The organism is Shewanella xiamenensis, assembly GCF_014647135.1.
Lineage (GTDB): Bacteria > Pseudomonadota > Gammaproteobacteria > Enterobacterales > Shewanellaceae > Shewanella > Shewanella xiamenensis.
Genome location: NZ_BMOP01000024.1, coordinates 1 through 55,647, shown reverse-complemented (window position 1 = coordinate 55,647; position 55,647 = coordinate 1). Strand labels below are relative to the sequence as shown.

Genomic DNA, 55,647 nt, shown 5'->3' with positions numbered 1-55,647 from the left:
GGGAAGGTGCTGCACTCTGGGAACACGGACATCCGCGTAACTTAGCGGTCAGTTGGCAACAGCTTTATGGTTCAAATAAGCAGTGGAAAAAACGGTATGGTTATCATCGGCGGTCAATCTCAGAAACTGCCATGTACAGGGTAAAGCAATTACTTGGTGGTAGATTGAGCCTGCGAAATTATAACGGTCAGGTGGGAGAAACTTACGCGATGATAAAGGCTTTGAACAAGCTTACAGGGCTAGGCATGCCTGTAACTTACCGTGTAGTTTGATATTTAGACGATTATGAGGGGCTTTGTTCGCTGAATCGATTTAGGAAACAAAGCCATTAATATATCTGGTCGACAGTTAACTGAGCCTGATTTTATTCACTGGATAAAGCATCATATTCAGCTGACAGGCGTTTCACCTACAGATTTAGAATTTGAATTAACCGAAACTTTTTTGCTTAATAACCTTGAAGATTGTGCGATCACCCTTAAGGCGATTGCTGAACTCGGTATCAGTATTGCGATAGATGATTTTGGTACCGGTTATTCATCTTTGAGTTACTTGAGTAAACTGCCTATTAATGTACTAAAAATTGACCGTTCACTTGTGCTCGATATTGAAAGTAATTTGAATACTGAAAGTTTAGTGGCTAATGTGGTCAGGTTAGCACATGATCTGAACATGAAAGTGGTTGTCGAGGGTATTGAAACATTGGACCAACTCAATATTGTCAAATCCTTAGGTTGTGATGTAGTGCAAGGATACTGCATTTCTAAACCGCAATCTGAAGAGGAGTATTTAGCGCTATTGGCTTCTTTTGAAAGTCTTTCAGCCACAATGGCTTAGGAGAGAGTTATGTTTAATGTACTCTTTGTTGATGATGACAGTTTTATGCTTAGAGCTCTCTTACGGCTAGCGAAAAGACTGAGACCTGACTGGCAGTTTTGGACTGAGGAGGATGGCCTAAACTGGGCAAAATCTATAGCTAATGATGTTAATGTCGATCTTATAATCTGCGATTATTTAATGCCTGATGTTAATGGCGATAGGGTACTCGTTGAGGTTTCAAAACATTATCCCCAGGCAATTAGAGCGTTACTTACAGGTGACACGACAGAGGAAGTAGTATGCAAAGCGGGCAAAACGGCTCATTTTGTATTGAGTAAACCCTTCAATGAACAGGATATTGTACAACTTCTGACCGCTGTGGAACGGGTTCATAAATTGCCATTCTCCCAAGACGTTAGAGCAATGTTGGGCGCAAGTGCTTTATTACTGCCACTGCCAGACATAGTGCAACAGGTCCGCAAAGTGCTTCTAAATCAGCAATCCGAAGCCGCCGATATTGTTGATCTTATTGCCCACGAACCAATTATTACCGCCAAATTATTACAACTCGCAAACTCTGCGTTTTTGGGTTTTAGCCGCACAACACTGTCAATTGAAGAGGCTATCAAACGCTTAGGGGTGGATTTAACTAGCGCGATTATTAGTTCTATCGCCATTGAGCAATCGGCGACGTCGATTATTGATAAGTCTGCACAGAGTAGAATTAACGAACATGCGTATCAGTTAGCGCTTAACGCTCAAAAAATCGCTAAAGCACTTAATTTACAAAAGAGTCTACAAGAAGAGCTATTTATTGCCGCTTTAATGTCGTCAATAGGTGAGTTGATTTTGGCATCTCGTATTTGGCAAGATTCGTTTGCGACTCAATTTACGGAGTGGCCAGTGAGAAAACTCATCGTCTCTATATCAGCCTATCTTTTAACGCTTTGGGGGTATAGCGAATCCTTATGTGACAACATTTTATCCAGCGCAGAGCCTGAGGTGAGTAATGTTGAACATAATCTAGCCTTATTATTATGCTTGGCACACTATGCCACTAAATATCACGGCAGAATCCCCGATGAAATATTGAATAAGCTACCCGATGAGCAAATAAAACTAAAATTAGCTAATCTCTAACTCAAGATACATTTGTGGGCATTTAGATCTTACATATTTATTCGATCACTAACTTATCCCAACTTGCTGAATAGACTGCAACTTTATTCTCTGTCGCTTTCGTGTTTCCTATATAGCAATGTAACCCTTCGAACTCCCTTGGTATGCGAATAAAGTTGAATATCATCTAACTTATTTGCATCACTAGAGCGTGCTTTTTACTGCTATTGTTATCATTAACCGTTTATTTTCCTGAATGAAAAAGCGTGTTAGGTTAAATCCACAATCGCATGCCTCACCTAACGAAAGGATGTTTTATGGTTGAAAAAATCACTGGGATGCTAGCACTCATCGGCGTGCTTTCGCTTTTTTGTCAATGGCTTGGTTGGAAGTTGAGATTACCAGCAATTTTACCGCTACTACTCTGTGGTTTACTACTAGGTCCAGCATTTGGAGTATTAAATCCCGATGCAATATTTGGGGATTTACTGTTTCCGATTATTTCCCTAGGCGTTGCCGTGATCCTGTTTGAGGGCGCATTAACCCTCAATTTTAAAGAGATTAAAGATCATGGCCGCATGGTGACTCACTTAGTGAGTATCGGCATGGTGATCACCTGGGGCTGTATCAGTACCGTCACTTTTTATCTGCTGGATTTTAGCTGGGAAGTTGCACTGCTATTTGGTGCGTTGGTGGTGGTCACGGGGCCAACTGTGATAGTACCAATGCTGCGCAGCGTTAGGCCAAAGTCGCAGCTCGCGAGTATTTTACGCTGGGAAGGGATTGTGATTGACCCAATTGGCGCGCTGCTAGCGGTATTAGTGTTTGAATATATAACGGTATCTGGCAATCAAACTAGCCATGTACTCTATGCACTAGGTTCTATGCTCACACTTGGCTTAGGCTTAGGCGCTGCATCAGGTTACTTAATTGGCCAAGTGATCCGCCACAATTTGTTGCCACACTATTTACGTAATACCGCAGTATTAACCCTAATGCTGGGGATTTTCGTCGGCTCAAATTTGTTGCAGGAAGAATCGGGATTGCTCACCGTGACTGTGATGGGCATTTGGCTGGCGAATATGCGCGGCGTGGATATTGCTGAAATCCTTGAATTTAAAGAAACACTGACAGTTCTGCTGATCTCCGCATTATTTATTCTGTTAGCAGCGAGACTCGACTCGAATGCCATGTTGGATTTAGGCTGGGGCGGCATTGGTGTACTCGCTGTGACCATGCTGATCGCACGGCCAGTTAGTATTTGGGTATCTGGCATAGGCACGTCATTATCAAAGGCCGATAAGTGGTTCCTATGTTGGATTGCTCCGCGGGGGATTGTGGCGGCGGCTGTGTCTTCATTATTCGCCATTAAGTTAGAGGCAAACAATGTGCAGGGCGCCGAAGCCATTGTACCTCTAGTGTTTTTAATCATTATCGGCACCGTGGTGATCCAAAGCCTAACCGCGGGCCGCTGGGCGAAATACCTTGGGGTCACGTCGGGTTCGGCGCAAGGATTATTAATTTTTGGTGCCTCCAAGTTTTCCCGCGAGCTGGCAAAAATCTTAAAAAGCAAAGATGTCAAAGTGCTGCTGGCCGACAGCAACTGGGATAATATTCGTCTTGCGCGGATGGATAATATTCCGGTCTATTTTGGTAACCCTGCCTCGGAACATGCTGAAACCTATATGGATCTAACAGGAATTGGTCGCGTGCTGATCATGTCGCCCTACAAGCAGTTAAACCCGCTAGTGACGTTCTATTTTCAAGATGTATTAGGCGCTAAAAAGGTTTTTGGCCTTAATAATGCCGAGCAGGGCAGCGCGCGCCATCAATTATCTGAGACTTACAAACAGCGGCTATGTTTGTTTGGTGATACGGTTTCCTATGCCAAAATCGCTAGTCAAATGTCGAAAGGGGCGCAACTTAAAGTCACTAACTTAACTGAAAACTTCACCTTTGAGCATTTCCGCAAACGTTATGGTGAAACGGCATTGCCGTTAGTGTATCTAACCAAAGAAGGTAAAGTTGTGATTGTGTCAGGCAATAACAACCAATTCCCCAACGGCATTGAGTTGATTAGTTTATTGCCCGTTGAAGCCCTTGAAGAAGCGAAAATCCAACAGGCGATTGCAGAGCAAGAGGCGATAGCTGCACAGGCCAAAGCGGCGGAAGAAGCGGCTCTTGCGAAAGCCAAGGCCGAGGAGAACGCTGAAGCTGAACGTCAACGACTTGAGCTGCAAGCGCAAATCAAGGCTGCGGAACAAACGCAACCTGAGGTTGAAGTTCAAGAAAACATTAATACATCTGATGAAGCTCTAGCGAAGGGATAAGCCCGTTAAGTGAGACGAAAATAAAAAAGGCACTAGATTGTAGTGCCTTTTGTTTATTTAGATGGGCTTAGTTAGTACCGCTTAGCTAGTACAGCTTAGCGATTAAGCTGCGCGTTCCTGTGAAGTGGTAGAAATCACTTCAGGGCGCAGCTCTGCTGGGTCGAAGTCATCCACATTGATAGACTTCATACGGCCGATTTCGGCACGTTCCAACAGTTGTACTTCGCTGTCGCTTAGTACGCCTAAGGCTTTACCTTCAGCAGCGACTTTATCTAACCACATGAAAGGTAAACGTTTGCCACTGGCTTTACAGACTTTGTCGAATAAAGGTTCGGCGGCCAGAATATCCTTCAGCGTTTGCTCTTGGATACCCACAGCATTGTGCTCAGAGTTAGTCCAGAATTGGCCTTTACCTAAACGATCACGGCTTTCACAAGGGGTTTGCATGATCTTAGCCACTTTATGGTCTAACACATCGCTTGGACGTTTCAGTGGACGACCAAATGGGAACATGATGGCGCGTAATACGCCGCCCAGACCCATTGGGAAGTTATCCAGTAAATCGTCTAATGAAGCCTGTAACTTGTACAGAGCATCTTCAACCGCCCATTGTACCAGTGGTAGATCGTCTGTTTGACGGCCTTCATCTTGGTAACGTTTTAAGGTTGCAGAGGCGAGGTATAATTGGCTTAACAGATCGCCTAAGCGAGCAGAAATACGCTCTTTACGTTTTAAGTTACCGCCTAAGGTTGCCATCGCTAAGTCTGATAGCAGGGCTAGGTTAGCACTGAAACGGTTCATATGTTGATAATAACGTTTGGTTTTATCTGAGTATGGCGCGTTAGAGAAACGGCTTGATGTCAGACCTAACCAGAAGCTACGGACAAAGTTACTGGTCGCAAAACCAATGTGACCGAAGATGGCCGCATCGAAGTTGGCTAAACCTTGGCCAGACTCAGTATCAAACGCTGACTCCATTTCGGCTAAGACATAAGGATGACAACGGATTGCGCCTTGGCCATAGATGATCATCGAACGAGTCAGAATGTTTGCGCCTTCAACGGTTATCGCGATTGGCGCCGCTTGATAGCCACGGCCTAAGTAGTTGTTAGGGCCTAAACACACACCTTTACCACCGTGGATGTCCATGGCGTCGATAACGCATTTCTGCATACGATCGGTCAGGTGATATTTCACGATAGCCGAGATAACCGAGGGTTTTTCACCTAAGTCGATACCTGTGGTGGTTAATGAGGTCACGGCATCCATCAGGTAGGCGTTACCACCGATGCGTGCCATTGGCTCTTCAATCCCTTCCAACTTACCAATAGGCAGTTTGAATTGACGACGAATACGCGCATAGGCACCAGTTGCTAACGCTGCGGTTTTGACGCCACCGGCAGAGTTTGATGGCAGGGTGATACCACGGCCAACAGATAAACACTCAACCAGCATACGCCAGCCTTGGCCAGCCATTTTCGGACCACCGATGATAAAGCTTAATGGTACGAATACGTCTTTACCGCGAGTAGGACCGTTTTGGAACATACAGTTCAGCGGGAAGTGACGACGACCCGTTTCAACGCCTTCAACGTCTGTAGGAATAAGCGCGCAGGTAATGCCCAGCTCTTCTTTATCGCCTAACAGGTGATCAGGGTCACGCAGTTTAAAGGCTAAGCCTAATACAGTCGCAACAGGTGCGAGGGTGATATAACGCTTGTTCCAGGTTAAGCGCATACCTAAGACTTCTTCGCCTTCCCATTGGCCTTTACACACGATACCAAAGTCAGGGATAGAACCCGCATCGCTACCAGCCTCTGGGCTTGTCAGTGCGAAACATGGCACTTCTAGCCCTTTGGCTAAACGTGGCAGGTAATAGTTTTGCTGCTCTGGCGTACCATAGTGTTGTAACAGTTCGCCAGGGCCTAAGGAGTTAGGCACACCTACAGTGGATGCCAGCTCGCTGCTTAAACCCGCAAGCTTTTGCAGTACGCGTGATTGGGCGTAGGCTGAATACTCTAAACCGCCGTACTTTTTCTTAATGATCATAGCGAAGAAGCCGTGATCTTTCAGGTATTGCCATACTTCAGCAGGCAAATCAGCAAGTTGGTGTGATACTTGGTGTTGATTCACCATGCGGCACACTTCTTCAACTGGACCGTCTAAGAAGGCTTGCTCATCGGCACTTAAACGAGCAACAGGGTAGTTGTGGAGTTTTTTCCAGTTTGGGTTACCCGCAAACAGATCGGCTTCCCACCAAGTGGTACCAGCTTCAATCGCTTCTTTTTCGGTTGAAGACATTTCGGGCATGATGCCACGGTACATCTTCATCAGTGGGCGACTGATAACATTTTGTCTAAATGCACTGATATTGAGGGGCAGCGCGATCACCAGGAAGATAATCCAAGAGATAGGGCCGACAACATCGAGTGTCCATCCGGCTGTCATCACAACAGCGGCTGCAATAGTGGCAGTGAGCAAAGATACCCGAAGGTAAGCTAGGGCTCCTAGCACTAAGATCATGGCGATGATCCAAAGTAGGGTAGTCACTGTAATTTCTCCTTAAGTATGACCGAGTGCCAATCACAGGTCATAACGAGTTTTGTTGATTGCGATCACAATTATAGTTTGTGGTCTGACCTGTGTCGCATAAAAGTTAAACCTAAGGCAGTTTTAATACAAGTATTTTTCAAACAATTGTTTAAATTTTTTGTCACCTTTGATCATTCCACAAATGTCATCAACTAGTTACAATGCAAAACTGTGGATATTTGGATAGAGAAAGGCGATAAACATGTGTGAGTTACTGGCGATGAGCGCCAATGTGCCGACCGATATTGTTTTTAGTTTTACGGGTTTAGCACAGCGTGGTGGCGTCACTGGGCCCCATGTTGACGGTTGGGGGATAACTTTCTATGAGGGCCGTGGCAGCAGAACTTTTAAAGATGCTTGCCCGAGTAGTGAGTCGCACATTGCAAAATTGATCAAATCCTATCCGATTAAAAGCGAGGTGGTGATAAGCCATATTCGTCAGGCCAATCGCGGCTGTGTTTCCCTTGAAAATACTCACCCATTCACCCGTGAGTTGTGGGGCCGTTATTGGACCTATGCTCATAATGGTCAGTTAAGCGATTATCAGGCGAAGTTTCAGGTGTCTCGTTATCAGAGTGTTGGTGATACCGACAGCGAGCTGGCTTTTTGCTGGATATTGGAGCAAATCGCGGCCAAGTTTGGTGATCGTCGGCCTGAAGATATGCAAGCGGTGTTTCGATTTGTGGCAACGCTAGCCGAACAAATCCGTGCGCTTGGGGTGTTTAATATGATCCTCAGCGATGGCGAATACTTGATGAGTTATTGCAGTAATAATCTGTGTTACATCACCCGCAGGGCGCCGTTTGGCAAGGCAAAATTAATTGATACCGATGTCGTGATTGATTTTGATAAAGAAACCACGCCACACGATGTCGTGACTGTAATTGCTACTCGGCCGCTCACCGAAAACGAAGACTGGCAGGTGATGCAGCCTGGCAATTGGAAGTTGTTCCGCTTAGGTGAGCTGCTTATCGATTTGTAATTGGGGCGCTGTCACAGTCAGTCATTGCACTTTGACGGAATTAAATAAGACACAAAAGGCCAAACGGAGTCACTCACGTTTGGCTTTTTGTGCTGTTACGGCATCTTAGAAACAGCGCTAAATCCATCTTAAATTGCGATAAATGTGTAACTGGCTTAATTCGCGCCTGTGCCGAGGAGTTTAGGTACTTTCCGCTCCGTCGGAACTTCAATATCAACAGCAGCGGGCACGGCTTCAACTGGCACATCGTCGAAATGATACTTAAGCAGTTTGATATCTAGCTGTTTGCTGCCTTTTTCAAAGTGCGTCAGACGAACGGGGAGGTAGGCTAAATCCGGCGCCATCCAAAAGAAGGTTTGGCGTTTATGATTGTCACGCACGACCTCAATTTTGACTGTATCATAACTGCCGCTTTCAATTGTCATCCGTTCCTTACCAATCACATGGAACTTATACTCATCGAGCTCGTTAGATTTAATCATTTTATAATCAAGCACTTCTTTGCCAACGCTGATATCGAGTCGAAACTGCAGCTGCACCATTAAGGGATCGAAAATATCGCCTTCAAACGGGAATTTACCTTTTTCATCCTTATAACGTGTGTGGATCATGCCCTGTGCCTTAGCAAAGGCGGTTTGTTCGATAAAATTTGGGCCGACGCCTTGGCGCTCATGCAAATAGCGCAGGGGCAATAATTGATTCCCCTCTTGGGCAAACTCACTCAGTACATGGCGCACATCGGTCAGTAATAACAGGCTAAGATCGCTGTCGAAGCGATACTTATAGACGCCATCCTCTATGGCTGGCAGTTGATACTTGGCCTTACCCAGTTCAACATCACCATAATTAACTTGATATTCAGCAGTTTGAGGCGTTAAAGGCGTTGGCGCCGCCATCGCAAATACGCTGTGGGTGAGTGCGAGACTCACGAATAACGTTGGAATTGTGCGCAATTAATGCTCCTTTATATCGCAAACAGAAAGCGTCTAACACTGCTTACCCTATGGCTCAGCTATCAAATTTAAGTGTTTATAACCGAGTTTATATTGGAATAAATAGTTTTTAGATCAATATATTAAATTAGAACGGGATTGACATCACTAAGGTTGCCATATCCGGTTGCCACTCACATTCAGACAAGTTCACTTTGCCACAGTTCACCATTACACCTTCAAGGCGCAATAATTCCATCTGTTCCTGAAAGGAGGCTGAATGTTTTTCGAAGGAAATTTTTCCTTGGCTATTGAGTACTCTATGCCAAGGAAGTGACAAATGTTCGGGAGCCAATTTGAGAGCTCTGGATACATAGCGAGCGCGTCCTGGTAACCCTGCGAAATCGGCGATCTTACCATAACTGCTCACTTTGCCGGGCGGGATCATCGCTACAATCTGCCAAATCTTCGCCATGGGTGATAGGGCATGACTTCGTATCTCTTGTGTATTGTCTAACTCGTCTGGCGTATTAGCCTTATCTTGCTCTAAGTAGCGATAAAGTGGAGACTTATCTTTTGCAAACCGCATGATGATGCCAAGTAAAACATGAACAGATGAGCCAGTGTAGCGTTAAACGAAGGCCAAGTGAAACAGAGGCTAGTTTGAAAAGCCGTAATGTCAATCTAAAAAATCGATTGTAATGATTTTTATTAAACTATTTAGTTTTGAATATTGAGAAAACACAGGAATAGTTCATAATGGCGCCAATTTTTTTGACTCCATAAGAGATGAAACAGGCATGGCTGTACTCGATATTCTGACAATTCCCGATGAACGTCTAAAACGCAAAGCGCAACCCGTAAAAGATATAGAAGCAATTCAGGGATTTATCGATGACTTAATCGAAACCATGTACCACACTGACGATGGTATCGGTCTGGCCTCTACCCAAGTGGGCAGTACAGATGCGGTGATTGTGATCGATTTATCCGAAACCCGTGACCAACCCTTAGTGCTGATTAATCCAGAGATTGTTGAAAAGTCTGGCGAGTATGTGGGTGAAGAAGGCTGTCTTTCAATCCCAGGTTACCGCGCCAAAGTGAGCCGTTTCGAAAAGGTCAAAGTCACCGCCTTAGACAGACAAGGCAAAGCGGTTGAAATCGAAACCGACGACTTTTTAGCCATTGTTTTGCAACATGAAATTGATCATTTACACGGTAAAGTGTTTATCGAGCATTTATCGGCATTGAAGCAACAAATCGCCTTAAAAAAGGTACGTAAATACGCCTAATTTCCCCAATGTCTTGCTCTGTAAAGCCGCACATTAGATTGCGGCTTTGCTGTTTCTAGGCGGCATTACCCGTCGTACTCATGGTGATAAAATTGTTACATTGTTGAATGTTTATCTAGATACACGCAAAACGAGTCTGTTATCAGCATCTATGGGCTAACTACGATGGTAATAACAAAAAATCATCAAAAGCATGTTGTGCCAACAGGTTTGGCACGAAATGGGCACAAATTCAGAAAAACGGCGAATTAGAGGGAAATTGCGGTAAATGTGGATTAAGCAATAGAGGCAAAATCAGACAGAGCCGAAGGGTGGGGCATGTTTGAATGTTTGTGGAAAAACCTAGAACAGGCATGAAGATTTTATCTTCGGCACAAATAAAAGTAAGTATCCCGATGGATATTTATTTTAAATTGCTGTTTTTTAGGGAGTTAAAGTAAAATTTGGTACACCCGAGTGGACTCGAACCACCGACCCCTACCATGTCAAGGTAGTGCTCTAACCAACTGAGCTACGGGTGCACTGTTTGAATTTCACTTTTTAGACTCTGTGAAAAGAGTGGTACACCCGAGTGGACTCGAACCACCGACCCCTACCATGTCAAGGTAGTGCTCTAACCAACTGAGCTACGGGTGCATTGTATTACTTATATCGAAACCGCTAAACGCATCTCGCTTTCGAACGAGCGCTATATTAGGGGGATAGCGAAAGGCTGGCAAGCAAAAAAACGAATTTTATTGTCAAATGGTGAATTGCTGTGCAACTTGCCCAGTGTTTCAGCAAAGTTACTGATAAAACGGCAAGTTAGGCTTCAAAGGTTGAAAAATTAAAAGAAATTAAACAAAACGGCGAGCTAATGCTCGCCGTTGATTCAGGTTAATTATGTCCTATGTCAATGGTGCACGCTGTCGCCTTCAATCAGACTTAAATGTACGCCATGCTTTTGAATATAACGTAGACGGATAAAAAACAGCAGCGCCGCCGAGGTGAGACCTGCAATCAATCCTGCCCAAAAGCCATGGGCGCCCATGGCGGGTACGATAAAGTCGGTATACGCCAAGGTATAACCTAAGGTCATGCCGATTCCCCAATAGGAAAACAGCGTAATATAAAACGCACTGCGGGTATCCTTATATCCACGTAGTGCACCAGCGGCAACCACTTGGACGGAGTCAGATAGTTGATATAGCGCGGCCATCAACATCAAACTGCCAGCAAGTACCACCACTTCAGGATCGCTGTTATATAACTCGGCGATTTGAAAGCGGAATATCACCGTTAAGATTGCGGTCGATAAGGCCAACGATAGTGCTAACCACAATCCGACTTTAGCCACCACGGCAGAAATATCTGCACGATCGCGGCCAAGGTAGTAGCCAATACGAATCGAGACGGCAATACCAATCGACAGTGGCAACATAAATACAATAGCGGAGAAGTTCAACGCTATCTGATGACTTGCCACCACAGTCGCGCCTAATGGCGCCAGCAGCAGGGCGATAATCGCAAACAGACTTACTTCAAAAAATAACGCCATCGCGATTGGCATGCCGAGCTTGGTCATCTTCTTCATGGTGGTAAAATCGGGGCGATGGAATTGGCTAAAGGGTGCCAATGCGGCAAATTTCTTATGAAACTGCATATAAATCGTCATGGCGATCAACATGGCCCAAAATACCAATGCAGTTGCGACACCGCAGCCAGCGCCGCCCATGGCAGGCACGCCGAAGTGACCATAAATAAAGATATAGTTTGCTGGAATATTTACTGCGAGTCCCACAAAACCGATGATCATAGTCGGTAAGGTATAAGAAATCCCCTCACTGCAACCACGCAATACTTGATAGAGCACAAATGCGGGGGCACCCCATAAAATACCGTCGATATATCCTATGGTTAAGTTGTACAATTGGGGCTCTAAATTCATATGGCTGAGCACGAGTGGCGCGGATGCGAGAAACGCCATTACGCCAAGGCCACCAATTAAGGCTAAGTAGGCGCCTTGAAACGCCAAAGGTTGAATGGCTTTCTGATTATTTGCGCCATTGTGATGGGCAAATAATGGCGTAAAAGCCATCAGTAGCCCCTGTACAAATAGAATTGCGGGCAACCAAAGACTGGTTCCCACGGCAACTGCGGCCATATCGACCGCACTGACGCGACCCGCCATTACCGTGTCGATAAACCCCATCATGGTTTGTGTCACTTGGGCGATCAACACTGGAAGTGCGAGTTGAATTAAGCGTTTGGCCTGAAAGCCTGAATGATTCATAAATACAGCCTTTAACGAATAAGCGAGCAAAAAATGTTTACTGGTATAGTTCAAGCCACCTGTGAGGTGGTTGCAATACATAAGAAAGATGGCCTCAATACCCTTGAGGTAGCGTTTAAACCTGATTTGCATGAGGGACTTGCAATTGGCGCAAGTGTGGCAAATAACGGGGTATGTCTGACGGTGACTCAGGTCGTTGATGATAGGGTATTTTTCGATGTAGTGGAAGAGACCTTAAGATTGACTAACTTGGCAAATTTATCCGTTGGGCAGCGCGTTAACATTGAACGCTCTCTGACTTTTGGTAGCGAAATTGGCGGCCATATCCTATCTGGACACATTCATACCAAGGCAAAAGTCAGTCACATTAGTCACACCGAGCAACATTATGATCTGACCTTAAGCGTCGATCCTAAATGGATGAATTATATTCTCTATAAAGGCTTTGTTGGGGTAAATGGTTGCAGCCTTACCGTTGGCGAGGTGACCGAGAGTACTTTTATGCTGCACTTGATCCCAGAAACTCTTAAGTTGACCAATTTAGGCCAATGTCAGGTTGGTGATGAGTTAAATATCGAAATTGACAGCCAAACCCAAGCCATCGTCGACACCGTCGAGCGTGTGCTGGCTAAACGTTTTAGCGGCCAATCTTAATCAACATGCCTAATAAATTTGCTCGTCGTCCGAGTCAATATATAACTCTATAGTTCGGCGGGCATCATCCACATGTAAACGCAGGTGGATGGGGTTACAACAAATTCGGCAGTCATCGTAATAATCCTGATCGCCGCTGCTGGCATCAATACTAATATGTTGATGGTGTCCGCAGTGGGGGCAGGCAATGACTTTATTCATGATCCTCATGGCGCAACTCCTCGCTAACGAAGGGATGACATTTGTCGCTAAGCCTTCATACTGGCTTTGTTTGAGTATACAAGAATGTGCCGTGGCAGCTTAGATAAAGTCGGTATCAAAATCTCAGTAACTAGATTTTTCCATTCAGCTCAGCGCTTGGTACTTTTTTCACTAAAATTTTCTAGCGTAAGAACCGTCAAGCATGTGCACCAGTATAAGTTAACTCAATCCTTTACAGTCATCAGTTCGACGGGCGCCGTCGGTAATATGCCTTCCTCTATATTGTCACTAATGGCCTGCGATAGTCGTTCTATCTGTAGCAAAAGCTCGGCATGGATATCGGCCTGTAAGCCACTGGTGTCGAATTGTACTGTTTGGCTTTGAACCACTATCGGCTCAGGTTGTGTTTTTGGTATGGGGTTAACAGAGATTGGGTTCTGGGCGACTTGGTTAAGTGCAACCGTCAATAGGATACTCGTGAACATACCAACTCCTTTTGCTTCATTATTTACAGCGATGCGACGGCAACGGTATTTGTTATGGCAAATAACAAAGAATCCCGCGGTCATTTAACGCGCATAGCGTAGGGGCGTTAGATGACAGCCACATGAACGATTGACTGCAATATGATGAATTAATGGCAAACTTCGCGGATTGGTTTAATAAATGAATCGATTTGGGCGCTAAGCCCCGCAATCGGGCCATTTAACTTGCGTGTATTAAAGACGATCCCGTAGAATAACTGCCTGCTACGCAAGGCGGCTAAGACTCCTGTACTGTCTTAACCTCGCGAGCATTACTCTTTTTACTTAATCACCATGTGGCCCTACGTGTGGGTCACCACTGGACAAGGATATTTCATGCCTGTAATTACACTTCCTGATGGTAGCAAACGCGAGTTTGCACATCCCGTATCGACTCTCGATGTTGCCGCTGATATTGGCCCTGGTCTTGCGAAAGCCTGTATCGCTGGTCGCGTGAATGGCGAACTCAAAGACGCTTGCGATCTTATCGAAATCGATGCTGAACTTTCTATTATTACCGCTAAAGACGAAGAAGGTATTGAAATCCTTCGCCATTCTTGTGCGCATTTATTAGGCCATGCAATCAAGCAATTATGGCCACAAACCAAGATGGCGATCGGTCCTGTGATCGATAACGGCTTCTACTACGACATCGATCTTGAGCATAAGCTGACTCAAGAAGATATCGAAGCCCTCGAAAAACGTATGCTTGAACTGGCAAAAACCAACTATGACGTGGTGAAACGCGTTGTAAGCTGGCAAGAAGCCCGTGATACCTTCGCCGCCCGCGGTGAAGAATATAAGATTGCGATTCTGGATGAAAACATCAGCAAAGATGCGACACCTGCTCTGTATCATCACGAAGAATACACTGACATGTGCCGTGGTCCTCACGTGCCAAACATGCGTTTTTGCCAGCATTTTAAATTGATGAGCATTGCCGGCGCCTACTGGCGCGGTAACTCTGAAAACAAGATGCTGCAACGTATTTACGGTACTGCGTGGGCTGACAAAAAAGCCCTGAGTACCTATTTAACTCGCCTTGAAGAAGCGGCTAAACGTGACCACCGCAAGATTGGTAAGCAGCTCGATCTTTACCATATGCAAGAAGAAGCACCCGGCATGGTGTTTTGGCATAACGACGGTTGGAGCATCTTCCTCGAGTTAGAAAGATTCATTCGCCGCAAGTTAAATCAATACACTTACCAAGAAGTGAAAGGTCCGCTCATGATGGACCGCGTGCTTTGGGAGCGTTCAGGTCACTGGGATAAGTACTCAGAAGCCATGTTCACCACCAGCAGTGAAAACCGTGAATATGCGGTTAAGCCAATGAACTGCCCTGGCCACGTACAGATTTTCAACCAAGGTTTGAAATCTTACCGTGACTTGCCATTGCGTATGGCAGAATTTGGTTGCTGTCACCGTAATGAGCCTTCTGGTTCACTGCATGGCCTGATGCGCGTACGTGGTTTTACTCAAGACGATGCCCATATTTTCTGTACTGAAGAGCAAGTTCAAGCGGAAGTCAGCTCTTGTATCCAAATGGTATACGATACTTACTCTACCTTCGGTTTTGAAAACATCGTGGTAAAACTATCAACTCGCCCAGAAAAACGTATCGGTGACGATGCGATGTGGGATAGAGCTGAAGAAGCGTTGAAACAAGCCTTACGTGCTAATAATATTGAATTCACTATTTTACCGGGTGAAGGTGCCTTCTACGGTCCTAAGATTGAGTTCACACTGCACGACTGTTTAGACCGTGCATGGCAGTGCGGAACAGTGCAACTTGACTACGCATTACCAAGCCGTTTAGGTGCAACTTATGTGGCGGAAGATAATAGCCGTCAAACGCCTGTGATGATCCATCGTGCAATTTTAGGTTCGTTGGAGCGTTTCTTAGGTATTCTAATTGAAGAATATGCTGGTCGGTTCCCAACATGGTTAGCGCCAATGCAAGTTGTCGTGATGAATATCACCGACAAACAGGCTGATTATGTTGAAGAAGTGGTCAAATTCTTCAAAGAACAAGGTATTCGTGCCTCATTTGACTTGAGGAATGAGAAAATAGGCTTTAAAATACGCGAACACACCTTAAGGCGTGTCCCTTATTTATTGGTCGTTGGCGATCAAGAGATGGAAAATAAGGAAGTCGCGGTGCGTACTCGTGATGGCGTTGATTTAGGTAAGATGCGAATTGAAGATTTCGCCGCTAAAATCCATCAACAGATTTCGCTCCGTAGTCTCAAATTGTTGGAGGAATAGGTCATAAAGATCAAGAAAACAGCAGGGCGTCAGCTGGCCCCTAATAGAATCAATGAAGAAATCACAGGTGTACCAGAAGTACGCTTAACCGGCATTGATGGTGAAGCTATTGGTGTGGTGAGCATCAGAGATGCTCAGAATTTGGCAGATGAAGCAGGTGTAGACCTAGTTGAAATTAGTCCAAATGCTGAACCTCCAGTATGTCGCATTATGGACTACGGTAAGTTCCTGTTTGATAAGGCTAAGTCAGCCAAGGAACAAAAGAAGAAGCAAAAGCAGGTTCAGGTTAAGGAAATTAAATTCCGTCCTGGAACTGACGAAAACGACTATCAGGTAAAACTACGCAACCTGATACGTTTTCTGGAAGACGGGGACAAAGCGAAAATTACGCTGCGTTTCCGAGGTCGCGAAATGGCCCACCAAAATCTTGGTATGGATCTGTTGAACCGTATTAAGACTGATTTGGATGAGTATGCGGTTGTTGAATCTTTCCCGAAAATGGAAGGCCGACAAGCCATCATGGTGCTAGCGCCTAAAAAGAAATAAGTAGGGCAACCTATAAAAGTAGCGAAGGCTATATGCCTTCGCTCGCCTTGCTTTTTATTTAACATCCCAATGCGGAGTTTTAGTAATGCCTAAAATGAAAACCGACAGAGGTGTAGCGAAGCGTTTTAAGAAAACCGCTAATGGTTTCAAGCGCAAGCAAGCCCATTTACGTCACATTCTGACCAAAAAGAGCACTAAGCGTAAGCGTCACTTACGTAACAAGTGTTTAGTTGCCAAAGTTGACGTTCCAGCAATCGCGCGTCAATTACCATACGCTTAATTTAGGAGATTAGAAAATGCCAAGAGTTAAGCGTGGTGTAACCGCACGTGCTCGTCACAAGAAAGTTTTAAAATTAGCTAAAGGTTATTATGGCGCTCGTAGCCGTACTTACCGCGTTGCTGTTCAAGCAGTAACTAAAGCTGGTCAATATGCTTACCGTGACCGTCGTCAGAAAAAACGTCAATTCCGCCAACTGTGGATTGCACGTATTAATGCTGCAGCTCGTCAAAATGGTCTGTCTTACAGCCGTTTCATCAACGGTCTGAAAAAGGCGTCTATCGAAATCGATCGTAAGATTTTGGCTGACATCGCTGTATTCGACAAAGTTGTATTCGCAACTTTAGTTGAAAAAGCAAAAGAAGCGTTAAACTAAGCAATTAGTTTGTCGCACTTAAGAGGGGACCATTTGGTCCCTTTTTTTGTTGCTGTTTTTAGCCACAACATGCAGATAAAAAATAGCAGGCTAAGGTAGTTAACCTATGCCTGCTATTATTTGAGTCTAGATAAGACCTACAGTAGATTATTTCTTCGCGTCTAAGTAACGCTCGGCATCTAATGCTGCCATACAACCTGTACCCGCAGAGGTAATCGCTTGACGGTAATGTTGATCCATCACATCTCCTGCGGCAAACACACCTTCTATACTGGTTTGCGTGGCGTTACCTTGGAGACCACTCTGCACCTTCAAATAGCCGTTGTTCATCTCTAATTGGCCTTCGAAAATCCCTGTGTTTGGGCTGTGACCAATGGCCACGAACACACCGGCAACGGCTAGATCAGTGATAGAACCGTCTTTGGTGCTCTTCATTTTTAGACCTGTTACACCCATTGCATCACCAACCACTTCTTCCATGGTTTGGTCGAGATGCAGGATAATGTTGCCGTTGGCGACTTTATCCATTAAACGGTCGATAAGAATTTTTTCTGAGCGGAAGGTGTCGCGACGGTGAATTAAGTGCACTTCGGCGGCGATATTGCTTAGGTATAGTGCTTCTTCAACGGCTGTGTTACCACCACCGATCACTGCAACTTTTTGATTACGATAGAAGAAACCATCACAGGTTGCACAGGCCGATACGCCGCGTCCTTTGAACGCCTCTTCCGACTCAAGTCCTAAGTAACGGGCAGAGGCACCAGTGGCGATGATCAGCGCATCACAGGTATATTCGCCGTTATCGCCTTTTAAACGGAAAGGACGTTCAGTTAGCGTCACTTCATTAATATGATCGAACAGAATTTCAGTATCAAATTTTTCCGCATGCTTTTGCATACGTTCCATTAATGCTGGACCCGTTAAGTCTTCTGCATCACCTGGCCAGTTTTCAACTTCAGTTGTGGTCGTTAACTGACCACCTTGCTGCATACCTGTGATCATCACAGGCTTTAAGTTTGCGCGCGCAGCATAAACTGCGGCTGTGTATCCTGCGGGACCTGAACCTAAAATCAATAGGTTACTATGTCTGACTTGGCTCATTTTTCTCTCCGTGCTTTTAGCAAATTGCATGGATTGTAGGGAATTTACCTGTAGGGGTAAAGCGATGTTTGGTGATTCTTTTAGATTATGCTAATCGAATCCTAAGGCAAATTGTCAGCCTGAGTTTACTAAGGCTATGGCTTAAAACCGGCGTGAGTGAAGATATGTGTGATCTGCATAAAAAATCGGCCTCAACAGAGTGAGGCCGAACAAAGCAGAGTAGGTCCGTGTGAACCTAGGCTCTCATATGATTAGGCTAATAAACTTGCTGGCGCTGTGTACTCAAGATTTAATGCTTGAGCCACTTCTTTACAAACCAGTTTGCCGTGCATTACGTTCAAACCGTTCAGTAAGTGCTTGTCTTGTAACAGTGCGGCTTTATAACCTAAGTTAGCTAACTTAAGAATATAAGGCAGAGTTGCGTTATTCAGAGCGAAGGTTGATGTGCGGGCTACAGCGCCTGGCATGTTCGCTACACAGTAGTGCACAACATCATCAACGATATAAGTTGGATCTTGGTGAGTCGTTGCATGGGAGGTTTCCACGCAACCGCCTTGGTCGATAGCAACGTCTACGATAGCACTGCCTGGTTTCATACGAGAAATCATGCTACGTGTCACCAGTTTAGGTGCCGCAGCACCAGGAATTAATACGCCACCAATGACTAAGTCAGCTTCTAATACATGGCGCTCAATCGCATCGGCAGTCGAGTAAACCGCTTTAACTGCAGAACCAAATTGCATGTTTAAGCGACGTAGTGCATCGATGCTACGATCAAGCACAACTACATCCGCGCCCATACCGACAGCCATTTGCGCTGCATTAGTACCGACCATGCCGCCGCCAATGATCACAACTTTAGCTGGCTCAACACCGGGTACACCACCTAATAACATACCACGACCACCAGAAGATTTTTCCAGCGCCATCGCTCCCGCTTGGATAGACATGCGGCCAGCCACTTCTGACATCGGGGCTAACAGCGGTAAGCCTCCACGGTCATCGGTCACAGTTTCGTAAGCGATACATACGGCACCACTTTTAATTAAATCTTCAGTTTGTGGTAAATCCGGTGCTAAATGCAGATAAGTGAATAAAATCTGGTCATGACGCAGCATGGCGCGTTCAACTGCTTGAGGCTCTTTTACCTTTACAATCATCTCTGCTTTAGCAAAGACTTCAGCAGCAGTTGCTAATATTTTTGCGCCTGCATCAATATAATCCTGATCAGTAAAACCTATTCCCGTGCCGGCATTCGTTTCTACAAACACTTCATGACCTTTGATTGTCAATTCGCGAACGCTTGAAGGAACCATACCGACACGATACTCGTGGTTTTTAATTTCCTTTGGTACACCAATAATCATTTTTGAGCCTCAATTGCCTGAAAAACCCACTTTTAATGGGCATAATTGTTATTTTATCGTGACCTGAACGTGATTAATTCAGGGATATCTAGTATAGTATCGGCGACGCAGTTTATGCTGCTGAACTTTAGACATACGTAGAATAAAATGTTGTTTTAGTGATAAAGCAAGGTTAAATAAATGGCATATAATAAAAAGAGTCCTGTAAAAGACTTGGATCGCATCGATCGCAACATTCTTAATGAATTACAAATTGATGGACGCATTTCAAATGTGGAACTATCTAAAAGAGTGGGATTAAGTCCTACTCCGTGTTTAGAAAGAGTGAAACGACTCGAAAAGCAAGGATATATCAATGGCTATACTGCTTTGGTGAATCCTCATTTCTTGGGTGCATCCCTACTGGTATTCGTGGAAATCACATTAAGCCGTGATACTCCCGAAGTATTTGATAAGTTTAATCGCGCTGTGCAACTGTTGGATGATATTCAAGAATGTCATCTCGTTTCTGGTGACTTTGACTACTTATTAAAAACACGTGTTTCTGATATGTCGGCTTATCGCCGCTTATTGGGCGAAACTTTACTGAAATTACCTTCTGTTTCTGATACCCGTACCTACGTGGTGATGGAAGAAGTTAAACATACTAGTCGTGTTGCGATAAACCAGCTGCTCTGCGATATTTAATACCCTGAAACGGTTACAATAAGGGGCCTAGGCCCCTTATTTATTCCAGTGTAAGCCTTTTAAAACCACACTTATAACCTTGCTTTTGCCCTTAAGTTAGCCAGCTTAGGGGCATATTTTTATCTGGCATTTGTCTTCAACAATGTAGCCTAAATTGATTGCGGAATAATCAGTTAATGGTCAAAGTCCTAGCTTTTATGAGCCAAGAGCGTTTTTTTAGCTTATAGCAGTAATTCTTAGGAGAAAAACCGCCTAAGATGCTCCACATTTAATGGGATTCTGGTATCGTTAGCCCACCTGTTTCAATTTTATGGATTAAGTCGTTTGTCTCAAGGAAATAGTGTACGCACGCTCTCAGGCTTGCAGCGTCTGCTCGAAGGCGGACTCATCATTTGCTGTGTTGTAGCCACTTATATTTTGCTCGCTTTAGCCAGTTTCAGTCCCTCAGATCCGGGTTGGAGTCAGTCTCATTTTCAAGGTGATATCAATAACTGGACAGGGGCTGTTGGTGCTTGGATCGCCGATATTCTGCTGTATTTTTTTGGCGTGACAGCCTATATCATGCCAATTATTGTCGCCTCTACTGGTTGGCTGCTTTTTAAGCGGGCCCATGATTTGTTGGAAATCGACTACTTTTCGGTTGCATTGCGGATCATTGGTTTTCTGCTACTTATTCTTGGTTTTTCGGCATTAGCCAGCATGAACGCCAATAATATCTATGAGTTTTCCGCAGGCGGTGTAGCTGGTGATGTCATTGGCCAAGCGATGCTGCCATATTTTAATAAGTTAGGCACAACCTTATTGCTATTGTGCTGTTTAGGCTCGGGTTTTACGCTATTAACAGGGATCAGTTGGCTGACTGTGGTTGAAAAGGTCGGCTTTGTCTCAATCTGGTGCTACAAACAACTCAAACGTTTACCTCAGTCGTTAAAGCGTGAGCGAGAAACGGAAGATACTCGCGGTTTTATGTCTGTTGTGGATAAATTCCGCGAGCGTCGTGATTCGCAGCATGTGCTTGATAAAGCTAAAATACGTCAACCAGATACAACACAAAGTCGCGTGATCCATACACGGGCTTTACCAGAAGAGCCCCGTGAAGAATTCATCACTGAAGCCAGTAGTGGTAAAGGTAAGTTATCTTCTTTGGTTAAAATTTTAAGTTTAAACAACAATAAAGCAAAAGCTGAACCTAAAGGCCAGCAACGCGTTGAGCCGCAACTTGATCCTGTTAGCGCGGTGGCTGAATACGGTCATTTTGAAGCGCCACCTTGGGTAGCTAAAGCGCAAGATGCTGATTTGGAAGAAGATGAAACCGATAACGGTTTCAATGCTCAGGTTTTCGACGACGATGAGGATGAACCAGTATTGCATCGCGAAGCTATCATTGATGAAGATGATGACATCTTAACGTTCAATGATGACGATGTGATCGATTTTGATACCAAAGCATCTACGGGGGCAGTGACTCAAGCGCAGCGCCAAAAGCAAGCTCCTAAGGCTAAGGTTGTCGATGGCATTGTTGTTTTACCTGGCCATGAAAATAAACCTGTCCCAACTAAGCCAATGGATCCGTTGCCAAGCATCAGCTTGTTGGATGTTCCCGATCGTAAAAAGAATCCTATCAGCCCAGAAGAGTTGGAGCAGGTTGCACGTTTAGTTGAAGCTAAGCTTGCCGACTTTAACATTGTGGCTACTGTTGTGGGGGTCTATCCAGGTCCGGTGATCACTCGTTTTGAGCTTGAACTTGCGCCAGGTATTAAAGCCTCTAAGATTTCAAACCTTGCAAATGACTTAGCCCGTTCACTGCTGGCAGAGCGTGTGCGAGTCGTTGAAGTGATCCCAGGGAAATCTTACGTTGGCCTCGAACTGCCAAACAAGTTTCGCGAAACAGTGTATATGCGTGATGTACTCGACTGTGAAGCCTTTACTCAGAGCAAATCGAATTTAACTATGGTGCTTGGCCAAGATATCTCCGGTGAGCCTGTGGTGGTTGACTTAGGTAAAATGCCGCACTTATTGGTTGCTGGTACGACAGGCTCGGGTAAATCAGTCGGGGTGAACGTGATGATCACCAGCTTGCTGTATAAGTCTGGTCCTGAAGATGTTCGCTTTATCATGATTGACCCGAAAATGCTTGAGCTCTCGGTTTATGAAGGTATCCCGCATTTACTCTGTGAAGTCGTTACCGACATGAAAGAAGCAGCCAATGCGCTGCGTTGGTGTGTGGGTGAGATGGAGCGCCGCTACAAGCTAATGTCTATGATGGGCGTTCGTAACATCAAGGGATATAACGCGAAAATCGCTGAAGCTAAAGCCAATGGTGAAGTGATTTATGATCCTATGTGGAAATCGTCTGACAGCATGGAGCCAGAGGCACCAGCCTTAGATAAACTGCCTTCGATTGTGGTGGTTGTCGATGAATTTGCCGACATGATGATGATTGTCGGTAAGAAAGTGGAAGAACTGATCGCCCGTATCGCCCAAAAAGCCCGTGCTGCGGGTATCCATTTAATCCTCGCGACCCAGCGTCCGTCGGTGGATGTGATCACCGGCTTAATCAAGGCTAACATTCCGACGCGCATGGCGTTCCAAGTGTCTTCTCGTATCGACTCCCGTACCATTTTAGATCAGCAAGGTGCTGAAACCTTACTCGGAATGGGTGACATGTTGTACTTACCGCCCGGAACCGCAGTGCCAAATCGTGTCCATGGTGCCTTTATCGATGACCATGAAGTTCACCGTGTGGTTGCCGATTGGTGCGCCCGTGGTAAGCCACAATACATTGATGAGATCCTCAATGGCGTCAGTGAGGGTGAACAAGTGCTATTGCCGGGTGAAACCGCCGAATCCGATGAAGAATACGATCCGCTTTATGATGAAGCCGTTGCCTTCGTGACCGAAACTCGCCGAGGTTCGATTTCGAGCGTGCAGCGTAAATTTAAGATTGGTTATAACCGTGCAGCACGTATTATCGAACAAATGGAAATGCAGGGTGTGGTTTCGGCGCAGGGCCATAACGGTAACCGCGAAGTGTTAGCACCTCCGGCCCCAAAACACTATTAATGTTAAGCTAGATATCAGTTTGAACTTGCGATAATGCGGCGAGTTGAACTTTTAGTCCAAAGGATACCTATGAAAAAACTGTTGTGTGCTGTGTTGTTATCACCATTGTTATACAGCAATGCAGTGTTGGCCGATGATGCTAAGCAATTACGCGAAACCTTAAACGGCACGGAGTCCCTTAAGGCGGATTTTAAGCAAACCGTTACCGATGTGAATAAAAAAGTTATCCAAAGCGGTGCTGGCGTATTTGCACTTGCTCACCCTAATCAGTTTTATTGGCATTTAACGGCGCCCGATGAGTCTAAAATTGTCGCCGACGGTAAAGACTTATGGATCTACAATCCCTTTGCCGAGGAAGTTGTGATTATGGATTTTGCTGAAGCTATTAATGCATCGCCTATCGCTTTATTAGTTCACCGCGATGATGCTACTTGGTCACAGTATGCGGTGACGAAAAAACAAGATTGTTATGAGATCAAACCTAAGTCGATGGACGCTGGTATTTCTGCGGTCAATGTGTGTTTTAACAAAGGCACACTGAATAAATTTAATGTACTCGATGATAAAGGCAATCTGAGCCAGTTTGACTTAAGCAATCAACACACTATTAGTTCTGCGGATAAAGCGCTGTTTAAGTTTGTGTTGCCTGATAACGTTGATGTTGATGACCAACGTGTTAAACCCCAATAGGTTAGCGAGTGAGTAGTTTATCGTTTAATTTTGCGCCCGATTTTCGTCCTTTGGCCGCGCGTATGCGCCCAAGGACGATAGCTGAGTACATAGGTCAAGCCCATCTGTTGGGTGAAGGCCAACCACTGCGCCAAGCATTAGAAGCGGGCCGCGCCCATTCGATGATGTTATGGGGACCGCCGGGTACTGGTAAAACGACCCTTGCCGAACTTATCGCCCATTACTCCAATGCCCATGTCGAACGTATTTCGGCGGTCACGTCGGGTGTAAAAGATATTCGCGCCGCCATTGAGCAAGCGCAAGCGATTGCTCAATCCCGTGGCCAACGTACCTTGTTATTTGTTGATGAAGTGCATCGCTTTAATAAGAGTCAACAGGACGCCTTTTTGCCCTTTATTGAAGATGGCACTGTGATTTTTATTGGGGCGACCACGGAAAACCCTTCATTTGAAATCAATAATGCCTTACTGTCGCGGGCGCGCGTCTATCTTATCAAGCGCTTAAGCCAAGATGAGATAGTGCATATCATCACCCAAGCCTTAACGGATGCCGAGCGTGGTTTAGGGCTGCGTCAGTTAATTATGCCAAATGATGTGCTCAATAAACTGGCGCAGTTATGTGATGGCGATGCGCGTAAGGCGCTGAACCTGCTTGAGTTGATGAGCGATATGGTGGCCGATGGTGGCAGTTTTACCACTGAAATGCTGGTTCAAGTCGCAGGCCATCAAGTGGCGGGGTTCGATAAAAATGGCGATCAGTTTTACGATTTGATTTCGGCTGTACACAAATCGATTCGCGGCTCGGCGCCGGATGCCGCGCTCTATTGGTTTTGCCGCATTTTAGAAGGCGGCGGCGATCCGCTATATGTCGCCAGACGCTTATTAGCCATAGCCTCAGAAGATGTGGGCAACGCGGATCCCGCTGCCATGACCATTGCGCTCAATGCCTGGGATTGTTTTCACCGCGTAGGTCCTGCCGAAGGTGAGCGGGCGATTGCCCAAGCGATTGTGTATTTAGCCAGTGCGCCTAAAAGTAATGCCGTGTATACAGCCTTTAAAGCGGCAAGGGCACTTGCCCGTGAAACCGGCCAAGAGGCCGTGCCTTATCATTTACGTAATGCACCCACAAAACTCATGGCGGAAATGGGTTTTGGCGCCGAGTATCGTTATGCCCACGATGAACCCAATGCCTATGCCAGCGGTGAGAATTATTTCCCCGAATCCTTACAAGCATCGCAATTTTATTTCCCGACTGAACGCGGATTTGAGAAGCGGATTAAGGACAAATTGGCGCAATTAGCGCAATTAGATCAAGCCAGTGGGAGAAAAAGGTATGAATAATCTCATACTTGTGGCCTTAGGTGGTTCCATTGGTGCGGTTTTTCGCTATCTTATTTCAATATTCATGATCCAAGTATTTGGCAGCAGTTTTCCTTTTGGTACACTGTTGGTCAATGTCCTTGGTTCATTTTTAATGGGCGTCATTTACGCACTGGGACAATTGAGTCATATCAGCCCAGAACTCAAAGCACTAATTGGTGTTGGCCTGTTAGGTGCTTTGACAACGTTTTCAACCTTCTCAAACGAAACTTTATTGCTGATGCAAGAAGGAGATTGGTTGAAGGCGGCTTTGAATGTGGTGTTGAACCTAAGTCTATGTTTGTTTATGGTTTACTTAGGTCAACAACTGGTTTTTTCTCGCATTTAACTATTAAGAATATATCACATGTTAGATCCTAAATTTTTGCGCAACGAATTAGCAGTGACCGCTGAGCGATTAGCTACCCGTGGTTTTATTTTAGATGTCGCTCATCTCACCCAATTAGAAGAAAAACGTAAGTCACTGCAAGTGGCAACGGAAGAGCTGCAAGCCTCGCGTAATGCTATTTCCAAGTCCATCGGACAAGCTAAATCCCGCGGCGAAGATGTGGATGCCATCATGGCGCAGGTAGGCGATTTAGGTGCGCAATTAGATGCGAAGAAAGTCGAGCTGGCCGCGGTACTTGAAGAAGTGAACGCGATTGCTATGTCGATGCCAAACCTGCCAGACGAGTCTGCGCCTATCGGTGCTGACGAGACTGAAAACGTCGAAATCCGTCGTTGGGGCACACCACGCAGCTTCGATTTCCCCGTTAAAGATCATATCGATTTAGGTGAAGGCCTAAATGGTTTAGATTTTAAGAGCGCAGTGAAAATCACTGGCTCACGCTTTATCGTGATGAAAGGCCAAATTGCCCGTTTAAATCGTGCATTAGGGCAGTTCATGTTAGATCTACACACCACTGAGCATGGTTATACCGAAGCCTACGTGCCATTACTGGTTAACGAAGCAAGCTTATTGGGTACTGGCCAATTACCTAAGTTTGGTGAGGATTTATTCCACACAAAACCTGCGACTGAAGAAGGCCAAGGCTTAAGCCTTATTCCAACCGCAGAAGTGCCATTAACCAACTTAGTGCGTGATACCATCGTTGATGAAGATGAGTTACCCATTAAATTAACCGCACATACCGCGTGTTTCCGTAGTGAAGCAGGGTCTTACGGTAAAGATACCCGTGGCTTAATTCGTCAACATCAGTTTGATAAAGTGGAATTAGTACAGCTAGTTAAGCCAGAAGATTCAATGGCTGCACTCGAAGTGTTGACTGGCCATGCGGAAACGGTTTTACAACGCTTAGGCTTACCATATCGTACAGTGGTGCTTTGTACCGGTGATATGGGTTTTGGCTCAAGCAAGACCTACGATATTGAAGTGTGGTTACCTGGACAAAACACTTACCGTGAGATCTCTTCATGCTCAAATATGAAGGATTTCCAAGCGCGCCGTATGCAAGCGCGTTACCGTGTTAAGGCTGATAACAAACCCGCATTATTACATACCTTAAATGGCTCTGGTCTTGCGGTAGGGCGTACCTTAGTTGCAATTTTGGAAAACTATCAAAATGCTGATGGTAGCGTGACTATCCCTGAGGCGCTGCGTCCATACATGGGCGGACTCACACAGATCGGTTAATTGACATAACACAATACCATGGATAAAGGTCAACGCTATCTTCGTTGGCTTTCCTATACTGCGGTCATCGCCATATTTTGCGCTGTGATGCTCGCAACCTTAGGTAAAGCTGTTTGGGTTGTGTTAGAAAACGTCAATTAGCACGACTCAATGTTAAGATTCAAAATGAAAAGGGATATCTGCAATAGATATCCCTTCTTTTTGATTTTATTACATGATTACTTTGAATATTGATACGCTGAATCAGCCTTCCACGTTCTAAAGCGCAGTTCTGCACCCTCGGGTAGATAAAACACCTTTGGTAAACGACTGTCATAACGCAGTGTTAATTCACTTGGGATCCTCAGAAATGCTTCTTTTTTGGCTAATTCAAAACAGGCCATCATAGTGCTTGGGCCTTCTGATATTTCATCGACCTGATAGTAGTTATAACCCCAACCTTCAACGGTGAGCTCTTTAACCTGACCATTGAGTCCATGTTTATTGCAATCAACAAGTTGAGTTTGGCCTATTTGGATCTCGACCATGTAGTCTGCTTCATTCTCAAGCTTAGGTAATGTCAAAATATGTTGAACCATGCCTTTCTTGGGGGCTGGGAACATTTTAACGGCTTCCCCTGGAGCATAATTATTGGTGTTCATACGAGAAACATTAATCATTGGGGCATTAAGTCCTGTTGGATGAGGCGGACTGACAGCACTGGCATTAAAAGAAAGTAACGTAAAGGCCAGTGGTACTACCGCAAGATGACGCAATTGAGTTAATTTCATACATTTCTCCTTAAGACTCAAAAATAGGTTGCTAGGATAATGGAACAACCATTCTACGGTACCTATAAACGGCTTACTTGCAAGAAAGGGTTATTTATGCAGAAAAATTTACGCCCATGACTCCTTTTCCTTAAGATCTTTATCTAGCATTCGGCTATAAAATCAATGAATTTTAGAGAGTTGAACTGTGTTTTTGAAAAATGGCGCATTCATAGAAAATTTTATAGTCTCGATGCTGTGGTTTGTTTGAGCTTAAAAACTGTTTAAAAAATAATACCACTTAGCAGACCGATAGCCATCAACTACTTACGATGTTCTTAATCCGAACGTCATTTTATCCCCAATGTTAAATTTATTGAGATAATTAGAGGCTTATTTAATTAAATCAGCCTGTTGTGTGATCTTGTTCAAGAAGTACTCAGAGTTTTGGCGTAATACGAAAAAAGCGACTACGTTTATTTGTAGGGAAAAGTTTCTTCCGTAACAACATAATAGAAATAAAAGAGACAGTAAAAATGACAAGCATGGAGCGCAATCTTTTTTCTACCACCACCTTGACCTTTATTGTTGGAGCTATAGTCTTCTGCGGGCTCGTTTGGCTCTCCCATTGGTGGCTTGCAGGCTTATCTTTACTCTCATACTTTGGATTTGCTTGGGTGCTTCGGGCACAAATTCACAAATCGACTCATCTTTATCAATCTCGCCAACTCGCCTATGAAAAAGAGAAACGACATCATGTTGACCAACAAGTCGCCAAACTTGAGGCGATTATTTCCCGCTTAGTACCCGTTTGGCAGGGACATATCGTCTCTGTCGACCAACAAATGAACCAAAGCGTAGCCAATATGACGGAGCGATTTAGTTCAATTATCAGCGAAATCGAAAAAGTCACTAGTAATTCAACTGGGATCGCAGATCAACTCCACTCCCCAAGTATAGAAGACGACAAAGCTCTGCTAAAAGCATTATTTAATGACTTAAACCAGATGAATAGTGCCAAACTGCACCATTTAGAACAGTTAACCGCATTAGTTAACGATACCAAAGCACTTGATGGACTCGCAGCTGAAGTTAGAAAAATTGCCCAACAAACCAATTTATTAGCCTTAAATGCGGCAATTGAAGCCGCTAGAGCCGGAGAATCGGGGCGCGGCTTTGCTGTAGTGGCTGATGAAGTCAGAACCTTGTCAGCTCAATCAGGGCAGACAGGTGAACGGATCACTCAGCAAATTACTGAATTAAATCAACGTATGGCGGAGCTATACCAGCTGACCGATGCAGCAACTTTACAGGAAAGCCAAGCGCTAGAAGGTGGCGAGTCCATTCTCATCCGTGTAATTGACCACCTCGAAAATCGTACTTTGCAAATGAAAGATGAGGGTATTCAAGCATTAGAGCTTGGTCGGCAAGTTAAAAGAGAAATTGAGCAAATATTAGTGGATTTTCAATTTCAAGATCGCTGCGACCAAATGTTAAGACAGCTTGTCGCCAGTATTGATGAACTTACAGAGCTAATCCGTGTTCAACAGCAAGCGAGGGAAGCTGGTTTACCTATTCCTGAAGGTGATGTGGATTCCTTGCTTGCCATGATGAAGCAAAGGTATGTGGCGACCGAACAGCATATTCACCATAGTTCAAAAAAAGATAGCCATTATCAACATGCAGAGAAAAGTTCTATTAACTTCTTTTAGTTCACGTTTATAAAACAAGGATGGCCACTGAGATGAAAAGAATACTCGTAGTTGATGACTCTGCCTCTATCCGACATGTCGTCAGTATTGCGCTTAGGGGCGCAGGTTATGAGGTCATTGATGCCTGTGATGGTAAAGATGCACTGAGTAAACTCAATGGCGATAAAATTAATCTTATTATCAGTGACGTTAATATGCCAAATATGGATGGCATTAGCTTTTTAAAAGAAGTTAAAAAACATCCGCGTTATAAATTCACTCCAGTCATTATGCTCACCACCGAGGCGGGTCGGGATAAAATGGAAGAAGGTCGCATGGCGGGAGCTAAGGCATGGGTAGTCAAGCCTTTTCAACCACCCCAAATGCTTGATGCGGTAGCTAAACTTTGTTTACCGTAAAAGGATTTGTGTATGCCAATCAATATCGCGCTAAAAGATCAATCTATAAAGGTTAACTTAACCGAAGAGTTAACTATCTATAGTGTTATGGAATTTCGTGATGCACTAGTCAGTCATTTGCAACCGGGTGTAGACATCAGTGTTGATCTTTCTCAAGTGACGGAGATCGATACCGCAGGGCTTCAGTGGCTTCTGGCGCTTAAAGTATTGAATGAGGCACATCGAGTAGAATTTTGTCACCACAGCAAAGCGGTAATAGATGCCCTCGCACTTTCGGGTTTGTCTGGCACATTTGACGATACCATAGTGATATCCTCGGAGACTCGCCTATGACCGCCAATGACGTACAAAAGTTATTTATGACCGAAGCGGAAGAACTACTGACAGAAATGGAAGATGCATTATTATCATTAGAGGTCGACGCAGAAAGTACAGAATTAATAAATCAACTTTTTAGAGCAATGCACACGATAAAAGGTGCAGCGGGTATTTTTAATTATCGTGCCATCGTTGATTTTACTCATCCCATTGAAACGTCAATTGATAGGCTGCGCAAAAATGAATTGAAAATAGATAGTGCGCTTATAGCACTACTCCTTAAGTGTAAAGATCATACATGGGCGTTGGTCAATGCTGCGGTAGAGGAGGATGAGGCAGAGTTGAATACACTCTGCATTCAAAGTCAGTCAATTTTGGCCGAATTAGCGCAACATGAAAACCTTGAACCTTGTTACCCTCAGACTCTCGCCGCAGAGGCGATTACCCCAGAACGGATAGAAGGACATTATCTTGATACGGGCCATTGGCTTATATCACTGGATTTTAAAGCCGATGCACTACGTAATGGATTAGATCCATTAAGCTTTATTCGTTATTTGCATCAATTAGGTCAAGTGCTTGAAGTTATATGTTTAAGCCACAAGTTGCCGCCATTCGAAGAATGTGACTTCGAAAGTTGCTTTTTACGCTATCGTATTATTTTTGCTGGAGATTGTACAAAAGAACAAATTGAGTCGGTATTTGAATTTGCCCAAGATGATTGCGATATACAGATTCTACCCTCACAAAAAATCTCCGAATCATTTCAAGCTCTGATTGAACAGCTTAATCCGTCTGAAAATCAGCGGCTAGGTGAAATTCTGCTATCGATCGGCGCCATCACTGAAAGAGAACTCTCTAAATCACTCGATTTACAGTCTGGTAAGAGTGAAGACTGCACGACTAAAAAACTGGGCGAAGTGCTAATTGCAAACTTACTTGTCGATAAACCTGTGGTTGAGCAAGCCCTTAAAAAGCAAATTCAAGCTCGAGAGCAGGCGCAAACTATTCGCGTCGATTCTAATCGTCTTGGCCAGTTAATTAATTTGGTTGGTGAGCTGGTGACGGCAAGTGCCGCGATGAAGGTGATGGTCGACCGTTACCAATTTCTCGATGCTAATGACCTAGTAGGATCGGTAGAACATCTGGTCCAAGAAATTAGAGAAAATGCCTTACAACTACGTATGGTGCAGATAGGCGAAACCTTTTCACGTTTCCGGCGAGTAGTACGCGATGTCAGCAATGAACTAGGTAAACAAATTGAGTTAACCATTCAAGGGGGAGAGTCTGAACTCGATAAAATCGTTGTTGAAAAGATTAATGACCCTTTAACCCACCTCGTTCGCAATGCCCTAGATCACGGTATTGAACTTCCAGAGGCTCGTCTCAAGGCAGGTAAATCCGCTGAGGGACATCTGATGTTAAATGCCTACCATGATTCTGGACATATCGTTATTGAAGTCACTGACGATGGTGCTGGACTTGACCCTGAACGCATTCGAAGAAAGGCTGAAGCATTGGGGTTAATTGATGTAAACCAGATGCTTAGCCATTCTGAAATTTTGAAATTAGCCTTTGAACCAGGCCTCAGTACTAAAGATAAAGCAAGTAATCTGTCAGGAAGAGGTGTTGGTATGGACGTTGTTAAACGCAATATTGAAGCGTTACGCGGCTCAGTTGAACTCGATAGCGAGCTGGGTAAAGGTACAAAAGTGACGATCACATTACCATTAACTCTTGCCATTATTGATGGTTTTATGGTCGGTGCTGCCAACGAAAACTACGTGATACCGCTGAATATGGTAGAAGAATGTGTTGAGCTCAATCAGGGCGAATGGCATGAGCAACAGAAGAATTACATCAGTTTGCGTGGGGAACTGATGCCTTTTATACGACTTAAAAGTTTTTTTAAAATACCCAATTTAAATCAAAACCATACCCGTGAAAGCCTTGTTGTTGTTCGTTTTGGTCGAACTAAAGCAGGGATAGTTGTCGATAAATTATTTGGTGAACAGCAAACAGTGATTAAGCCCTTAGGGAAAATGTTTCAACATCTCAAGGGATTAAGCGGTGCCACTATTTTAGGAACGGGAGATATTGCCTTGATCCTTGACGTACAGGGGTTAATTACTGAAGCAAGTATTAGCGCCAAAAAATATCATCATGTAGCACTGATTGATGAATAGCCTATGTTGAAAAGGAATATTGACTATGTTTAAAAAACTGACGCTCAGCATGCAGATTTCTGGTGGTTATGCATTGGTGTTATTACTATTGATTGTGATTTCATTAGCCGCCTATGTCGGGCTAACGAAAGCCATTAACGGTTTTAATGATTACCGCTCGTTGGCGCGCGACTCTAATATGGCTGGTCGCATCCAAGCTAATATGCTTACAATTCAAATACAGGCCTATGATTATATCTTTCAGAAGAATGAATCGGCTTATAAAGTATTCAATGAACGTAATGTTATTCTTAATGACATCATTCAAAAAGCGATCACGGAGATTAACGAGCCTGAATTGAGTCAACAACTTTCAGATATTCGCAAAGATATTGTTGATTACAATAGTTACTTTGAATCTGTAGTAAAATTGATTAAATCTCGCAATGATGAAGTTACTAACGTGTTGGTTCCTAAAGGAACTGAAGTTGTAAAACTGATTTCTGACACAATGCATCAATCCTATAATAAAGGTCAGATTGATGTTGCTTATCGAGCAGGTTCTGTGCTCGAATCGATATTGACTGCTCGTTTAGCGGCATCTAAATTCCTTGAAACAAATTTAGATGCCGATTTACAGCAGGCGCTGATGGCTATTGATTTAGCTAAGGGAGAGCGTCTTTCTGCCTTAAAAACTGTGGCAACAGATCTAGATGCACAATCAAAATTATTACAATTTACCAGCAGCATTGACAATTATGCGTCTTCGTTAAAGTCAGTTTATAGCACTATTAGCGAAAGAAACGATATTGTGCAAAATCAACTAGACCGTATCGGTGCTGATGTTGCGCGCCAAACTGAAGATATCAAATTAACCATCCAAAAAAGGCAAGATGTCCTTGGTCCTATTGTTAAAGCACAGAATGAGCAGACCCTTACCACTGTTATTAGTGTATCTATTGCCGCCATTTTGATCGGTATTTTCTTGGCATGGTTTTTAGTGAAGTTAATTAAAAAACCGTTGGGTGGAGAACCTCGTGATATGGAAACGATTGCGCGCGCAATCGCTAACGGAGACTTAACGGTAGAGCTAAAACAGCGTGAAAATGCGACGGGGGTTTATAAGGCGATGATTGATATGATTGATAGCCTTACTTCTGTGATTGCTCAGGTTCGAAGTGGTGCAGATAATTTGTCTAGTGCTTCTTCACAGGTCAGTAGTACCGCTCAAAGTCTAAGCCAAGGAGCAACAGAGCAGGCTGCTAGTGTCGAAGAGACGACCAGTGCCGTTGAAGAGTTAAATGCATCTGTCCAGCAGAACTCCGAAAATGCTAGGGTTACCAATAATATGGCAACGGTAGCCGCTGAAGAAGCACGACAAGGTGGAATAGCGGTAGAACAAACCGTTGCCGCAATGAAACAGATTGCGGCGAAAATTAGCCTAATAGAAGACATTGCATATAAAACTAATCTATTAAGTCTCAATGCGGCCATTGAGGCGGCCCGTGCTGGTGAACATGGTAAAGGCTTTACCGTTGTCGCCTCCGAGGTTAGAAAATTAGCTGAAAACAGCAGCTTAACGGCACAAGAAATTAATAAACTAGCCAGCGAAAGTGTTGGTATTGCTGAAAATGCTGGCCGTTTGATCGCTAATATTGTGCCTAATATCCAAAAAACATCTGATTTGGTTCAGGAAATTAGTTCCTCCTCTGAGGAACAAGCCATTGGGATCAGCCAGATTAATGACTCTATGTTACAGCTTGATAAAGCCACACAGCAGAATGCATCTGCGTCAGAAGAGTTAGCCGCGACATCAGAGGAGTTAAACGGTCAGGCTAATCAACTACTTGACGCAGTAGAGTTTTTTAAACTTGCCATCAGTAGTGAAAGATCTCATCAAGGTAAATCAACTGTAATGGCGGCTTCTGGGCGTAAGACAGCCAAAGCTAAGCAACATGTTGAACGTACCGATTTCGAACGATTCTGATAGGGGCCTATCATGAATCAATTAGTGAATGAGATGAAGGCCAATTCAGTGGGAGATATTACCCAATATCTTACCTTTCAGTCAGGGAATGATACCTTTGCAATTGGTATTTTGGATGTAAAAGAGATCATTGAAATTGAAGGCATTACGCGGGTGCCTATGATGCCAGATTTTTTGTGCGGTATTATTAATTTACGAGGTAAGGTCGTTCCTGTTATTGATTTGTCAAAAAGGCTAGGGCGTCTGACAACGGTCATCTCAAAAAAAAGTTGTATTGTATTGGTAGAAGTTAGTCACGAGGATGAGCAGCAAACCATTGGGATGTTAGTGGATGAAGTGAATGAAATCCTTGAAATTGATGATGAACATACACAGCCGCCACCGGATTTTGGTGCCGATCTCAGAGTTGACTTTATTCGCGCAATGGGGCGAGTTGGCGAACATTTTATGATATTACTTGATATCAATTATGTGCTATCGGTGGCCGACATTAGTGCAATTAGCCAACTCAATTTTCATGCAGCTGATGCCACTGATGAAGCACTATGAAGTCCTCACCGTTGCCGCTTGAACATACCGCCTTAACGCAAAGGGAATTTGAACATATCCGGCAATTTTTGTATGAGGAGGCCGGTATATTCTTGAGCGACATTAAAAAATCATTGGTGGCTAGTCGATTATGTCGACGCCTAAAAGAAACTGGTTATGAAAACTATGGAGATTACTTTGAGTTCGTCAAAAAACACTCTGAACATATTGAATATCATCATTTTATAGATGCTTTGACGACCAATGAAACATTCTTTTTTCGTGAAATAGAGCATTTTGAATTTGTTAAACACCTAATAAAAACACATCCACAAAAAAAAAGCTGGCAGGTATGGTCAGCAGCTTGTTCATCTGGAGAGGAGGCTTATAGCTTGGCCATGCTGTTGGCGGATCATTTAGGGATTGATGGTCACTGGCAAGTGCAGGGGTCTGATATTAGCCAGCGGGTGCTAGCGAAGGCTGAAATGGCACATTATCCCCTTGAACGTAATGACGCCATCGGCTTTGAGAGATTACAGAAGTATTGCTTAAAGGGGGTAGGTAAGCAAAACGGTACATTTTTAATTGACCAAAGCTTAAAGAGTAAAGTTAGCTTTTTTGCGATGAATCTGACTCAATCCTGTGAAAGTGTCGGAATGTGCGACTTAATCTTTATTCGTAATGTAATGATTTATTTTGATGCTGAGTCTAAGCAAAGGGTCATAAACCATGTAATAAAGCAGTTGAAAGTCGGTGGTTATTTGTTTATTTCACATACCGAATCCTTGATGCACGTAAAACATGGGTTAAAGCAGATTAAACCTTCTATCTATCAAAGGATTTGATGTGGAAAAGACAGCCTTAAATCAAAGAACAGTAATTATGATTGGCCCTGGTGAGCATTATGTGACGGCGAAAAACGAAGTCATAAAGACATTATTGGGCTCATGTGTGGCAGTATGTTTATTTGATCCCAAGGCTCAGGTCATTGGAATGAATCACTTTTTATTGGCTGCTGATCGGCGCAAGCTTACACATTTTCTTGATTCTCGCGCAGGTTACTATGGTGTTCATGCCATGGAGATCTTAATCAATGCCATGCTAAAGTTAGGAGCACAGCGGCAATATTTGCAGAGTAAAATATTTGGAGGCGCGAATGTTTTATCTTTGTGTGCTGACAATATCCTTAATCACTATGATATTGGCGGGATGAATATTGATTTTGTTAGACAGTTTCTACAACGTGAACGAATCCCTGTTATTAGTGAAGATCTTGGAGGCCATTCTGGTCGAATAATTTATTTCGATCCGTCGGATTATTCGGTGTATCGCAGTTTAATCGAGAATAAATATGAAGAAATTGCGTCACTTCAGGATGAAGAATACCGATATTTTAATAAAGCGAGTGAAGATATGCGTACCTCTAATAATTCGGTGGTGATTTGGTCGGATTAACAAGACTTAAGGGGGCCTTGTGATTAATGTCGCCATAGTCGATGACTCAGCAGTTGTCAGACAAGTGCTCAGCAGCATGTTAGCTAACCAGCCTGATATTACTTTATTAGGCTGTGCTCGGGATCCGTTGTTTGCGCTTAAATTATTTGAACAGCAATGGCCCGATGTCATTATTCTTGATATTGAAATGCCAAGAATGGATGGCATTACTTTCTTAAAAAAAGTGATGGCTGAAAGGCCAACCCCTGTCGTGATTTGCTCAACACTCACTGAGCAAGGTGCTTCAGTGACTATTGCTGCACTTGCCGCGGGAGCGGTTGATATCATTACTAAACCTAAATTAGGATTGAAGGGATTTTTGGAGGAATCACAAGCCCGTTTACTCCAGTCCGTGCGTGCTGCAGCTAAAGCATCAGTATCAAAATTGCGTGTTAATACCCCCACAAAAATGCCTGTCGCCGCAAAACATAACGCCGATGTAGTGTTAACATCAACAAACCATGCGCTACACCAAACCACGGATCGGGTTGTTGCACTCGGAACTTCAACGGGTGGAACCCACGCACTTGAGTGCGTGTTAACGGCATTGCCACGTACAAGTGCCGGTATTGTTGTTGTCCAACATATGCCAGAGCATTTTACGGCGGCCTTTGCTAGTAGGTTAAATAGTTTATGTGAAATGGAAGTGAAAGAAGCCGAAGATAACGATAGAGTGATGCCGGGTCTTGTGCTCATTGCTAACGGCGGCAAGCACATGCTGCTACAACGTAGTGGTGCTCAATATCGTGTTCAGCTTAAGGACGGACCGTTGGTCAGTCGGCATCGCCCCTCGGTTGATGTGTTGTTTCGTTCAGTCGCTAATGCTGCGGGTAAAAATGCCCTAGGCATAATTATGACTGGTATGGGGGACGATGGTGCTCGGGGTTTGCTAGATATGCATCATGCTGGAGCCACAACATTGGCACAGGATGAAGCCAGTTGTGTGGTTTATGGTATGCCAAAAGAGGCTGTGAAGCTCGGCGCAGTCAGTCGGCAGGTTGCTTTAAGCAATATTGCTGAGGAAATTATTGCGTTTACCAAAGAATAAAAAAGCCAGTGCGGACACTGGCTTTCTTTGGCGGAAAAAGGCGGTTATACGCGCTTTTTAAATTCGCCAGTACGGGTATCGATTTCAATCTTGTCGCCAACTTTCACAAAGTCAGCCACGCTGATAGTGCCGCCACCAGTGATAGTTGCTGGCTTCATTACTTTACCTGAAGTGTCGCCACGAGCTGATGGCTCAGTGTAGATCACTTCACGTACGATAGTGGTTGGCATTTCAACAGAAATTGCTTTGCCTTCGTAGAAAGTCACTTGGCAAGTTTCTTCCATACCGTCAACGATGTAAGCTGCTGCATCACCTAAGTTTTCAGCTTCTACGTCGTATTGGTTGTATTCTGCATCCATGAATACATACATAGGATCAGCAAAGTAAGAATAAGTACAATCCAGACGATCTAGGATAATATCGTCTAACTTATCTTCACCTTTAAAAGTGGTTTCAGTACCAGAGTTAAGCAGTAAGTTTTTCAGCTTTAACTTAACGATGGCAGCGTTACGGCCAGAACGAGTTGTTTCTGTTTTCTGTACAACCCATGGGCTGCCTTCAAACATGATCACGTTACCAGGACGGATTTCATGAGCAGTTTTCATTACACAATTTCCTATATGTCGATTTTCTATATCAGCGCAGCATCTTAGCTTTTTTTCACAAATTGGACTAGCCGAGTTGCAAGATCTGCAGCATTTATTGCGTCAATTGGCCATTCTTTAGCATGTTGTAAGAGTGGCAAACAGACTGGATTTAGGTTTTGCCAGTGAGTTTTCACGGCGGATTGCTCTCCTTGGTTAAATGCAACGTTCAATTTAGACCAAGTGTCAGCAATATCAGGGGGCAGATTATCGCAGTAAAGTCGAATAAAAGCTTCTAATTTTATTAGATGATAATCATCTTCTTGCGGATAAATATGCCAAATAAAAGGTTTTGCCGCCCATTGGGCCCGTAAGAAGCTATCTTCACCGCGGACAATATTAACGTCGCAGCTCCATAGTAGGCGGTCAAATCCCTGTTGATCGGTCATCGGCAAGATATGCAGGGTTAAATCCCCCAGTTTAATTTGCTGCCCAGGTATTAATTCCTCTATAGGGCAGGGCAATATGTGCTGCAAACTGTTTAAGCTGCGGCCTTTTGGGATAAGGGCGTGAATTTTTGCATCGCGTTTGGCCGTGGCTTGCCAGAGTTCACATAAGGCTGGGAGCGACTCGGTTTCATAACTAAAGACGCTATAGACAGTATCTTGCGCTTCAATATCCTTAAGACCAAGACGGTCAAATAATTGCAGCTTATTGGCGCTATCCTGTTGCCATGCATCGCGCTCGGCAAATAGCTCTCGCTCACAAATCAGTCCACCCGTCTTAGGTGTAAAGCCCGGGAAAAAGAAGTACTTTCTAATGCCGCTTGCCTGCATCGAGGGTAAACCATGGCAGCCATCTACCCAATCTTCTGCGCTTAAATACTCTAAATTAAGCCATAAAGGCACAGATTTTGGTGTTTTAATATGCAGTTCAGCAAGTTGTTGCTTCACTACATCGGGTAATTCGCAGGCGAAGGCTTCAATTAACACTTCGCCTGGCTCATATACCAAAGGTAAGGGCGTAGTCCAATGAAGGATAGTCACGCCATGAAAAATCTGGCAAGTGAGGTTAGGGTCAAGGGTCGGTAAAATATGCGAAAAACTGTTTAAGTCATCGACCCAAAGCTTAATTGGGATCTGATATTCATTGACTAACTGTTTGGCTAAACGCCAAGTAACGCCAATATCACCGTAGTTATCGACGACAGTACAGAAGATATCCCAGTGGGGATGTTGGGGAGCTACCATTGGAAATATCGCTTTCATTTACGTGGATAACAAATGTAAAAAAAGCGGCATTGGCCACTTTTTTTACAGAGCTCACTCGATGAAACTAGGCTTAGTCTTCGAGTTCTGCTAAACACATTTCTTCGTAGATTTGTTTGACCCAAGCATCAACACGCTCTTCGGTCAGTTCTGGTTGACGGTCTTCGTCAATCCCTAAACCGATGAAGTGATCGTCATCCACTAAGCCTTTAGAAGCTTCGAAGTTGTAACCTGCAGTAGGCCAATGTCCAATGATAATACCACCACGGGCTTGAACGATATCGCCAATCATGCCCATGGCATCGAGGAAATATTCCGCGTAGTCTTCTTGATCACCACAACCGAAAATAGCAACCAGTTTGTCTGTAAAATCAATCTGTTCTAACTCAGGAAAAAAGTCATCCCAGTCACACTGTGCTTCACCATAATACCAGGTTGGGATACCGAACAGCAGCAGGTCGTATTCTGCGATCTGTTCTTTGGTACTTTTGGCGATATCTTTCACCTCAACCATTTTCTTACCCAGTTTCTTCTGGATCATCTTGGCGACAGCTTCGGTGTTGCCTGTGTCGCTACCGAAAAAAAGACCTACAGTTGCCATTGTCTATCCTTTATGTCTAGTTCACTTATACGTTAATCTTGCTGCTATTGATTGCTCAGCATTCTATTTTTTGCTGAAGAATTAATTCGATTAACTGGCTTCGGCTGATGTTACTGGCCAATGCCCGCTCATTCAAGGCGTCATATAAATCTTGTGACACCTTTAACTCTATTCGCTTTAATCCTTTGGCTTTATCCCGCTGGATCTGGTTGCGCTTATTGACCTTAAGTTGCTGGCTACGGGACAAAGGATTGCTACGTGGGCGTCCCCGTCGCTTTTCATTGGCAAAAAGGTCAATGGTCGTTCTATCTGTTGCTTCTTTTGCCATGTTCTTATTGTTTAACCGATGCCTGAACCTTCCCAAGACATCTGGATAATACCTTTTGCAATAAACCCGGCGCAGCCGAGAAATAACACTAACCAAACAATAAATCGACCGAATTTCGGTACGTTACCTTGTTTTAGCACATCGTGGATGGCCATGCCGATAAAGAAAAATATCGCGGCAAAAAACAGGTTCAAGCCGATGGTCTCAATTTGTTCCATGTACTGAGATAACATACTTTCTTAGTCCTCTAGAGTGTTCTAAGGCTAAAAGAGGCGCGAATATATCACATCAACAAGGTGTCGGCTATATGATTTAGGTCGAGAATCGTTGTCATTTACACCGTGTGTTTGTCAATAAATTCAGACACAATCCGGTTAAAAATGGTAGGTTTTTGCGCATGTAACCAATGGCCACACCCTTCAAGGGTTTTTGCTTGCGCCAATGGGAATTGCGTCATGATGGCATTTCTATGTTCACCAGTGACATAGTTTGAGTCTCCTCCGCGGATAAAGAGGCTGGGGCCGTGGTAAGTTTGGCGCTTTTCTTCTACAAGATTATGCCAACCAATTATATTGGGATAACACGCTTTTAAGCCGCTTAAATTCATTTTCCAACGAAATCCTGTCTCAGTCCGTTGCAAATTTTTGAGAAGAAATTGGGCTGTCGCTTCATCAATGCCGCTATGGGTTAAATGGGCCAAGGCAAAACGGCGATCGGTGTGGCCTTCAAGTGGCAAACTTTCGAGTGCGGCAAATACCGCATCATGGCGTGGCTGATAAGCAACTGGGGCAATATCAGCGGCAACCATGCTGATGATGCGTTCTGGATAGGCTAGGGCCGTTGCCATGGCAATTTTCCCACCCATGGAATGTCCCATAATATGCACGCGCTCAAGCTTGAGATCATCGAGTAAATCCACCATCGCTTTCGCTAAGCTTGGGTAATCCATCTGTTGCCAATGTTCACTTAAGCCGTGATTAGGTACATCAACGCGGATGACTTGATGATGGGTTTCGATAACTTGACCTAAGCCTTTAAGATTATCTAAATTGCCAAAGAGACCATGGATAAGGAGGACAGCTTCTCCTTGACCAGAAGATACAAAATTCATGGAATAGCCTGTGCTATGGTACCTAACGTTGCGCGAATTGTGCCTTCAATGCGTTAAGTTTGACAAGTCTTGTGGCGGTTTTGAAATTAAGAACCTTCAACTTGCTGGCTTTTTCAGCGATTAACATCGTTGTGCTAATTTGATGTGCGATTTCACGCATTTTTAGATTAATGATGCTTTATCAGATTGATAGAGATAGATACACTGAGGCAACGATCGCACAGATCCTTTGCTAGGATCGCCTGTGGTGCACTTTTTCGGTAAGCCTATCGAATAACAAAGGATAATAAGGTTATGAAATACATCGAAGTGGATGAAGAGCTCTATCGTCATATTGCCAGCAAAACGGAACGTATTGGTGAGAGTGCCTCTGATATTCTCCGTCGATTACTCGGCCTGTCCGTCGATGCGGTTGAACAGTCACAGCCACAGTCTATCAGCCAACCGAGTTTAGAGGTGGTAACGCCTGAGCCACAGAGCGTTCCGCAAGTAGAAAGCTTCGAGTCTGTCATCGATTTTAATCAATTGGTTGATGAACATAAGTTAGAACAACAAAAAGGCGCGGTGGGCCGCTTCTTATTTTTGCTCGAGAGCTTGTATCAACTTAACAAAGCCCAGTTTTCGCAAATTTTACAGATCCAAGGGCGCGATCGTCTCTACTTTGCGCGCTCTCGTGAGGAGTTACTCAAGGCTAGCGCCACCGCAAATCCGAAGGAAATCGGTAATACCGGATTTTGGGTAACGACCAACAACAATACTGCAAAAAAACGGACAATTTTAGCCGAGGCCTTGGTGCAATTGGGCTGTGATGCCCAAATCGCCAACGGCATTGCCGAACGCGTATAACGACTTATCGACGCCGCAATGATGCGGCGTTTCCATTTAATAACCGATTTTCCAGTAGGAGAGGATCAGGTGGCAATACATCAACGGGCAGGACAAACCGCGAGTCAGACGGATCTGGTGAATATTCCAAAGCTGATGAGCCATTATTACAGCATCAAACCCAATGTGGATGCTGCCGAGCAGCGTGTGACATTCGGGACCTCAGGCCATCGCGGAACTGCATTTCAAGGGAGCTTTAACCAAGACCATATTTGGGCGATTACCCAAGCCGTTGTCGATTATCGCCAATCGGTGAATATCGAAGGCCCGCTGTTTTTAGGTATCGATACCCACGCTTTATCTTATGCGGCTTACGTGTCGGCGATTGAAGTGTTAGCGGCCAATAAGGTGACTGTGCATATCCAGCAACATGATGGTTTTACGCCAACGCCTGTGGTGTCACATGCGATTATTTGTGCAAATCGCGAGGCGGCACTAAGTGGTGCCGCGTTAAGTGATGGTTTGATTATTACTCCATCCCACAATCCACCGCAGGATGGTGGGATTAAATACAATCCACCCCATGGTGGCCCTGCTGAAGGTAATATCACTGCGTGGATTGAGTCCCGCGCAAATGATTACCTGCGCGCAGCGCTCAAGGGCGTTAATAAGCTCGCTTATGCAGATGCATTGGCTTCGGGTTATGTGCATGCCATCGATTTGATCTCCCCATATGTCGCGGATTTAGTCAATGTGGTCGATATGCATGCTATCGCTAAGGCTAAACTTAAGCTGGGTGTCGATCCATTAGGCGGCTCCGGTATTCATTATTGGGCACCGATTGCCAAGCACTATGGCATTGATATCACTTTAGTTAACGATAAGGTCGATCCAAGCTTCAGCTTTATGTCATTGGATAAGGACGGCAAGATCCGCATGGATTGCTCTTCTCCCTATGCGATGGCAGGTTTACTGGCCCATAAAGAATCCTTCGATTTATGTGTGGGTAACGATCCTGACTACGATAGACACGGCATCGTGTGTCCGGGCACCGGGCTGATGGACCCCAACCACTATTTAGCAGTAGCGATTGATTATCTGCTAACCCACAGACCAGAGTGGAGCGATAGCTTAGCCATTGGTAAGACATTGGTATCGAGCGCGCTTATCGATAAAATCTGTGCCTTCCATGGCAAAAAATTGCTTGAAGTCCCCGTTGGCTTTAAGTGGTTTGTCGATGGATTAGCTGAGGCAACCATTGCCTTTGGCGGTGAGGAGAGTGCGGGCGCCGCGTTCCTGCGCCGTGATGGCACGACTTGGTGTACTGACAAGGACGGTTTTATTTTAGTGCTGCTCGCAGCCGAAATGCTTGCGGTCACAGGTAAAACGCCGGGGCAACGCCATCAAGAATTAGTGGCGCAATTTGGTCAAAGCTTCTACAAGCGTATCGACAGCCCAATTAGCCTTGAGAACAAAGCCAAATTTGCCAAGCTTAATGCCGAGACCTTAAACGCCACTATGCTGGCGGGTGAGAACATTGAGGCCGTATTGACCCATGCACCTGGTAATAATGCTTCAATTGGTGGCATTAAAGTGACCACGGCCAATGGTTGGTTCGCGGCGAGGCCGTCGGGCACTGAGGCGTTATTTAAGATTTACGGTGAGAGCTTTATCAGTGAGCAGCATCTTGCCGATATCATTAAGGACGCACAAGCCCTGATCGATAAGGCCCTCAGCGCCTGATTTAGCGTTTACGCATTCTTTTTACCGATAAAAAAACGCACTCATCGAAATCCAATGAGTGCGTTTTTATTTGCAGCGATTGTAAGGTCAAATTATTCAGGTTTGAGCTGAATCGCTAAGCTTAGTACTCGATATGGCAACTTGGTAAGTTATTCTTATCGATATAGTTTTGGTGATATTCCTCAGCCACATGGAATTGCTGTAACGGCACAATCTCAGTGACGATATGACGCAATCCCCAACGACCTGAACGGGCAAAGGCCAGTTTTGAGGCTTCTGCCGCCGCTTTTTGCTCACGATCATGGAAGAAAATGGTACTGCGGTATTGAGTACCAATATCGCCGCCCTGCATATTGAGCGTGGTCGGGTTGTGGTTTTTCCAAAACACATCCAGTAACTCGTCGTAGCTGACAATCGCAGGGTCAAATTCTACTTGTACGACTTCAGCATGGCCTGTCTTACCTTTTTTGACTTCCTCATAGGTGGTCGCTTCGTTATTGCCACCCATATAGCCGCAGGTCGCGTTGGTCACGCCGTTGACTTGTCTAAAGAAATACTCCACGCCCCAAAAACAGCCGGCACCGAAAGTTGCTAACGCCATGATAAATCCTGATAGAAGTCTAGATGGCTAAGGATTGTGATAAAACTCATCCCTAAAAGCAAGTGTGTCGACAAAATTAATCCAAATGCGGCTAAGATGCTGTTGTTTTGCCGCGAAATGCGCATGTTTGACCAGAATGACAGAGTAACGGCCCAAAAACTTGTGTTAGTATGGATGCGCTTTTTAAGGCGGGTAGCGATAAGTGCCATGAAACAGGCAGTTATTGCCATAACGACTCGCCTCTAACACGCTATTATAAGGAGAATTCTGTGTTACAAGCTCTGTTAGATTCGAAGGATTTTCTCGCGCTGACCCTCGCTAATCCTGAAACCCTCGGGGATGAGTTTAGTTTCGCCTTAGGGGAACATACTCGAGTCGAGGTGTGGGACACGGGCGTCATCGTCTTTGAGCCAGCACAAGCCCAAGGTAAGGATGTCATTCTCTCCTGCGGTGTCCACGGTAATGAAACCGCTCCCATCGAACTCTGCAATACCTTAATCAAACAGCTTCTCCAACAAAAAATCATCGCCAAACAACGCACGCTCTTTCTTATTGGTAACCCTTTAGCGATTAATAATGGCACTCGCATTATCGACGAGAACATGAATCGTCTGTTTAGTGGCGAGCATTCAAATCCACCGGGATTAGTCAATCCTGAGCGGGTGCGGGCAAAAAAATTAGAAGCCTATGTCAACCGCTTCTTTAAGGGCGCAGCCTCAGGGCGCCAGCGAATTCACTACGATTTACACACGGCGATGCGGGCGTCAAAACACGAAAAGTTTGCGATTTATCCCTATCGTCCCGGCCGTGCTTACAGCGCCGAGCAAATCATGTTTTTAGCGGCCAGTGGCGTCGATACTGTGTTATTTCACCATGAGCCGACAACCACCTTTAGCTATTTTTCCTCCGAGCAGTATGGCGCCGATGCCTTTACCATTGAATTAGGTAAGGTGTATCCCATGGGCCAAAACGATATGACGCGTTTTATTGCCGCCCAAGAGATGTTTATGCGCCTTATCACAGACAAACCCTTAGCGCTTGAGCCATTCTCAGCGGATAAGGTGAATCTGTATCAAGTGTGTCGGGTGATTAACAAACATTTTGATGATTTTGAATTTACCTTCGCGACCGATGTCGAAAACTTCCGAGCTTTCCCTAAAGGCTTTGTATTGGCCCGAGAGGGTGGGCAGGAAATTAAAGTCGAACAGGAATTTGAAGCGATTGTCTTCCCCAATGCCAAGGTGCCCATCGGCAATCGCACTGTGATTTGCCTGATCCCTTCAGTCGCGCCAGATGTTCGATAGTTTTGTAAAGCATTATATACATGCCCACAGGGGATTAGTTGTCGTTTGAACTGTGCCAACGGTTGATAGGTAGTTTACGTTAACGTAATGTTCATCCGGCATATTCGTATAAATTAGGCGCAGTGGTTCTTCTGCTGCGTAACGAGATAACAAGAGCACAATATGAGCAAAGCAACACTCAACACTGATACAGTGCACCGTGTCGGCTTCTTGGATAAGGCATCGCTTCACATTCCTATCCTTCGAATTCTACAAGCAGACGGCACTACCTATGAAACCGCGGTTTTGCCTGTAATAGATGAAGCCTTAGCCACCAAAATTTATGATACTTGCGTGTTCACGCGAGTACTCGATGAACGTATGCTTGGCGCACAGCGTCAGGGACGGATCAGCTTCTATATGACCTGCACCGGTGAAGAAGCAGCGATCGTCGGTAGCGTGGCCGCACTTGATCAAGAAGATGTGATCCTCGCGCAATACCGTGAACATGCTGCGCTACGTTATCGCGGCTTTACCACTGAACAGTTTATGAACCAAATGTTCAGCAATGAGAAGGACTTAGGTAAAGGTCGCCAGATGCCAATCCACTATGGCAGCGCGGCGTTAAACTACCAAACCATCTCATCGCCATTGGCCACGCAAATCCCGCAAGCGACAGGTGTCGGTTATAGCCTGAAAATGCAGGGCAAACGTAATGTTGCTGTCTGTTATTTCGGTGAAGGCGCTGCGTCTGAAGGTGACTTCCACGCCGGATTGAATATGGCGGCGGTGTTAAAATGCCCCGTGATTTTCTTCTGCCGTAACAATGGTTATGCCATTTCTACCCCAACGGAAGAGCAATTTGCCGGTAACGGCATTGCCAGTCGTGGCGTGGGTTACGGCATGCACACCATTCGCGTCGACGGTAACGATATGCTGGCGGTGTTAGCGGCGACACAACAGGCGCGTGCCTATGCGATTGAGCACAATGCCCCCGTGTTGATTGAAGCAATGACTTATCGTCTGGGCGCCCACTCATCTTCTGACGATCCTTCGGGTTATCGCTCAAAAGAAGAAGAGGCGAAATGGCAACAACACGATCCAGTCAAACGCTTTAAGTTGTGGCTGATTAATAAAGGCTGGTTAGCTGAGGCCGATGATACCCAGCGTTACGAAAAGTACCGTGAAGAAGTGTTAGCCGCCGTTAAAGTCGCGGAAAAATTACCTATCCCTATGCTGGATGAGATTATTGAAGACGTGTACGACAAGCCAACGCCTGCGCTTAAAAAGCAACTGAGCGATCTTAAAGAACACATCAAAAAATATCCGCAATCCTATCCCAAAAGTGCAGGGAGGCTATAAGCCGTGGCAGAAATGAATATGTTACAGGCCGTCAATGAGGCCTTGTCAATCGCCATGCAAGCTGATGAGCGCATGGTGGTGTTTGGTGAAGACGTTGGCCACTTTGGCGGCGTGTTTCGCGCAACTTCTGGTTTGCAGGAAAAGTTTGGTCGCAGCCGCTGCTTTAACACGCCACTGACTGAGCAAGGTATTGCGGGTTTTGCCAACGGGTTAGCCTCTAATGGTATGACTGCCGTAGCGGAAATCCAGTTTGCTGATTACATCTTTCCGGCGTTTGACCAGATCGTAAACGAGTCGGCTAAATTCCGTTACCGCAGCGGTAATGAGTTTAATGTGGGAAGCCTGGTGTTCCGCACACCCTATGGTGGCGGTATTGCGGGCGGCCATTATCATTCACAATCGCCAGAAGCCTATTTTACCCAAACCCCAGGCTTAAAAGTGGTTGTGCCGCGTAATCCTGCTCAAGCCAAAGGTTTATTATTAGCCTCTATTCGCGATAAAAACCCGGTGGTGTTCTTCGAGCCTAAGCGTTTATACCGTGCTTCTGTGGGGGAAGTCCCTGCGGGCGATTATGAAATCGAGCTGGGTAAAGCCGAAGTGGTGCGTGAAGGGAAAGACATCACGTTAGTGGCCTGGGGCGCACAGATGGAAATCATCGAAAAAGCGGCCGACATGGCGGCAAAAGAGGGGATTTCCTGCGAAATTATTGACCTGCGTACACTCGCGCCTTGGGATGTAGATACCGTTGCCGATTCTGTGAAGAAGACAGGCCGCTTACTGATCAACCATGAAGCACCATTAACGGGTGGTTTTGCGGGTGAAATTGCGGCCACCATTCAGCAGGAGTGTTTCTTGTATTTAGAATCACCCATCAGCCGTGTATGTGGTCTAGATACCCCATATCCACTGGTCCACGAAAAAGAATATATGCCCGATGCGCTCAAAACCTTTGAAGCCATTAAGGCATCAGTGAACTTCTAGGAGTCCGGTATGATTAAAGATTTTATTTTGCCGGACATTGGTGAAGGCGTTGTCGAGTGCGAACTCGTCGAGTGGTTGGTGCAAGAGGGCGACACGATTGTGGAAGATCAACCCATCGCCGATGTGATGACCGACAAAGCCTTAGTGCAAATTCCGGCGCCTTTTGCCGGAGTCGTGACTAAGTTGTATTACGCCAAAGGCGATATTGCTAAGGTGCATGCACCGCTGTATGCCGTGCAGGTTGAGTCTGACGAAGTTGCGCCTGCGTCTCAACCTGAAGTACACACAGCGACTCAAACATCCGTAAGCCAAGCCTGCGTGGCGGGTACCAGCGTCGAAGAGTTCCTGCTGCCCGATATTGGCGAAGGCATTGTTGAGTGTGAACTGGTCGAATGGCTAGTCCAAGAAGGCGATACAGTGGTTGAAGACCAACCCATCGCCGATGTGATGACTGATAAAGCCCTAGTGCAAATCCCCGCCATCAAAGCGGGCAAAATTGTCAAATTGCACTACCGTAAGGGCCAGTTAGCGAAAGTACATGCGCCACTATTTGCTATTGAGGTCGAAGGTAGCGTTAGTGCGCCGATCAGCCATGCTCAGGAAGCAAGCGCCGTCGTTGCAAATACCGCTCCAGCAGCTTGTTCGAGTGCAAGTGTGGTGCAAGAGTCTGCTCGCCAAGGTAAAGCCTTAGCCAGCCCAGCCGTTCGCCGTATGGCACGTGCCTTAGATATCGATTTAAGTCGCGTACCTGGTAGTGGCAAACATGGCCGTGTGTATAAGGAAGACATTACTCGCTTCCAAGCGCAGGGCGGCGCTGTGCCTGCCGTTGCGCCAGTGGCTGTAGCACCGACTCAATCAGGTGTGACTCAATCAACCGTCTCTAACGTCGTGGCAAGTTCTGCACGGGGTGACATTGTGGAGCCTATCCGTGGCGTGAAAGCCGTGATGGCCAAAATGATGGTCGAATCGGTATCAACCATTCCACACTTCACCTATTGCGAAGAGTTTGATTTGACAGACTTAGTCGCACTGCGTGAAAGCATGAAGGCCAAGTATTCCTCCGACGAAGTTAAGCTGACCATGATGCCATTCTTTATGAAGGCCATGTCATTAGCCTTAACGCAGTTCCCTGTGCTTAACAGCCAAGTGAATGCTGATTGTACGGAAATCACCTACAAGGCGCGTCATAACATTGGTATGGCAGTAGATTCGAAAGTGGGATTGTTAGTGCCCAATGTGAAGGATGTGCAAGATAAGAGTATTCTTGAGGTGGCTGCCGAGATCACCCGCTTAACCACTGCTGCGCGTAGCGGCCGTGTGGCACCAGCGGATCTTAAAGAAGGCACGATTTCGATTTCGAATATTGGTGCATTGGGTGGCACAGTCGCAACACCAATTATCAATAAGCCAGAGGTGGCGATTGTTGCGCTTGGTAAGTTGCAAACCTTGCCTCGCTTCAATGCGAAAGGTGAAGTCGAAGCGCGCCAGATCATGCAAGTGAGTTGGTCTGGCGATCACCGCGTTATCGATGGCGGCACCATTGCTCGTTTCTGTAACCTTTGGAAACAATACCTTGAGCAACCGCAGGATATGCTATTAGCCATGCGTTAGTCGGCTGTCAGCCAATACTTACAGCCAATCCGGCAAAAAAGGACGCAATTTAGCGTCCTTTTTTATTCGCAGGCCATAAATGGGTTAATCTTTTGAACCCAATTACGTATAATTCGCGAACGTTGTTATCCTGATGGATTTGTTATGAGCCCCAGCCCATTTGCCCCAACAATCGAAACTATTGATTATCCGTTTCCGCCTAAGCCAATTCCTCTGTCCGATGCCGAAAAGGCGGACTACAAGGCACGTATCAAGCAGCTGCTGATTGAAAAGGATGCGGTATTGGTTGCCCATTATTATACCGACCCTGAAATTCAAGCTCTGGCTGAAGAAACTGGTGGGTGTGTTTCAGACTCACTTGAAATGGCGCGCTTTGGCCGCGATCATCCCGCAAAGACGTTAATCGTCGCTGGGGTGAAGTTTATGGGTGAAACTGCCAAAATCTTAAGCCCAGAAAAAACCATTCTGATGCCGACTCTTGAAGCGACCTGTTCATTGGACTTAGGTTGCCCCATTGATAAATTTAGCGCCTTCTGTGATGCACACCCAGATCATACCGTGGTTGTTTACGCCAACACGTCTGCGGCGGTAAAAGCCCGTGCCGATTGGGTGGTGACCTCGAGTATTGCCCTTGAAATTGTTGAGCATTTAGACAGCGAAGGCAAAAAAATTATTTGGGGCCCAGACCGTCACTTAGGCAGCTATATTGCCAAACAAACGGGCGCCGAGATGCTGATGTGGCAGGGCGACTGTATCGTTCACGATGAGTTTAAAGCGAATGCCCTGCGTGATCTGAAAAGCGTTTATCCCGACGCAGCAATTTTGGTACACCCAGAATCACCCGCGAGTGTGGTGGCGATGGCGGATGCTGTCGGCTCCACCAGTCAGTTGATCAAAGCTGCGCAAACCATGCCTAACGAGCGTTTTATTGTCGCGACCGATCGCGGTATTTTTTACAAAATGCAACAAGCGGCGCCGGGTAAAACATTGATAGAAGCGCCTACTGGTGGTAACGGTGCCACCTGTAAGAGCTGCGCCCACTGTCCTTGGATGGCAATGAATGGCTTAAAAGCCATTGAAGCGTCATTAAGTGATAGCGACAAAACCACCCATGAGATCTTTGTCGATGAAGACTTGCGAGTGAAAGCGTTAATCCCGCTGACCCGTATGCTCGATTTCGCTAAAACGCTCAATATGAAAGTGAAAGGTAATGCCTAAGCGCTTTTAGTCGCACATCGAGTTTCAACATTAATATCCCCGCTTTGCGGGGATATTTTTTTAATTACAGTTGCCACACGGCAAATAACAAAAAGCCCTGCATTTGCAGGGCTTTAGCTAAATCGCTAATCGAGATTATTTAGCGTTCATTAACGCAACCGCGTTATCTAACATACGGTTACTGAAGCCCCATTCGTTATCGTACCAAGCCATTACTTTGACTAAACGGCCATTAACACGGGTTTGCGTCGCATCGAAGTTAGATGAAAACGCATTGTGGTTAAAGTCGATAGATACCAATGGCTCTTTGTTGACGGCCAACACTTCGCTCAGTGGTGCTACGCTTGCTGCACGCTCGATGATGGCGTTAACTTCTTCAACGGTTGTGTCACGTGATGCAATGAAAGATAAATCCACTAAAGACACGTTAACAGTCGGTACACGTACCGCTAAACCATCGAATTTACCTTGTAATTCAGGCACAACTAAACCTACTGCCGCGGCAGCGCCAGTTTTAGTTGGGATCATCGACAGTGCCGCTGCGCGAGCACGGCGTAAATCTGTGTGGTATACGTCAGATAAACGTTGGTCGTTGGTATACGCGTGGATGGTGGTCATCAGACCTGATTCGATACCAATTTCGTCATTTAACGGCTTAGCGAAAGGCGCTAAGCAGTTAGTGGTACATGACGCGTTAGAGATAACGGTCATATCCGCGGTCAACACATTGTTGTTCACACCGTAAACGACGGTTGCATCAACGTTTTTGCCTGGTGCAGAGATAATCACTTTCTTTGCGCCAGCGGCTAAATGCGGTTGAACAGAATCTTTAGAAGTGAAGATACCGGTACATTCAAATACCACGTCTACTTGTAGGTCGCCCCAAGGTAATTTGCCTGGATCGCGCTCTTGGAAAGTGAGGATCTTGTCACCGTTAACATAAATTGCTTCAGCATCATGCTCAACTTTGGCATTGAAACGACCATGTACAGAATCGTATTTTGTCAGGTGAGCGTTGATTGAAGCGTCGCCTAAATCGTTGATGGCAACAATTTTGATTGGGTAAGCTTTTTCGCTTTCGTACAGGGCGCGTAATACGTTTCTACCGATACGGCCGTAACCATTTATTGCAACACGGATAGTCATCTCATATCCCTCTGGTGATTATAAAATTCAACTGGTAGTAAAATTACCAAACTGACAGCTATCGTCAAGTTAATTCGGCTATTTTGCCGGGATTCGGTTAACAAATTAGGTGTTTTTTTTACATTGCTCGCGAAAACACCTTTTTTAGCACTGCATTTGGATAAAAAATTACAAGATGGCAAACATTTTGCCGACGTTACTCAAGGCCCAAGCCTTAAGGCGAGTTTGGCTTCTCTGGTTCGACGGGAGTTGCCGCTGGCGGTGTTACCTCTGTCCGAGGTGGAGCAAGCCAGAGCGCAACCGGACTAGTCGAATAGAGGCCATTTTCTAACGCATTGATCAAGTTCTGGGCGTATTCATCTAATTTTGTCGCCAGCGTTTTGTTGCCACCGATTAAGGCTAGCATCTTATCTTCAGAATACTTCTGCTGCGTAAGTAGTAAATTGGCTTTTGTCAGCATGTAAGTTTTTTCAAGCGCTTGGGTTTGGCGATAGGCTGCAGCGAGCCCAAGCAACCAATTTGGATCAAAGTCAGCGTATTGGATCTCTGCGAACACAGTAAGGTAGAGTTGTTGCGCTTTGATGGCATTACGGTTGCTGTAGTAGGTGGCTATTTGCGCTAAAAGAAATGGCTCAGTGACTTCGCCAGCATTTTCTTGCGCCAAGAGTCGGTTTAACGCATCCGTGTCACCAAAACGTGTCCATTGATAATAAGACATAAACGGGTCTTGGCGCTCGCGGGTTTCATCCTGCAACCGACTCAAATTTTGTGTACTTAGTCGAAAGGCTCTGGCTCTATCAGCTGTGCGGCTTGTGTGGATAATGTGCTGAACGCCCGAGGCCAATTCAATACATCGACTATAGTCCTCGAGGTAAGTTAACTGTTGATAGAGTTGCTTGCCTGTAGGATTTTTATTGTCCATTAGGTCGTATCGACTTTGGATCAACTTTGTTTTCTCTGCTAAACACCAGCCATCCTTATGCAAATCTGCACAAATTTCAGGATTATTTTTACAAATCGTTTCGATATTTCGGCCATTATCACAACCGAAAAGGCTTATCGCGAGGGTAAATGATGTAATTATTACTAGATTTTGTCTCAAAATACGCTCCAAAATGCAATTTTCTCTAATAAAATTACAGATTTACAGAAAATATCTTACTAGCAAGCTGGGTCAGTTTTCATTACAATGGCGCCGACCAAAACAGAGGGTTTTCCCTAAAACCTACATAAGATTATTGGTCTTTTCGTCATGTTACTCAAACCTTTCAATATATTTTATTGAAAAGTGAGATAAAGGATCTGTAAATGAGCGCTGATAAACACCTACAAAGTTGGCAAGAACGTTTTGAAATGGCAGAGGCAATGCAACCTTTGCTGGGCAAGTTATACCGTAACCAAGGCGTCGAAGTTGTGGTTTATGGTAAGCCATTACTCAATGCTTCTACTATTGAGATTATTAAAGCGCACCGTTTAGTTCGTCGTCATGTCGGTGAGAAATTACGTTTACGCGAGAGTTTCCCGTTTGTTCAAGCCTTAAGCAGACTCGCTGTTAAACAATGTAAAGTGGATATTGGTAAGCTTGCTGTCAAATACTGGGCTGAACATACCGATACCAACGAAATTGAAAGCTATATGGCACGCGAATTAGCGGCTGCGATTGATCATGCTGATGATATCGCTCCGCGTGATGTGGTGTTGTATGGTTTTGGTCGTATTGGCCGCTTATTAGCGCGCTTACTGATCGAACGTACTGGTCGCAGCAACAAGTTAAGACTGCGTGCAATCGTATTACGTGGTGGTAAGAAGGGCGATTTAGAAAAACGCGCAAGCTTACTGCGTCGTGACTCTGTTCATGGTCCATTTAACGGTTCTGTTGAAGTGGATGAAGAGAACAACGCTATCATCGCTAACGGTACTTATATCCAAGTGATTTACGCAAACTCACCAGATGAAGTGGATTACACTAAATACGGTATTACAGATGCCTTAGTGGTAGACAACACGGGTATTTGGAAAGACGAAGCAGGCCTTGGCTTACACTTGAAGAGCCCTGGTGCAAGCAAAGTGTTACTGACAGCACCAGCAAAAGGCGCCATCAAGAACATCGTTTACGGTGTGAACGAAGGCGATATTACGCCAGAAGACATCATTGTGTCTGCAGCGAGCTGCACCACTAACGCCATTACACCAGTACTGAAAGCGGTAAATGATAAGTACGGTATCGAGAATGGTCACGTTGAGACGATTCACTCATACACGAACGATCAAAACCTGATCGACAACTACCACAGTGCTGACCGTCGCGGTCGCAGTGCACCATTAAATATGGTGATCACTGAAACGGGCGCAGCGAAAGCCGTCGCTAAAGCTCTGCCAGTATTAGCGGGCAAACTGACTGGCAACGCGATTCGTGTGCCAACGCCAAACGTGTCTATGGCAATCATCAGCATGAACTTAAATGCTGAGACCAACAAAGACGAATTGAACGAATACCTAAAAGACACGGCGCTGCAATCACCCTTGCAGAACCAAATCGACTACACAGACTCAACTGAAATCGTATCAAGCGATTTAGTAGGTTCTCGCTACGCGGGTGTGGTTGATTCTCAAGCGACCATCGCCGAAGGTAAACGCGCCATTCTGTACGTATGGTATGACAACGAATTTGGTTACAGCTGCCAAGTAGTCGGTGTGATGCAAACGATGTTAGGCTTAACAACGCTGTCTCTGCCTGCTTAATTGCGACAGACAGAAGTACAACAGACAAAGCGCCTGAGAGGGCGCTTTTTTTATACTTCAATTATGTTGAATAACAATTTATCTGAACATTGTTATTGAGCAAATCCGTGAATTGTTGATTCTATCGGCAAGTTTATATCGCTATGGCTGAATATTGGGCAAACAGTGTGGTTAAGCGCAATATTTCAAATTTGTTGATTGACTCTGAAGGTTAAATCGGTAGAATGCCAATCCGCAGTCAGGGGAAAGCGTAGTAACGTTACTCTATGACATCGATGCGACATTAGCTCAGTTGGTAGAGCGATACCTTGCCAAGGTATAGGTCATCGGTTCGAACCCGATATGTCGCTCCAACTCTTTACGAGTTTGGAAATTTGGCGCGATGGCAGAATGGCTATGCTGCGGATTGCAAATCCGTCGATCTCGGTTCGACTCCGGGTCGCGCCTCCATAGATTAAAGTATTAATGATACGATTACTGTCGTTAATATAAAGAGTTTGCCCGAGTGGTGGAATCGGTAGACACAAGGGATTTAAAATCCCTCGCTGGTAACAGCGTGCCAGTTCAAGTCTGGCCTCGGGTACCATAACATAAAAAAGGCCTAACATTTGTTAGGCCTTTTTTATTTTTAGCCCAAAACCACCTACTTCAGTAGGTGGTTATCATCATTTGAGGCTTTGCCTGTATACCTACCCATGTTAAATGCATCTTTGATTTTTAGCGAAGTCAAAAGAGGCAAATAA

General features: G+C 45.0%; 51 protein-coding genes, 5 tRNA genes and 1 pseudogene. 37 read left to right on the top strand and 20 right to left on the bottom strand.

The genetic code is table 11. From position 1 onward, the window contains the following. From IEY09_RS16690 to IEY09_RS16675, 4 genes and pseudogenes are all read left to right on the top strand, one after another. Positions 1-272: pseudogene (locus IEY09_RS16690) on the top strand (IS5/IS1182 family transposase); the annotation flags it as partial. 34 nt (positions 273-306) lie between these two features. Further along, positions 307-837 (top strand): EAL domain-containing protein, encoded by a 531-nt coding sequence (locus tag IEY09_RS16685; RefSeq protein WP_188871952.1) that lies wholly within the window; start codon positions 307-309, stop codon positions 835-837. Between the two features lie 9 nt (positions 838-846). After that, positions 847-1,959 (top strand): HDOD domain-containing protein, encoded by a 1,113-nt coding sequence (locus IEY09_RS16680; protein WP_188871950.1) that lies wholly within the window; start codon positions 847-849, stop codon positions 1,957-1,959. 296 nt (positions 1,960-2,255) lie between these two features. After that, a complete protein-coding gene (locus tag IEY09_RS16675; protein WP_188871948.1) occupies positions 2,256-4,268 on the top strand; it encodes a cation:proton antiporter in 2,013 nt (670 codons plus the stop codon). A gap of 102 nt (positions 4,269-4,370) precedes the next feature. Here the strand turns inward: IEY09_RS16675 and fadE are convergent, their stop codons facing one another. After that, complete coding sequence (gene fadE, locus IEY09_RS16670) at positions 4,371-6,818, bottom strand: acyl-CoA dehydrogenase FadE (RefSeq protein ID WP_188871946.1); 2,448 nt, start codon at positions 6,816-6,818, stop codon at positions 4,371-4,373. A 244-nt stretch (positions 6,819-7,062) separates the two neighbouring features. On the opposite strand from fadE, the gene IEY09_RS16665 reads away from it, so the two are divergent. Then, positions 7,063-7,842, top strand: a complete 780-nt coding sequence (locus tag IEY09_RS16665; RefSeq protein ID WP_037427643.1) for a class II glutamine amidotransferase — start codon at positions 7,063-7,065, stop codon at positions 7,840-7,842. 155 nt (positions 7,843-7,997) lie between these two features. Here IEY09_RS16665 and IEY09_RS16660 read toward each other — a convergent pair whose 3' ends face one another. Both IEY09_RS16660 and IEY09_RS16655 read right to left on the bottom strand, forming a co-directional pair. After that, on the bottom strand, positions 7,998-8,795 hold the full coding sequence (locus tag IEY09_RS16660; protein WP_188871943.1) for a DUF3108 domain-containing protein: 798 nt from the start codon (positions 8,793-8,795) through the stop codon (positions 7,998-8,000). Positions 8,796-8,922: 127 nt separating this feature from the next. After that, positions 8,923-9,366: an MGMT family protein gene (locus IEY09_RS16655; protein WP_156312327.1), complete on the bottom strand. Its 444-nt coding sequence runs from the start codon at positions 9,364-9,366 to the stop codon at positions 8,923-8,925. 208 nt (positions 9,367-9,574) lie between these two features. On the opposite strand from IEY09_RS16655, the gene def reads away from it, so the two are divergent. Beyond that, positions 9,575-10,066 (top strand): peptide deformylase, encoded by a 492-nt coding sequence (gene def, locus IEY09_RS16650; RefSeq protein ID WP_037427638.1) that lies wholly within the window; start codon positions 9,575-9,577, stop codon positions 10,064-10,066. Positions 10,067-10,510: 444 nt separating this feature from the next. Here the strand turns inward: def and IEY09_RS16645 are convergent. The 3 genes from IEY09_RS16645 to IEY09_RS16635 form a co-directional block, all read right to left on the bottom strand. Next, positions 10,511-10,587: transfer RNA gene (locus tag IEY09_RS16645), tRNA-Val, on the bottom strand. 38 nt (positions 10,588-10,625) lie between these two features. Beyond that, positions 10,626-10,702: transfer RNA gene (locus tag IEY09_RS16640), tRNA-Val, on the bottom strand. Between the two features lie 256 nt (positions 10,703-10,958). After that, positions 10,959-12,338, bottom strand: coding sequence for an MATE family efflux transporter (locus tag IEY09_RS16635; protein ID WP_037427637.1), 1,380 nt, complete (start codon positions 12,336-12,338; stop codon positions 10,959-10,961). Between the two features lie 33 nt (positions 12,339-12,371). Between IEY09_RS16635 and IEY09_RS16630 the strand changes: the two genes are divergently transcribed. Next, a complete protein-coding gene (locus IEY09_RS16630) occupies positions 12,372-12,992 on the top strand; it encodes a riboflavin synthase (RefSeq protein WP_055647645.1) in 621 nt (206 codons plus the stop codon). 9 nt (positions 12,993-13,001) lie between these two features. Here IEY09_RS16630 and IEY09_RS16625 read toward each other — a convergent pair whose 3' ends face one another. Together IEY09_RS16625 and IEY09_RS16620 are read right to left on the bottom strand one after the other, a co-directional pair. Further along, positions 13,002-13,202, bottom strand: a complete 201-nt coding sequence (locus IEY09_RS16625; RefSeq protein ID WP_011622722.1) for a CPXCG motif-containing cysteine-rich protein — start codon at positions 13,200-13,202, stop codon at positions 13,002-13,004. A gap of 215 nt (positions 13,203-13,417) precedes the next feature. Beyond that, a complete protein-coding gene (locus IEY09_RS16620; RefSeq protein WP_229777991.1) occupies positions 13,418-13,678 on the bottom strand; it encodes a hypothetical protein in 261 nt (86 codons plus the stop codon). Positions 13,679-14,053: 375 nt separating this feature from the next. Here IEY09_RS16620 and thrS point away from each other — a divergent pair, with 375 nt between their 5' ends. The 4 genes from thrS to rplT all read left to right on the top strand — a co-directional run bounded on the left by thrS (position 14,054) and on the right by rplT (position 17,181). Next, the gene (gene thrS / locus IEY09_RS16615; RefSeq protein WP_037418422.1) at positions 14,054-15,982 is read left to right on the top strand and encodes a threonine--tRNA ligase; all 1,929 of its coding nucleotides are present in this window, start codon (positions 14,054-14,056) and stop codon (positions 15,980-15,982) included. 3 nt (positions 15,983-15,985) lie between these two features. Beyond that, positions 15,986-16,528 (top strand): translation initiation factor IF-3, encoded by a 543-nt coding sequence (gene infC / locus IEY09_RS16610; protein ID WP_011072302.1) that lies wholly within the window; start codon positions 15,986-15,988, stop codon positions 16,526-16,528. Between the two features lie 85 nt (positions 16,529-16,613). After that, on the top strand, positions 16,614-16,808 hold the full coding sequence (gene rpmI, locus IEY09_RS16605) for a 50S ribosomal protein L35 (protein WP_011072303.1): 195 nt from the start codon (positions 16,614-16,616) through the stop codon (positions 16,806-16,808). 16 nt (positions 16,809-16,824) lie between these two features. Beyond that, complete coding sequence (rplT, locus tag IEY09_RS16600; RefSeq protein ID WP_006081652.1) at positions 16,825-17,181, top strand: 50S ribosomal protein L20; 357 nt, start codon at positions 16,825-16,827, stop codon at positions 17,179-17,181. A gap of 147 nt (positions 17,182-17,328) precedes the next feature. Here the strand turns inward: rplT and trxB are convergent, their stop codons facing one another. Continuing rightward, positions 17,329-18,282: a thioredoxin-disulfide reductase gene (trxB, locus tag IEY09_RS16595; protein WP_011622726.1), complete on the bottom strand. Its 954-nt coding sequence runs from the start codon at positions 18,280-18,282 to the stop codon at positions 17,329-17,331. Between the two features lie 251 nt (positions 18,283-18,533). After that, a complete protein-coding gene (gene ald / locus IEY09_RS16590; RefSeq protein ID WP_037418428.1) occupies positions 18,534-19,649 on the bottom strand; it encodes an alanine dehydrogenase in 1,116 nt (371 codons plus the stop codon). Positions 19,650-19,829: 180 nt separating this feature from the next. Here ald and lrp point away from each other — a divergent pair, with 180 nt between their 5' ends. From lrp to serS, 6 genes are all read left to right on the top strand, one after another. Next, positions 19,830-20,336 (top strand): leucine-responsive transcriptional regulator Lrp, encoded by a 507-nt coding sequence (gene lrp, locus IEY09_RS16585; RefSeq protein ID WP_037418431.1) that lies wholly within the window; start codon positions 19,830-19,832, stop codon positions 20,334-20,336. Between the two features lie 324 nt (positions 20,337-20,660). Beyond that, entirely contained in the window at positions 20,661-23,399 is a 2,739-nt protein-coding gene (locus IEY09_RS16580; RefSeq protein WP_188871941.1) for a DNA translocase FtsK, read from the top strand. Positions 23,400-23,468: 69 nt separating this feature from the next. Then, positions 23,469-24,089: an outer membrane lipoprotein periplasmic chaperone LolA gene (gene lolA / locus IEY09_RS16575; RefSeq protein WP_188871939.1), complete on the top strand. Its 621-nt coding sequence runs from the start codon at positions 23,469-23,471 to the stop codon at positions 24,087-24,089. Between the two features lie 8 nt (positions 24,090-24,097). Continuing rightward, positions 24,098-25,429, top strand: a complete 1,332-nt coding sequence (locus IEY09_RS16570) for a replication-associated recombination protein A (RefSeq protein WP_188871937.1) — start codon at positions 24,098-24,100, stop codon at positions 25,427-25,429. Then, the gene (gene crcB / locus IEY09_RS16565; RefSeq protein WP_037418443.1) at positions 25,422-25,796 is read left to right on the top strand and encodes a fluoride efflux transporter CrcB; all 375 of its coding nucleotides are present in this window, start codon (positions 25,422-25,424) and stop codon (positions 25,794-25,796) included. The genes IEY09_RS16570 and crcB overlap by 8 nt, the downstream gene beginning before the upstream one ends. Positions 25,797-25,814: 18 nt before the next feature. Then, positions 25,815-27,101 carry a serine--tRNA ligase gene (gene serS / locus IEY09_RS16560; RefSeq protein ID WP_037418445.1) on the top strand — a complete coding sequence of 429 codons (1,287 nt, stop codon included), beginning with the start codon at positions 25,815-25,817 and terminating at the stop codon, positions 27,099-27,101. Positions 27,102-27,319: 218 nt separating this feature from the next. Here serS and eco read toward each other — a convergent pair whose 3' ends face one another. Continuing rightward, entirely contained in the window at positions 27,320-27,871 is a 552-nt protein-coding gene (eco, locus tag IEY09_RS16555) for a serine protease inhibitor ecotin (RefSeq protein WP_188871935.1), read from the bottom strand. A gap of 515 nt (positions 27,872-28,386) precedes the next feature. Between eco and IEY09_RS20375 the strand changes: the two genes are divergently transcribed. Genes IEY09_RS20375 through IEY09_RS16510 form a run of 9 tightly spaced genes read left to right on the top strand, consistent with a single transcriptional unit; the run spans position 28,387 to position 37,500 of the window. Next, the gene (locus IEY09_RS20375; RefSeq protein ID WP_188871933.1) at positions 28,387-29,562 is read left to right on the top strand and encodes a methyl-accepting chemotaxis protein; all 1,176 of its coding nucleotides are present in this window, start codon (positions 28,387-28,389) and stop codon (positions 29,560-29,562) included. Positions 29,563-29,594: 32 nt separating this feature from the next. Next, positions 29,595-29,960: a response regulator gene (locus IEY09_RS16545; protein ID WP_037429781.1), complete on the top strand. Its 366-nt coding sequence runs from the start codon at positions 29,595-29,597 to the stop codon at positions 29,958-29,960. A gap of 12 nt (positions 29,961-29,972) precedes the next feature. Further along, on the top strand, positions 29,973-30,293 hold the full coding sequence (locus IEY09_RS16540; RefSeq protein ID WP_140906887.1) for an STAS domain-containing protein: 321 nt from the start codon (positions 29,973-29,975) through the stop codon (positions 30,291-30,293). After that, complete coding sequence (locus tag IEY09_RS16535; protein WP_188871931.1) at positions 30,290-32,464, top strand: chemotaxis protein CheA; 2,175 nt, start codon at positions 30,290-30,292, stop codon at positions 32,462-32,464. The genes IEY09_RS16540 and IEY09_RS16535 overlap by 4 nt, the downstream gene beginning before the upstream one ends. 25 nt (positions 32,465-32,489) lie before the next feature. Further along, the gene (locus IEY09_RS16530; protein WP_188871929.1) at positions 32,490-34,430 is read left to right on the top strand and encodes a methyl-accepting chemotaxis protein; all 1,941 of its coding nucleotides are present in this window, start codon (positions 32,490-32,492) and stop codon (positions 34,428-34,430) included. Between the two features lie 12 nt (positions 34,431-34,442). Continuing rightward, the gene (locus IEY09_RS16525) at positions 34,443-34,979 is read left to right on the top strand and encodes a chemotaxis protein CheW (RefSeq protein ID WP_069454925.1); all 537 of its coding nucleotides are present in this window, start codon (positions 34,443-34,445) and stop codon (positions 34,977-34,979) included. Beyond that, positions 34,976-35,803 carry a CheR family methyltransferase gene (locus IEY09_RS16520; protein WP_080612388.1) on the top strand — a complete coding sequence of 276 codons (828 nt, stop codon included), beginning with the start codon at positions 34,976-34,978 and terminating at the stop codon, positions 35,801-35,803. Before IEY09_RS16525 ends, IEY09_RS16520 begins: the two co-directional genes overlap by 4 nt. A 1-nt stretch (position 35,804) precedes the next feature. Beyond that, entirely contained in the window at positions 35,805-36,413 is a 609-nt protein-coding gene (locus IEY09_RS16515) for a chemotaxis protein CheD (protein ID WP_037418473.1), read from the top strand. Between the two features lie 19 nt (positions 36,414-36,432). After that, entirely contained in the window at positions 36,433-37,500 is a 1,068-nt protein-coding gene (locus IEY09_RS16510; RefSeq protein WP_088585556.1) for a protein-glutamate methylesterase/protein-glutamine glutaminase, read from the top strand. Positions 37,501-37,544: 44 nt separating this feature from the next. On the opposite strand, the gene efp is transcribed toward IEY09_RS16510, so the two are convergent. From efp to IEY09_RS16480, 6 genes are all read right to left on the bottom strand, one after another. After that, complete coding sequence (gene efp, locus IEY09_RS16505) at positions 37,545-38,105, bottom strand: elongation factor P (protein ID WP_037418480.1); 561 nt, start codon at positions 38,103-38,105, stop codon at positions 37,545-37,547. Between the two features lie 44 nt (positions 38,106-38,149). Continuing rightward, positions 38,150-39,334 (bottom strand): elongation factor P maturation arginine rhamnosyltransferase EarP, encoded by a 1,185-nt coding sequence (gene earP / locus IEY09_RS16500; RefSeq protein ID WP_188871927.1) that lies wholly within the window; start codon positions 39,332-39,334, stop codon positions 38,150-38,152. Positions 39,335-39,425: 91 nt separating this feature from the next. Then, on the bottom strand, positions 39,426-39,953 hold the full coding sequence (fldA, locus tag IEY09_RS16495; RefSeq protein WP_023265275.1) for a flavodoxin FldA: 528 nt from the start codon (positions 39,951-39,953) through the stop codon (positions 39,426-39,428). 55 nt (positions 39,954-40,008) lie between these two features. Beyond that, complete coding sequence (ybfE, locus tag IEY09_RS16490; RefSeq protein ID WP_011072323.1) at positions 40,009-40,281, bottom strand: LexA regulated protein; 273 nt, start codon at positions 40,279-40,281, stop codon at positions 40,009-40,011. 11 nt (positions 40,282-40,292) lie between these two features. Next, positions 40,293-40,514, bottom strand: a complete 222-nt coding sequence (locus tag IEY09_RS16485) for a DUF2788 domain-containing protein (RefSeq protein WP_007648263.1) — start codon at positions 40,512-40,514, stop codon at positions 40,293-40,295. Positions 40,515-40,615: 101 nt separating this feature from the next. Further along, positions 40,616-41,392, bottom strand: coding sequence for an alpha/beta fold hydrolase (locus IEY09_RS16480; RefSeq protein WP_037429771.1), 777 nt, complete (start codon positions 41,390-41,392; stop codon positions 40,616-40,618). Between the two features lie 294 nt (positions 41,393-41,686). On the opposite strand from IEY09_RS16480, the gene seqA reads away from it, so the two are divergent. Further along, positions 41,687-42,238 (top strand): replication initiation negative regulator SeqA, encoded by a 552-nt coding sequence (seqA, locus tag IEY09_RS16475; protein WP_037418499.1) that lies wholly within the window; start codon positions 41,687-41,689, stop codon positions 42,236-42,238. A 69-nt stretch (positions 42,239-42,307) separates the two neighbouring features. Continuing rightward, on the top strand, positions 42,308-43,960 hold the full coding sequence (gene pgm, locus IEY09_RS16470; protein WP_188871925.1) for a phosphoglucomutase (alpha-D-glucose-1,6-bisphosphate-dependent): 1,653 nt from the start codon (positions 42,308-42,310) through the stop codon (positions 43,958-43,960). A gap of 121 nt (positions 43,961-44,081) precedes the next feature. On the opposite strand, the gene msrA is transcribed toward pgm, so the two are convergent. Beyond that, positions 44,082-44,561, bottom strand: coding sequence for a peptide-methionine (S)-S-oxide reductase MsrA (msrA, locus tag IEY09_RS16465; protein WP_037418505.1), 480 nt, complete (start codon positions 44,559-44,561; stop codon positions 44,082-44,084). Between the two features lie 269 nt (positions 44,562-44,830). On the opposite strand from msrA, the gene astE reads away from it, so the two are divergent. The 5 genes from astE (at position 44,831) to nadA (ending at position 51,016) form a co-directional block, all read left to right on the top strand. Continuing rightward, positions 44,831-45,865 carry a succinylglutamate desuccinylase gene (gene astE, locus IEY09_RS16460; RefSeq protein ID WP_144346392.1) on the top strand — a complete coding sequence of 345 codons (1,035 nt, stop codon included), beginning with the start codon at positions 44,831-44,833 and terminating at the stop codon, positions 45,863-45,865. A gap of 162 nt (positions 45,866-46,027) precedes the next feature. Continuing rightward, positions 46,028-47,206 carry a thiamine pyrophosphate-dependent dehydrogenase E1 component subunit alpha gene (locus tag IEY09_RS16455; protein ID WP_172587894.1) on the top strand — a complete coding sequence of 393 codons (1,179 nt, stop codon included), beginning with the start codon at positions 46,028-46,030 and terminating at the stop codon, positions 47,204-47,206. 3 nt (positions 47,207-47,209) lie between these two features. Continuing rightward, positions 47,210-48,187, top strand: coding sequence for an alpha-ketoacid dehydrogenase subunit beta (locus tag IEY09_RS16450; protein WP_037418512.1), 978 nt, complete (start codon positions 47,210-47,212; stop codon positions 48,185-48,187). Between the two features lie 9 nt (positions 48,188-48,196). Continuing rightward, on the top strand, positions 48,197-49,798 hold the full coding sequence (locus tag IEY09_RS16445; protein ID WP_188871923.1) for a dihydrolipoyllysine-residue acetyltransferase: 1,602 nt from the start codon (positions 48,197-48,199) through the stop codon (positions 49,796-49,798). Positions 49,799-49,942: 144 nt separating this feature from the next. Next, complete coding sequence (gene nadA, locus IEY09_RS16440; RefSeq protein WP_037418516.1) at positions 49,943-51,016, top strand: quinolinate synthase NadA; 1,074 nt, start codon at positions 49,943-49,945, stop codon at positions 51,014-51,016. A 135-nt stretch (positions 51,017-51,151) separates the two neighbouring features. Here the strand turns inward: nadA and gap are convergent, their stop codons facing one another. Continuing rightward, the gene (gap, locus tag IEY09_RS16435; RefSeq protein WP_037418518.1) at positions 51,152-52,162 is read right to left on the bottom strand and encodes a type I glyceraldehyde-3-phosphate dehydrogenase; all 1,011 of its coding nucleotides are present in this window, start codon (positions 52,160-52,162) and stop codon (positions 51,152-51,154) included. A 214-nt stretch (positions 52,163-52,376) separates the two neighbouring features. Beyond that, the gene (locus IEY09_RS16430) at positions 52,377-53,264 is read right to left on the bottom strand and encodes a DUF2989 domain-containing protein (RefSeq protein ID WP_037431478.1); all 888 of its coding nucleotides are present in this window, start codon (positions 53,262-53,264) and stop codon (positions 52,377-52,379) included. Between the two features lie 206 nt (positions 53,265-53,470). Here IEY09_RS16430 and IEY09_RS16425 point away from each other — a divergent pair, with 206 nt between their 5' ends. The 4 genes from IEY09_RS16425 (at position 53,471) to IEY09_RS16410 (ending at position 55,490) form a co-directional block, all read left to right on the top strand. Continuing rightward, positions 53,471-54,904 (top strand): glyceraldehyde-3-phosphate dehydrogenase, encoded by a 1,434-nt coding sequence (locus tag IEY09_RS16425; protein ID WP_023267065.1) that lies wholly within the window; start codon positions 53,471-53,473, stop codon positions 54,902-54,904. A 277-nt stretch (positions 54,905-55,181) separates the two neighbouring features. Beyond that, a tRNA-Gly gene (locus IEY09_RS16420) sits at positions 55,182-55,257 on the top strand. 23 nt (positions 55,258-55,280) lie between these two features. Continuing rightward, positions 55,281-55,354 (top strand) — tRNA-Cys (locus IEY09_RS16415). Positions 55,355-55,403: 49 nt separating this feature from the next. Beyond that, positions 55,404-55,490 (top strand) — tRNA-Leu (locus IEY09_RS16410). Positions 55,491-55,647: the final 157 nt, after the last annotated feature.

Coding starts and splice junctions, on each gene's coding strand:
- IEY09_RS16680 (WP_188871950.1), top strand. CDS start 847: ATGTTTAATGTACTCTTTGTTGATGATGACAGTTTTATGCTTAGAGCT.
- IEY09_RS16675 (WP_188871948.1), top strand. CDS start 2,256: ATGGTTGAAAAAATCACTGGGATGCTAGCACTCATCGGCGTGCTTTCG.
- IEY09_RS16665 (WP_037427643.1), top strand. CDS start 7,063: ATGTGTGAGTTACTGGCGATGAGCGCCAATGTGCCGACCGATATTGTT.
- def (WP_037427638.1), top strand. CDS start 9,575: ATGGCTGTACTCGATATTCTGACAATTCCCGATGAACGTCTAAAACGC.
- IEY09_RS16635 (WP_037427637.1), bottom strand. CDS start 12,338: ATGAATCATTCAGGCTTTCAGGCCAAACGCTTAATTCAACTCGCACTT.
- IEY09_RS16630 (WP_055647645.1), top strand. CDS start 12,372: ATGTTTACTGGTATAGTTCAAGCCACCTGTGAGGTGGTTGCAATACAT.
- IEY09_RS16625 (WP_011622722.1), bottom strand. CDS start 13,202: ATGAGGATCATGAATAAAGTCATTGCCTGCCCCCACTGCGGACACCAT.
- IEY09_RS16620 (WP_229777991.1), bottom strand. CDS start 13,678: ATGTTCACGAGTATCCTATTGACGGTTGCACTTAACCAAGTCGCCCAG.
- thrS (WP_037418422.1), top strand. CDS start 14,054: ATGCCTGTAATTACACTTCCTGATGGTAGCAAACGCGAGTTTGCACAT.
- rpmI (WP_011072303.1), top strand. CDS start 16,614: ATGCCTAAAATGAAAACCGACAGAGGTGTAGCGAAGCGTTTTAAGAAA.
- rplT (WP_006081652.1), top strand. CDS start 16,825: ATGCCAAGAGTTAAGCGTGGTGTAACCGCACGTGCTCGTCACAAGAAA.
- trxB (WP_011622726.1), bottom strand. CDS start 18,282: ATGAGCCAAGTCAGACATAGTAACCTATTGATTTTAGGTTCAGGTCCC.
- ald (WP_037418428.1), bottom strand. CDS start 19,649: ATGATTATTGGTGTACCAAAGGAAATTAAAAACCACGAGTATCGTGTC.
- lrp (WP_037418431.1), top strand. CDS start 19,830: ATGGCATATAATAAAAAGAGTCCTGTAAAAGACTTGGATCGCATCGAT.
- lolA (WP_188871939.1), top strand. CDS start 23,469: ATGAAAAAACTGTTGTGTGCTGTGTTGTTATCACCATTGTTATACAGC.
- crcB (WP_037418443.1), top strand. CDS start 25,422: ATGAATAATCTCATACTTGTGGCCTTAGGTGGTTCCATTGGTGCGGTT.
- serS (WP_037418445.1), top strand. CDS start 25,815: ATGTTAGATCCTAAATTTTTGCGCAACGAATTAGCAGTGACCGCTGAG.
- eco (WP_188871935.1), bottom strand. CDS start 27,871: ATGAAATTAACTCAATTGCGTCATCTTGCGGTAGTACCACTGGCCTTT.
- IEY09_RS20375 (WP_188871933.1), top strand. CDS start 28,387: ATGACAAGCATGGAGCGCAATCTTTTTTCTACCACCACCTTGACCTTT.
- IEY09_RS16545 (WP_037429781.1), top strand. CDS start 29,595: ATGAAAAGAATACTCGTAGTTGATGACTCTGCCTCTATCCGACATGTC.
- IEY09_RS16540 (WP_140906887.1), top strand. CDS start 29,973: ATGCCAATCAATATCGCGCTAAAAGATCAATCTATAAAGGTTAACTTA.
- IEY09_RS16535 (WP_188871931.1), top strand. CDS start 30,290: ATGACCGCCAATGACGTACAAAAGTTATTTATGACCGAAGCGGAAGAA.
- IEY09_RS16530 (WP_188871929.1), top strand. CDS start 32,490: ATGTTTAAAAAACTGACGCTCAGCATGCAGATTTCTGGTGGTTATGCA.
- IEY09_RS16525 (WP_069454925.1), top strand. CDS start 34,443: ATGAATCAATTAGTGAATGAGATGAAGGCCAATTCAGTGGGAGATATT.
- IEY09_RS16520 (WP_080612388.1), top strand. CDS start 34,976: ATGAAGTCCTCACCGTTGCCGCTTGAACATACCGCCTTAACGCAAAGG.
- efp (WP_037418480.1), bottom strand. CDS start 38,105: ATGAAAACTGCTCATGAAATCCGTCCTGGTAACGTGATCATGTTTGAA.
- earP (WP_188871927.1), bottom strand. CDS start 39,334: ATGGTAGCTCCCCAACATCCCCACTGGGATATCTTCTGTACTGTCGTC.
- fldA (WP_023265275.1), bottom strand. CDS start 39,953: ATGGCAACTGTAGGTCTTTTTTTCGGTAGCGACACAGGCAACACCGAA.
- ybfE (WP_011072323.1), bottom strand. CDS start 40,281: ATGGCAAAAGAAGCAACAGATAGAACGACCATTGACCTTTTTGCCAAT.
- IEY09_RS16485 (WP_007648263.1), bottom strand. CDS start 40,514: ATGTTATCTCAGTACATGGAACAAATTGAGACCATCGGCTTGAACCTG.
- IEY09_RS16480 (WP_037429771.1), bottom strand. CDS start 41,392: ATGAATTTTGTATCTTCTGGTCAAGGAGAAGCTGTCCTCCTTATCCAT.
- seqA (WP_037418499.1), top strand. CDS start 41,687: ATGAAATACATCGAAGTGGATGAAGAGCTCTATCGTCATATTGCCAGC.
- msrA (WP_037418505.1), bottom strand. CDS start 44,561: ATGGCGTTAGCAACTTTCGGTGCCGGCTGTTTTTGGGGCGTGGAGTAT.
- IEY09_RS16455 (WP_172587894.1), top strand. CDS start 46,028: ATGAGCAAAGCAACACTCAACACTGATACAGTGCACCGTGTCGGCTTC.
- IEY09_RS16445 (WP_188871923.1), top strand. CDS start 48,197: ATGATTAAAGATTTTATTTTGCCGGACATTGGTGAAGGCGTTGTCGAG.
- nadA (WP_037418516.1), top strand. CDS start 49,943: ATGAGCCCCAGCCCATTTGCCCCAACAATCGAAACTATTGATTATCCG.
- gap (WP_037418518.1), bottom strand. CDS start 52,162: ATGACTATCCGTGTTGCAATAAATGGTTACGGCCGTATCGGTAGAAAC.
- IEY09_RS16425 (WP_023267065.1), top strand. CDS start 53,471: ATGAGCGCTGATAAACACCTACAAAGTTGGCAAGAACGTTTTGAAATG.